This is a genomic window from Telluria sp. LT2P80 (assembly GCF_059685955.1).
The window spans coordinates 402,226-459,896 of sequence record NZ_JCASIO010000004.1; the positions used below are offsets into that span (position 1 = coordinate 402,226).

Annotated in this window: 48 protein-coding genes and 1 pseudogene (2 of these 49 only partly in view); 26 read left to right on the top strand and 23 right to left on the bottom strand. The window is 61.7% G+C overall.

Features of this window, described 5'->3' with window-relative positions; all coding sequences use genetic code 11:
• Positions 1–649: the start of an XrtA system polysaccharide chain length determinant gene (locus AC56LW_RS13550; RefSeq protein ID WP_332531857.1), read on the bottom strand. 887 nt of this gene lie to the left of the window's left edge; only the first 649 of its 1,536 coding nucleotides appear in the window; its start codon is at positions 647–649; its stop codon lies off the left edge, out of view.
• Positions 650–1,041: 392 nt separating this feature from the next.
• Here AC56LW_RS13550 and AC56LW_RS13555 point away from each other — a divergent pair, with 392 nt between their 5' ends.
• The 6 genes from AC56LW_RS13555 (at position 1,042) to AC56LW_RS13580 (ending at position 5,681) form a co-directional block, all read left to right on the top strand.
• On the top strand, positions 1,042–1,809 hold the full coding sequence (locus tag AC56LW_RS13555) for a S1 family peptidase (protein WP_332531858.1): 768 nt from the start codon (positions 1,042–1,044) through the stop codon (positions 1,807–1,809).
• A 171-nt stretch (positions 1,810–1,980) separates the two neighbouring features.
• Positions 1,981–2,598 carry an XrtA/PEP-CTERM system exopolysaccharide export protein gene (locus AC56LW_RS13560; RefSeq protein WP_332531859.1) on the top strand — a complete coding sequence of 206 codons (618 nt, stop codon included), beginning with the start codon at positions 1,981–1,983 and terminating at the stop codon, positions 2,596–2,598.
• 171 nt (positions 2,599–2,769) lie between these two features.
• Entirely contained in the window at positions 2,770–3,363 is a 594-nt protein-coding gene (locus AC56LW_RS13565) for a hypothetical protein (protein WP_332531860.1), read from the top strand.
• A 67-nt stretch (positions 3,364–3,430) separates the two neighbouring features.
• Positions 3,431–3,646: an HPr-rel-A system PqqD family peptide chaperone gene (locus AC56LW_RS13570; RefSeq protein ID WP_332531974.1), complete on the top strand. Its 216-nt coding sequence runs from the start codon at positions 3,431–3,433 to the stop codon at positions 3,644–3,646.
• Complete coding sequence (locus AC56LW_RS13575; protein ID WP_332531861.1) at positions 3,634–4,551, top strand: HprK-related kinase A; 918 nt, start codon at positions 3,634–3,636, stop codon at positions 4,549–4,551. Before AC56LW_RS13570 ends, AC56LW_RS13575 begins: the two co-directional genes overlap by 13 nt.
• Positions 4,548–5,681 (top strand): nucleotidyltransferase domain-containing protein, encoded by a 1,134-nt coding sequence (locus AC56LW_RS13580; protein WP_332531862.1) that lies wholly within the window; start codon positions 4,548–4,550, stop codon positions 5,679–5,681. The genes AC56LW_RS13575 and AC56LW_RS13580 overlap by 4 nt, the downstream gene beginning before the upstream one ends.
• Before the next feature lie 160 nt (positions 5,682–5,841).
• On the opposite strand, the gene AC56LW_RS13585 is transcribed toward AC56LW_RS13580, so the two are convergent.
• Positions 5,842–6,717 carry a PEP-CTERM sorting domain-containing protein gene (locus AC56LW_RS13585; RefSeq protein ID WP_332531863.1) on the bottom strand — a complete coding sequence of 292 codons (876 nt, stop codon included), beginning with the start codon at positions 6,715–6,717 and terminating at the stop codon, positions 5,842–5,844.
• 248 nt (positions 6,718–6,965) lie between these two features.
• On the opposite strand from AC56LW_RS13585, the gene AC56LW_RS13590 reads away from it, so the two are divergent.
• Positions 6,966–7,793, top strand: coding sequence for a HesA/MoeB/ThiF family protein (locus tag AC56LW_RS13590; protein WP_332531864.1), 828 nt, complete (start codon positions 6,966–6,968; stop codon positions 7,791–7,793).
• On the opposite strand, the gene AC56LW_RS13595 is transcribed toward AC56LW_RS13590, so the two are convergent.
• From AC56LW_RS13595 to icmF, 5 genes are all read right to left on the bottom strand, one after another.
• Positions 7,773–8,621, bottom strand: coding sequence for a PEP-CTERM/exosortase system-associated acyltransferase (locus AC56LW_RS13595; protein WP_332531865.1), 849 nt, complete (start codon positions 8,619–8,621; stop codon positions 7,773–7,775). The two genes, AC56LW_RS13590 and AC56LW_RS13595, sit on opposite strands and share 21 nt — an antisense overlap.
• 30 nt (positions 8,622–8,651) lie before the next feature.
• Positions 8,652–9,524 carry a PEP-CTERM/exosortase system-associated acyltransferase gene (locus AC56LW_RS13600; RefSeq protein WP_332531866.1) on the bottom strand — a complete coding sequence of 291 codons (873 nt, stop codon included), beginning with the start codon at positions 9,522–9,524 and terminating at the stop codon, positions 8,652–8,654.
• 64 nt (positions 9,525–9,588) lie between these two features.
• Positions 9,589–12,369, bottom strand: coding sequence for an XrtA/PEP-CTERM system TPR-repeat protein PrsT (gene prsT, locus AC56LW_RS13605; RefSeq protein ID WP_499635042.1), 2,781 nt, complete (start codon positions 12,367–12,369; stop codon positions 9,589–9,591).
• A gap of 232 nt (positions 12,370–12,601) precedes the next feature.
• Positions 12,602–12,910 (bottom strand): hypothetical protein, encoded by a 309-nt coding sequence (locus tag AC56LW_RS13610; RefSeq protein WP_332531868.1) that lies wholly within the window; start codon positions 12,908–12,910, stop codon positions 12,602–12,604.
• Between the two features lie 66 nt (positions 12,911–12,976).
• The gene (icmF, locus tag AC56LW_RS13615) at positions 12,977–16,276 is read right to left on the bottom strand and encodes a fused isobutyryl-CoA mutase/GTPase IcmF (protein WP_499635046.1); all 3,300 of its coding nucleotides are present in this window, start codon (positions 16,274–16,276) and stop codon (positions 12,977–12,979) included.
• Between the two features lie 201 nt (positions 16,277–16,477).
• Between icmF and AC56LW_RS13620 the strand changes: the two genes are divergently transcribed.
• Complete coding sequence (locus tag AC56LW_RS13620) at positions 16,478–17,695, top strand: cyclic di-GMP phosphodiesterase (protein WP_332531870.1); 1,218 nt, start codon at positions 16,478–16,480, stop codon at positions 17,693–17,695.
• A 13-nt stretch (positions 17,696–17,708) separates the two neighbouring features.
• On the opposite strand, the gene AC56LW_RS13625 is transcribed toward AC56LW_RS13620, so the two are convergent.
• Complete coding sequence (locus tag AC56LW_RS13625) at positions 17,709–18,743, bottom strand: GGDEF domain-containing protein (protein ID WP_332531871.1); 1,035 nt, start codon at positions 18,741–18,743, stop codon at positions 17,709–17,711.
• A 360-nt stretch (positions 18,744–19,103) separates the two neighbouring features.
• Between AC56LW_RS13625 and AC56LW_RS13630 the strand changes: the two genes are divergently transcribed.
• The 11 genes from AC56LW_RS13630 to AC56LW_RS13680 all read left to right on the top strand — a co-directional run bounded on the left by AC56LW_RS13630 (position 19,104) and on the right by AC56LW_RS13680 (position 29,527).
• Complete coding sequence (locus tag AC56LW_RS13630; RefSeq protein WP_332531872.1) at positions 19,104–19,298, top strand: Flp family type IVb pilin; 195 nt, start codon at positions 19,104–19,106, stop codon at positions 19,296–19,298.
• Positions 19,299–19,356: 58 nt separating this feature from the next.
• On the top strand, positions 19,357–19,908 hold the full coding sequence (locus AC56LW_RS13635) for an A24 family peptidase (protein ID WP_332531873.1): 552 nt from the start codon (positions 19,357–19,359) through the stop codon (positions 19,906–19,908).
• A gap of 100 nt (positions 19,909–20,008) precedes the next feature.
• On the top strand, positions 20,009–21,373 hold the full coding sequence (locus AC56LW_RS13640; RefSeq protein ID WP_499635050.1) for an ATP-binding protein: 1,365 nt from the start codon (positions 20,009–20,011) through the stop codon (positions 21,371–21,373).
• Positions 21,370–22,221 carry a Flp pilus assembly protein CpaB gene (cpaB, locus tag AC56LW_RS13645; RefSeq protein ID WP_499635053.1) on the top strand — a complete coding sequence of 284 codons (852 nt, stop codon included), beginning with the start codon at positions 21,370–21,372 and terminating at the stop codon, positions 22,219–22,221. Before AC56LW_RS13640 ends, cpaB begins: the two co-directional genes overlap by 4 nt.
• 20 nt (positions 22,222–22,241) lie before the next feature.
• Complete coding sequence (locus AC56LW_RS13650) at positions 22,242–23,792, top strand: type II and III secretion system protein family protein (protein ID WP_499635055.1); 1,551 nt, start codon at positions 22,242–22,244, stop codon at positions 23,790–23,792.
• Positions 23,793–23,801: 9 nt separating this feature from the next.
• Positions 23,802–24,074 carry a hypothetical protein gene (locus tag AC56LW_RS13655; protein ID WP_332531877.1) on the top strand — a complete coding sequence of 91 codons (273 nt, stop codon included), beginning with the start codon at positions 23,802–23,804 and terminating at the stop codon, positions 24,072–24,074.
• A 30-nt stretch (positions 24,075–24,104) separates the two neighbouring features.
• The gene (locus AC56LW_RS13660; protein WP_332531878.1) at positions 24,105–25,280 is read left to right on the top strand and encodes a CpaE/TadZ family protein; all 1,176 of its coding nucleotides are present in this window, start codon (positions 24,105–24,107) and stop codon (positions 25,278–25,280) included.
• A 38-nt stretch (positions 25,281–25,318) separates the two neighbouring features.
• Positions 25,319–26,665: a TadA family conjugal transfer-associated ATPase gene (locus AC56LW_RS13665; protein WP_499635059.1), complete on the top strand. Its 1,347-nt coding sequence runs from the start codon at positions 25,319–25,321 to the stop codon at positions 26,663–26,665.
• Positions 26,666–26,675: 10 nt separating this feature from the next.
• Positions 26,676–27,656: a type II secretion system F family protein gene (locus AC56LW_RS13670; protein WP_499635062.1), complete on the top strand. Its 981-nt coding sequence runs from the start codon at positions 26,676–26,678 to the stop codon at positions 27,654–27,656.
• 7 nt (positions 27,657–27,663) lie between these two features.
• Complete coding sequence (locus tag AC56LW_RS13675) at positions 27,664–28,608, top strand: type II secretion system F family protein (RefSeq protein WP_332531885.1); 945 nt, start codon at positions 27,664–27,666, stop codon at positions 28,606–28,608.
• 16 nt (positions 28,609–28,624) lie between these two features.
• A complete protein-coding gene (locus tag AC56LW_RS13680) occupies positions 28,625–29,527 on the top strand; it encodes a LytR C-terminal domain-containing protein (protein WP_499635066.1) in 903 nt (300 codons plus the stop codon).
• Positions 29,528–29,532: 5 nt separating this feature from the next.
• Here AC56LW_RS13680 and AC56LW_RS13685 read toward each other — a convergent pair whose 3' ends face one another.
• Positions 29,533–31,116, bottom strand: a complete 1,584-nt coding sequence (locus AC56LW_RS13685) for a family 16 glycosylhydrolase (RefSeq protein WP_499635069.1) — start codon at positions 31,114–31,116, stop codon at positions 29,533–29,535.
• Between the two features lie 503 nt (positions 31,117–31,619).
• Here AC56LW_RS13685 and AC56LW_RS13690 point away from each other — a divergent pair.
• The 3 genes from AC56LW_RS13690 to AC56LW_RS13700 all read left to right on the top strand — a co-directional run bounded on the left by AC56LW_RS13690 (position 31,620) and on the right by AC56LW_RS13700 (position 36,500).
• Positions 31,620–34,652, top strand: coding sequence for a TonB-dependent receptor (locus AC56LW_RS13690; protein ID WP_499635071.1), 3,033 nt, complete (start codon positions 31,620–31,622; stop codon positions 34,650–34,652).
• A 140-nt stretch (positions 34,653–34,792) separates the two neighbouring features.
• Positions 34,793–35,503: a SapC family protein gene (locus AC56LW_RS13695; RefSeq protein ID WP_332531889.1), complete on the top strand. Its 711-nt coding sequence runs from the start codon at positions 34,793–34,795 to the stop codon at positions 35,501–35,503.
• The gene (locus tag AC56LW_RS13700; protein ID WP_499635074.1) at positions 35,487–36,500 is read left to right on the top strand and encodes a cupin-like domain-containing protein; all 1,014 of its coding nucleotides are present in this window, start codon (positions 35,487–35,489) and stop codon (positions 36,498–36,500) included. Before AC56LW_RS13695 ends, AC56LW_RS13700 begins: the two co-directional genes overlap by 17 nt.
• 346 nt (positions 36,501–36,846) lie before the next feature.
• On the opposite strand, the gene AC56LW_RS13705 is transcribed toward AC56LW_RS13700, so the two are convergent.
• From AC56LW_RS13705 to AC56LW_RS13745, 9 genes are all read right to left on the bottom strand, one after another.
• On the bottom strand, positions 36,847–38,154 hold the full coding sequence (locus AC56LW_RS13705; protein WP_332531891.1) for a sugar MFS transporter: 1,308 nt from the start codon (positions 38,152–38,154) through the stop codon (positions 36,847–36,849).
• A 10-nt stretch (positions 38,155–38,164) separates the two neighbouring features.
• The gene (locus tag AC56LW_RS13710) at positions 38,165–39,148 is read right to left on the bottom strand and encodes a glucokinase (RefSeq protein ID WP_499456296.1); all 984 of its coding nucleotides are present in this window, start codon (positions 39,146–39,148) and stop codon (positions 38,165–38,167) included.
• Positions 39,145–41,664, bottom strand: coding sequence for a glycoside hydrolase family 3 protein (locus tag AC56LW_RS13715; protein ID WP_499635078.1), 2,520 nt, complete (start codon positions 41,662–41,664; stop codon positions 39,145–39,147). The genes AC56LW_RS13710 and AC56LW_RS13715 overlap by 4 nt, the downstream gene beginning before the upstream one ends.
• A gap of 45 nt (positions 41,665–41,709) precedes the next feature.
• Positions 41,710–43,074 carry a GH1 family beta-glucosidase gene (locus tag AC56LW_RS13720; RefSeq protein WP_499635081.1) on the bottom strand — a complete coding sequence of 455 codons (1,365 nt, stop codon included), beginning with the start codon at positions 43,072–43,074 and terminating at the stop codon, positions 41,710–41,712.
• A 132-nt stretch (positions 43,075–43,206) separates the two neighbouring features.
• Positions 43,207–44,271: a LacI family DNA-binding transcriptional regulator gene (locus tag AC56LW_RS13725; RefSeq protein WP_499635084.1), complete on the bottom strand. Its 1,065-nt coding sequence runs from the start codon at positions 44,269–44,271 to the stop codon at positions 43,207–43,209.
• A 60-nt stretch (positions 44,272–44,331) separates the two neighbouring features.
• Entirely contained in the window at positions 44,332–45,393 is a 1,062-nt protein-coding gene (locus tag AC56LW_RS13730; protein WP_499635086.1) for an ABC transporter ATP-binding protein, read from the bottom strand.
• 5 nt (positions 45,394–45,398) lie between these two features.
• Positions 45,399–46,229, bottom strand: coding sequence for a carbohydrate ABC transporter permease (locus AC56LW_RS13735; protein WP_499635089.1), 831 nt, complete (start codon positions 46,227–46,229; stop codon positions 45,399–45,401).
• The gene (locus AC56LW_RS13740; RefSeq protein WP_499635091.1) at positions 46,226–47,119 is read right to left on the bottom strand and encodes a carbohydrate ABC transporter permease; all 894 of its coding nucleotides are present in this window, start codon (positions 47,117–47,119) and stop codon (positions 46,226–46,228) included. The genes AC56LW_RS13735 and AC56LW_RS13740 overlap by 4 nt, the downstream gene beginning before the upstream one ends.
• Positions 47,120–47,123: 4 nt before the next feature.
• Positions 47,124–48,386 (bottom strand): ABC transporter substrate-binding protein, encoded by a 1,263-nt coding sequence (locus AC56LW_RS13745; RefSeq protein WP_499635094.1) that lies wholly within the window; start codon positions 48,384–48,386, stop codon positions 47,124–47,126.
• A 359-nt stretch (positions 48,387–48,745) separates the two neighbouring features.
• On the opposite strand from AC56LW_RS13745, the gene AC56LW_RS13750 reads away from it, so the two are divergent.
• From AC56LW_RS13750 to AC56LW_RS13765, 4 genes and pseudogenes are all read left to right on the top strand, one after another.
• Positions 48,746–49,777 carry a response regulator gene (locus AC56LW_RS13750; protein WP_499635097.1) on the top strand — a complete coding sequence of 344 codons (1,032 nt, stop codon included), beginning with the start codon at positions 48,746–48,748 and terminating at the stop codon, positions 49,775–49,777.
• 447 nt (positions 49,778–50,224) lie between these two features.
• Positions 50,225–51,886 carry a methyl-accepting chemotaxis protein gene (locus AC56LW_RS13755; protein WP_499635099.1) on the top strand — a complete coding sequence of 554 codons (1,662 nt, stop codon included), beginning with the start codon at positions 50,225–50,227 and terminating at the stop codon, positions 51,884–51,886.
• Between the two features lie 364 nt (positions 51,887–52,250).
• Positions 52,251–52,544, top strand: a pseudogene (locus AC56LW_RS13760) (IS3 family transposase); the annotation flags it as partial.
• 301 nt (positions 52,545–52,845) lie between these two features.
• Positions 52,846–53,289, top strand: coding sequence for a hypothetical protein (locus AC56LW_RS13765; protein ID WP_499635102.1), 444 nt, complete (start codon positions 52,846–52,848; stop codon positions 53,287–53,289).
• A 263-nt stretch (positions 53,290–53,552) separates the two neighbouring features.
• Here the strand turns inward: AC56LW_RS13765 and AC56LW_RS13770 are convergent, their stop codons facing one another.
• The 5 genes from AC56LW_RS13770 to AC56LW_RS13790 all read right to left on the bottom strand — a co-directional run.
• Complete coding sequence (locus AC56LW_RS13770) at positions 53,553–53,831, bottom strand: PAAR domain-containing protein (RefSeq protein WP_499635105.1); 279 nt, start codon at positions 53,829–53,831, stop codon at positions 53,553–53,555.
• Positions 53,832–53,857: 26 nt separating this feature from the next.
• Positions 53,858–54,313: a DUF6396 domain-containing protein gene (locus tag AC56LW_RS13775; RefSeq protein ID WP_332531903.1), complete on the bottom strand. Its 456-nt coding sequence runs from the start codon at positions 54,311–54,313 to the stop codon at positions 53,858–53,860.
• Between the two features lie 117 nt (positions 54,314–54,430).
• Entirely contained in the window at positions 54,431–54,709 is a 279-nt protein-coding gene (locus AC56LW_RS13780; protein WP_332531904.1) for a hypothetical protein, read from the bottom strand.
• 222 nt (positions 54,710–54,931) lie between these two features.
• Entirely contained in the window at positions 54,932–55,861 is a 930-nt protein-coding gene (locus AC56LW_RS13785; RefSeq protein WP_332531905.1) for an SEL1-like repeat protein, read from the bottom strand.
• A gap of 100 nt (positions 55,862–55,961) precedes the next feature.
• A protein-coding gene (locus AC56LW_RS13790; RefSeq protein WP_499635109.1) for a phospholipase D-like domain-containing protein crosses the window boundary here: on the bottom strand, positions 55,962–57,671 show its 3' portion. It continues 240 nt past the right edge of the window; the window shows 1,710 of its 1,950 coding nt (coding positions 241–1,950); the start codon falls outside the window, past its right edge — the gene reads right to left on this strand; it ends in the stop codon at positions 55,962–55,964.

Below are 57,671 nucleotides of genomic sequence, written 5' to 3' on the forward strand. Positions count from 1 at the left end.
CTTCATTGGTGGCCATCATGCGCGAGCCGTAATCGGCGCCTTGGCTCGGCAACATGCCGATGTTCTTGATCTTGAATTCCTTGAGGGCGTTCTCGGCGTCGGCCAGGCGTTCTTCGTAGCTACGAATCTGGTCGTCGATGAATTCGACTGCCTTGTCGGAATCCTGCTTCTTGCCGCCAAAGCTGCCTTCGACGAAGATCGTCAGGAAAGCCTGGACCACGTCCTTACCTTCGCGCGCGCTGGTGCCAGTGTAGCTGATGGTGTAGATATCATCGCGTTCGGTGCCGGCAATCTTGATGTTGGCCATCATGTCGTCGACCAGCTTGTTCATTTCCTTCGCGTCGCTCGCTTTGACGTCCAGGTCAACCTCGCGCACAACGCGTTCCACGTTCGGACGGCTGATCAGGGTGCGGCGCATGAAGAGTACCTGCTGCTCCAGGTTGGGCAGCATGGTCATGCCGGAGAGCAGCGGCTTGAGAATGCTCTGGGTATCGACATAGACGCGAGCCGAGGCCTGGTACTGATTGGGGAGTGTGTAGACGACCAGCCACCCGGCCAGCGCCACTACCCAGGCGATGATGACCGCATGCCAGCGGTACTTGCCGATGGCTTTTAATAAGTTAAGAATCTGGGAAGTAATTTCAGCCATCGTATCGGTCTCGCCGGTCAGGTCCCGGTTCCTAAAAAACCAGGCTCACAAATAAACAACGTGCATGATCGCTTGTACCCTAAGCAATTGCAATTGAGGGTTAGGAAATCCAGCGATTCTGGGTAATTGGTACCATCTGTTTGCAACACATCCGCAAACAGCGGTCGGGAATCTTAAATAAATTTCATTAGTGCACGCTTAATTGTTGCATTATCGCAAACATTTGATGAACTTGCTTGGTGTATTTTTTTGAACCGTTGCTGCTGGATCGTGACGAAGCCGGAAGAAAGGCGTGTTGCTCAAATTCAAAGGTTCTTATTATAATGGCTAAATTCCGAATTGGTCCGTACGATTGCTTCCATTGTGCAACTACACTACATAAAGAAGTCCTGATGATGCGTCGAATGATTGGAATGAAGCTGGCAGCAGGGGTACTAGCCTGGAGCATGGGTCTGCCCGCAATCGCCGCGACACTGGTTCAAACGGTGGCAGCGGTCAAGCCTTCGATCGTGGGCATTGGCACGCAAATGCAGACCCGCAGCCCGGCCATCGTGTTCAGCGGTACGGGGTTTGTGGTCGGCGATGGCCTGAGCGTGATCACAAATGCTCACGTCGTGCCGAACCAGCTTGATGGGGCCAGACTCGAACAACTGGGTATTGTCATCCCTGATGGCGCCGGTGTACGTTTTCGCGCGGCCCAGTTGATCGGCGTTGATCGCCAGCATGACCTGGCGCACTTGCGCTTCGAAGGGACACCCTTGCCCGCAATGCGACTGGGCGAGGCGAGCATGGCGGCCGAAGGGCAGGCGTTGGCATTCACCGGATTCCCACTCGGCATGGTGTTGGGGTTGTATCCGGCGACGCACCGCGCACTGCTGGCGGCAGTCACCCCGATCATGCAGCCATCGCTTAGTGCGCGTCGACTCGATGCACGCGCCGTGGCCCAATTACAACGCACGGCCTTCAGCATCTATCAGCTCGATGGCACTGCCTATCCGGGCAACAGTGGCAGTCCGCTATATGACCCCGACACCGGACAGGTTCTGGGGGTGATCAATATGGTGTTTGTGAAGGGCTTGAAGGAAACCGCAATCACGGCGCCGAGCGGGATCACCTATGCGATCCCCGTGCGCCATGTAAAAGAACTACTGGCACGGTAGGCGAAGCGGTCGTCTTAAAGTCGCAACAACAAAGTATTTCAACTGTGCATGGCTTGTTTCATTCGAGGTCTGCGCTACAATAGCGTAGGTCATGATGCCGAAATAACAATTATTGATGTGCGCCGTACGCCATTTAGCAAGTAGGACACGCGGTGCAATAGGACTGAAGCGATGATAAAACTGACAAAATACCTGGTAGCCGCTGGTGCTGCTGCCTGCATGCTGATCCTTGGCGGCTGTGCCACGCCTGTGGCGCCGAGCAGTGCTGCCATGGCGCCGATCAATCCGGATTACCTGATCGGTCCTGGCGACAGCGTTAATATCATCGTCTGGCGTAACCCTGAAGTATCGATGTCGGTCCCGGTTCGTCCGGATGGAAAGATCACGACGCCATTGGTAGAAGACTTGCCGGCCGCAGGCAAGACCTCGACCCAGCTGGCGCGCGATATCGAAGGCGCATTGGCCAAGTTCATTCAACAGCCGGTGGTCACCGTCATCGTCACGAGTTTCGTCGGTAACTTCAGTGAGCAGATCCGCGTGATCGGCCAGGCCGCACGTCCACAAGCGCTGCCGTATCGCCGCGATATGTCGGTGATGGATGTCGTGATCGCTGTGGGTGGTGTAACGGAATTTGCCTCAGGCAACAAGGCCAGTATCATTCGCAATGTCGATGGCAAGCAAGAAAAATTGACGGTCCGACTGGATGACTTGATCAAGGATGGCGATATATCAGCTAATATCATGATGCGTCCCGGCGATATTCTTGTTATCCCCGAAAGCTTCTTCTAAGCTGTTGTCGGATATTCTTACACACTATTTCTCGTGTAGCTAGTCAATGTACTAAAGCAAGTTTGAGTATCACTTAAGTAATTGTTTTTTATAAAATATTCCCGCAGGAACTTTTTTGGGCACGAATCTTGCTCGTTTATCTGCGTGCGCAATTGAAATCGAGGACTATCCGTGGCTAATGATCAACAACAGAGCGGTAACGAGCCGCAGCAGCTACCCCCACCGGTACCGCCAGCGATGCCCAAGCACGGCGCAACGCGTCGTCGCTTGGCCAAGGCAGGCCTGGGTGCAGCTGGTGTGTTGTGGACGCTCGAGAGTCACGCCACGCTCAGCAAAACCGGTTTCGTGTGCGAGTCGCCGTCGGCGTACGAATCGGCTGGCCTGAACAGCAACATCGCTACCGAGCAGCGATGCCGTCCCTTGTCGCCAACGATGTGGTGCTTTATCCAGAGTGGTTGGCCTTGCAACAAGACAAAGCGCTTTGCCGAGGTCTTCTCCTGCAATGAGCGTCGTTTTGCAACAACGTACTACAGGGATAGCCTGCTTGCAGTGATGAAGGCAAGTTACGACCGGGATAAAATCGGCTGCCACCTGGCAGCGGCTTATCTCAATGTCATTTCCGATCGCGTTCCGGTTCTCGACGTACCTACGCTCAAGCGCATGTGGAGCGAGCTCAAGGTAAGTGGTCACTTCAAGGTAGACGCCAATACGTACTGGTCCGTTACCGAGGTCAGAAATTATCTTGTCTCCATCCACGGCCGGTGACCGCACCGGGTCTTGGCGCCGTCCCGGGGATGCAAGCTTGCATTTCCGGCAGTTTCAAGATGAAGTCGTGTTGTTCAATTCGCTGTCTGGCGCCACCCATCTACTGAGTCCTGAGGCGCTCGTCGTGCTTGAGCAACTCGATGCGGGCCCGCTCTCCGAATCGGCCCTGACGACGGCGCTGCGCGATCGCTTTGAAGTGGACGATGCGACCTTGTCCGACGACGTGGCCAACCTGCTCGGACAACTTGCCAGCCTGGATCTCATTGAACAATGTCCCTTGTAGCCGATCTGGGCCGTGCTGAACTGGTGCGGCGTCTTGACGGTCCCGGTCTGTTACTGCGTACTGGACCTTTTGTCAGCCGTATTCAATCAAATATTTCACTCGTCGTCGATGGGATAGGGTCTCTGTATCACGACTATCCGATCGAAGAGGAAGGGGGCTTCGCCGATTTTCAGGTGCGTCTGCGTCAGCCCACCGGCCTGCGCCGCTGGTGGCATCCGCAGGTGCGCTTCGATTACGATGGCCGCCAGCCATTCGCCCCGCTGCCGCTGGCCCAGGCTTGGCCGATGTTCGAGTGGGTCATGAACTGGTGCGTTTCCAATCGTGCTCACCGCTACCTGATCGTGCATGGGGCCGTCGTCGAGCGTAACGGGTGCGCCATCGTCTTGCCAGCGCCGCCCGGTTCCGGCAAAAGCACGCTGTGCGCGGCCCTAGTCTGCCGTGGCTGGCGTTTGCTCTCGGACGAACTGACGCTGGTACGGCGTGGCGATGGCCTGCTGGTGCCGCTGGCTCGTCCGGTCAGCCTCAAGAATGCGTCGATCGATATCATCCGCGCTTTCGCGCCCGATGCTTTCCTGGGTACGCCGGTGCCTGGCACCACAAAGGGGACAATTGCGCACCTGAAAGCGCCGCCCGACAGTGTTGTGCGGTTCAGCGAGCCAGCGCGTGCACGCCATATCGTGTTCCCCCGCTATCAAGCAGGGGCCGTCACATCGCTCACCTCCGTTTCCAAGGGCCAGCTATTCATGCAGGTGGCCGACAACGCGTTCAATTATTTCGCGCTCGGGCCAGATGGCTTCGACTGTCTGGCAAATCTGGTCGATAATTGTGATGGTCACGAATTTATCTACAGCCAGCTTGACGAAGCCATTTCCCTGTTTGACCGTCTGGCGGGAGTGAGGCCATGATGTCGCCTGCCTCATCGCTGCTGGTCGAGGTCCTGGCGACGCCGGGCCGGGTTCGCTTTCTCGACCTGCCTGGCTGGGAGCGCTTGCTACGCCAGGCCAACAGTGCCAATGTTGGCGCGATCCTTGTCTATTTGCTGGAAGACAACGGCCTGCTCAACGATGTGCCGCTCAAACCGCGTGAGCACCTGGAAGCAGCGCGTATCGTGGCCCTTCGTCACCGGCGCCTCGCCGGCTATGAAGTTGGACGAATTCGCAGCGACCTGGCCGGTCTCGGTCTGCCATTAATTTTGCTTAAGGGCGCTGCGTATGCAATGGCCGACCTACCATCCGGGCGCGGGCGTCTGTTCTCGGACATCGACATCCTCGTGCCGAAGGAATGGCTGGATCGGGTTGAGGGGGCGCTGATTCTGCATGGCTGGGCCAGCACCCACCATGACGCCTACGACGAACGCTATTACCGCACCTGGATGCACGAGCTGCCGCCAATGGTGCATTTGCGCCGTGGCAATGCAATCGATGTGCACCACGCGATCCTGCCCGAAACAGCACCGGTGCGGCCCAACCCGGCACTGCTGCTCGCGGCAGCGCGGCCGATTCCTGGTGAGCAGGGCGCGCTGGGTGTCTATACGTTGTGTCCACATGACATGTTCTTGCACAGCGCCGTGCACCTGTTCTTTGGCGGCGAATTTGACCAAGGCTTGCGCGACCTGTTCGACCTGCATCGCCTGGCGCTGCATTTTGACAACGAGCCAGGGTTCTGGGATGGTCTCGTGGCGCGTGCCGATGCGCTGGAACTGACGCGCCCGTTGTTTTACGCGCTGCGTTACATCACCTGCACTTTTGACACGCCGGTGCCAGCGGCAACGCTGGCTGCTGCCGCGCCGTTTGGCCCGACGCGCTTGTTGTTGCCATTGATGGATGCGCTATTCCTGCGCGCGCTGTCGCCATTGCACCCGGAGTGCGCTGCGCGCTTTGATGGTGCTGCCCGCTTCATATTGTATGTGCGCGGAAATTGGCTGCGTATGCCCCCGGTGTTGCTCGCGCGCCATTTGTTTCATAAGGCTTTTCTTGTGTCAAAGCCAGTCAACGCAAACCATACACCACCTACGCTCGACATCGATCACAGATAGTGCTTGATACGGCCTGTGTTAACCTTGGCCTGAACCTTTTTTGAAGGTATAGACTGGGGACAAGCAACTGAAAATCGCGCTGCGTGCCTTGCACGGACAATCATTTTGGCGTAAAAAACGCCTGGCAAGCCAGGCGTTTTTTTGATACTGCAAAGTTCTATTAAGCGCGACGACGGCGACGCAGGGTAGCCAGACCGGCCAGGCCCAAGCCAAGCAGTGCGACCGAACCTGGTTCTGGCACTTCGCCGACTTCACCCAGCACATCGCCGCTAGCATCGACGGTCCAGCCTGCACCCAGCGAAGCGCCAGTTTGGCTGTAAGTGGTTTTCAGATACAGGTCGTGTGCGTTGCCGTTCGGGTCCAGTTGCGAATTGGTGTTGAACAGGTTTGCCCAGCTACCACCAGTCACGTCCAGGTAGCCGGAGCTAGCGCCGCCGACGGTCGAGTTCTGGAAGGTCGACTGGTAGGTGAATTCTGGATCGCCACCGATAACGCCAGCGCCGAAGACAGCGGACAAGGCCAAATCACCACCGACATTGGTGATGCCGTTGTAGTCTTTTTCACCGGTGCGGCCGTTCGGGCCAAAACTTGCATTGTAGTTATTGTTAGTGAGGTACATGTTCAGCCAACCACCGGTACCCAGAGTTGCGGTCAACGGGTTGCGGATGCCGCTCACTTCAACATAGGTATCCTTGATGCCGCCAAACATACCGGTCAGGTATTTGCCGTCTTCACCACCGCGGAAGATGAAATCGCCGGTCGACACGCTGGTGATACTTTGTACGGAGAAGATACCCCACGTGTCTTCGCTGCCATATGATTTTGGCGCTTGCTTAATGCCAGCTACGCTGTCGCAACCACCAACCGACGAACATTTTTCACCAACACTGTTACCGTAATTGACAGTACCAGCATCGAAAGCGTTGAAAGTGATTTTCAGGTCACCAGCGACCAGGGTCACGGCGCTTGCTGGGGCCATCATGCCAAACGCCAGAGCGATACCAGCGGCGATTCCCGAAATTTTCTTGACGTTCATTTTGTTTCCTCACGAGGGTTGATGTGTACGACTGCGATAACTCCTTACTTAGCACAATGCATGCCAGGTAGGTGATGGAAAGCGCAAGTTATTGATTTTAATAGATAAAAAATCTTTAGAGAATTATTTTCTTCAACTGTTAGAGGTTGAGTGTAAAGTTTGTCGACACAATACAGGCCTGTCGTGCTCAGAGTTTTCTGACTACAATTGTGTCTGCACATAAATGTATTTCAACGATCGGAACAATCATGACCACTTTTCAATATGATGAGTTTGTTAAACGCAACAGTGGATACATTACGGCGGAAACTCAGGCGCAGATACGAACAAAACGGATCCTGTTTGCAGGCTGTGGACTCGGTAGTGGTCCTGTAATTTGCGCGGCCCGGAGTGGATTCCAGAATTTCGTGCTTATTGATGGGGACGTCGTTGATGCGCACAACCTGAACCGCCAGTTTTTCTATTTCGAAGATATCGGTACGCCAAAAGTCGAGGCGCTGAAAAAACACATCTTGCGGATCAATCCTGAGGCGAATGTCGAAGCACATGTTGCTATGCTTGACGCCAACAATGCGGCAGAACTAGTGGCAAAGGTCGATTTGATCTTCGACACGATCGACTTTGTCGATCTCACAGCAGTACTGGCGCTGCATGGCAACGCTGCGGCACTTGCCAAGCCGATCTTTACGGCAATGAATATTGGATTTGGAGCAGGCGTCTTGTACTTCCCGCCAAATACCGGTAATTCATTGCCTTCAATTTTGCAGAAAGATGTCGATGCCGCTGCAGCCAGCGGCAATCTCAGCTACACCGAAGTATTTGGGCGTGTCATGGCGCGCATTGGCGCACATTTGGATCGCCAAGTGATGGAAGAAGTTTCAAAAGCGCTGACAATTATGGAAGATGGGACAGTCTGCCCAGCATCGCAAATTGCTGTGGGCAGTTTCTCAGTAGCAGCATTAGCCGTGGCAATGATGCACGACATGTTGGCGGGCATGACGGTTCCAGCGGCGCCGGACATGGTCGTCCACAGCTTCCGTAACCATGTCACCAAGTTAATTAATATCGCTGCCTGACTCAGGCTTGCGCACCACATGCATGCGCGAATGATGATGACGCTCAACTATCGGAACTTTTTCGCTGAACCACGAGGCCAGTTCCGGGTTAGTGTGCATCATCTTTCGTCCAAGGTCATGCAAGTCAAGGATGTAAGGTGTGACGGAGCCATAATAGTCAGCTTCGGGTCCGATGGACTGGAAACGGAAACCCATTTTCCTCAGAGCATGCGCTAGCGAGCGTTCCATTGCGGCATACCAGTAGCGGATTCCTGCCTCCTGACTGTGGCGATACATTTCACGGTACATGCCGAGCAGAAGCATCGGCGAAGTATTGTCGCGCCGGTCAGCACCTGGATCGAATTCACGCTCAGGGATTGGCGCAAACCCCGGGATGCCTAGTACGCTGTCGGCACGCCGGCGGCGGTGGCTTTTCTTGACTACCAAACGTGATACTTCAGCAGCCTCTTCGCGTTCTGGCAAATTGAAGTAATCAAACACTTCACAATGCAACTCAAATGGATACGGCCTGCCGCGTTCAGGTTGAACTAGCCTGACCGCGCCCACCAGTTTTTCTTCCATGGTATAGGCTGCAAAGTGAGTAGAGTCGTTGTCGTAATCGTCCAACTCCATGCCGTCAACAGAGTGTTCAACCGGTAGAAATGCGCATTCCACGCAGTAGACTTGGTGACGCAACCTGAAGATGTCATTTGGTGCAGCAGTACTGTGCCCGCCTAAATAAGCCCGAAAAATCTGGCTGTTTGCGTGATCGTAGGTTTCTTGGTGTGCCCCAAAACTTATGCGAGACAGGAATGCCTCGGGATCGACACGCGTTTTTCCGTTATTCATGAATATATTGTTGTCCTATGAGGACCCTAGTTATTTTTTTCTGGAGTAACTCTCCAAAAAATTGCTAGCCATAGTCTTTGCCATGATCCAAAAGGGAATCGGTTCATCATTGAACCATGCTGCCAGGAATTTATTTTCCCTATGTAAACGTTCGTTCAATTCATCCAGGTCGGCCATGAACAATGTCACAGGCCCGTAGTAATCTACTTGTGGCCCAATGGGTTTGAATGGGAATCCCATCTTGCCCAGTGAGCGTGCCAGCGACCGTTCCATTGCCGCATACCAATACCTGATATCATTCTGTCGACTGTACCGAAACATCTCGCGATAAAGGCCGAGCAATAATAACGGACTATTTCCGCGTTTGTCGCGCTGCATTGCTGTTCTTGGCTGAATTTTTTCAGTCTTGCCTTTTTCCATGAAGTCTTGGGAGATGCCTTCCATGGAGTCCCCACGCCGGCGGCGGAAGGTCTTGCGCACGACCAAGCGTGAAATTTCAGCAGCCTGGTCGGGATGTGGAAGAGCAAATTCAGGGAATGACTGACAGTGAGAGGCGAATGGAAAAGGCCGGTCCACCCCAGGTTGAACAAGGCGAACTGTGCCGATGATTTCATCGGTCAGGGTGTACGCAGCGAAGTGAATCGAACAATCATCAAAGTCATCCGATTCCATCCCGCAATTAAAATCATTGCCATCTAGAAAATTCCGTTCCAGACAATAAACTTCGTAGCGTAATCGAAAAATTTCTTTCAATATTTTCGATTCCAGTTCTCCTTTTAATACCCTATGGAAATTAAAGTACGGTACGAGAATATCGCGCTTGCCGTTCACTTTGCCGAATAGGCGGCTAATCACGCCGTGTTCTTTTCGTCGGGACTGTGTTCGCTGGGTAGTGGACGTCATAATGGGGTGGTGAAAGCAGTGAGGACAAAAAGAGTTAGGCCGCTCTAAGGCGGCCGTTGAGGGATTACAGTTGCTTCAACAACGCTTTGGTGTCTTCCAGCGCCGAAAATGGCTTGCCGCTTGCTAATAAGTGCTCAGCTTCTTTACGTGCCCCAGCCTTGTCGCCGGACTTGGCCAGCGCGGCGGCAAGGTGATAACGCATATCAGGTGCGTCCGGTGCCGCCGCCACTGCCTTACGCAACAAGTCAGTACCGCGCGCAGTGTCGCCCCGTTCAACCAGGATCCAGCCCAGGGTATCCATAATCGCAGCGTTCTGCCCAGCAATCTTGAAGGCTTGCTCTGCCGTTGGTAAGGCGCGCGCGTCTTTTTCTTGCTGATAGGCCCAGGCCAGGTTGTTAAGTGCTGCCGCATCGTTTGGCTTTACTTTCAAAGCGGCTTGCAAACTGGCGATCGCAGGCTTGAATTGACGCTTGGCCAAGTAACCATCGGCGACGAGCATGGCGATCATGTCGTTGCCTGGATAAGCGGTATGGAATTTTTCCAACCGTGCTTGACCTTCTGCTGCGCGGCCATTTTGTGCCAGCACTTGCGAAATCTTGATCAGGAGCGCTGGCGAATTTGTCAGAGCGAACGCTTTGTCGTACGCGGCTACTGCAGCAGGTACATTCTTGGTGGCCAACATCATGTCACCTTCGAGTACGAAGCCGTTCGGTACCTTTGGATTCTCGGCCTGTACCCGGCGCGCAATGGCCAAGGCGTCATTTGGCTTGCCTGCACGGATTGCCATTTCCATCTGACCAGCGAGCGCTGGGACAAAGCTCGGATTGATCGCCAACGCCCGCTTGAGCGCCTCAGCTGCGGCTGCTTCGTTCTTCATCTGCATCCGCACTTCTGCCAGTCTCATTTGCGGCATTGGTGACTTCGAATCCGCAGCGGCGAGCTTGCTGAAGCTTTCCAAGGCACCTGGAAAATCTTTTGTTGCAAGCTGTGCCTGGCCAAGCATATCGATGGTCTGGACATCGGTTGGATGCGTCACCAGCGTCTTGCGCAGCAGTGCGACAGCCTTTTCAGGTTGCTTCACACTTAGATAATAGGCACTCAGGTTCAGCGCCGGTGGCAACGCGTTCGGATTTTTGGTCTGCGCGGTTTCAAGCCACTTGCCTGCCTCTGCAGTATTACCTTGCAACTTGCCCAGAGCAGCCAAGGCATTCATTGCTGCGAGATTTTTGTCGTCTTTCGCCAGCAGTGCTTCAAAACGTTTCTTGGCGCTGTTGAAGTTTTTGTCGGCCACATCCATTTGAGCCAAGTTGGCGACGGCCGGGAAATATGCGGCGTCTAACGTCAATGCGCGCTCCAGGCTGGCGCGGGCCTCCTTGCGATCGTTGTTGCGCAGAGCGACTTCACCTTTGATATTTTGAACAACAGCGCTGGCTGGTTGGGCTTTCTCGAGGGCTGCTATTGCCGTCAGCGCGCGATCGATCTTTCCAACGCGCAGTTCCGCCTGTATAAGGGCAGCGCTGGCTTCGATCGAAGTTGGATCCAGGCGCGTGGCCTTCTCAAGCTCATCGATGCCCCCGGCAATGTTCCCTTGTCCCAGGCGTGATAGGCCGAGCGCAGTGTGCATGCCCGCTACGTTAGGCGCCAATGCGCTGGCCTTTTCAAGGTAAGAACTGGCCTTGGAGAAGTCGCGTTCTTGCAAATAGGCCTGGCCGGCGAGTGCCAGCAATTGCCCGTCACCGGCATTATTTTTCAGGGCCGGTTCCAGGGCTGCAATGGCAGCGGCGGACTGATTTTGTTTGAGCAGCCCTTGGGCCAGCAGTTTGCGCGCATAGACATTGTCCTGATTGCTTTCCAGATAACGTCGCAAATGCTGTTCGGATTGACGCAGATTGTTCAAGTTAAGTTCGACTGCACCCGCAAGCAGCATGCTTGGCGGATGGTCTGGTGCTACCTTCAGAATCTTCTGCAGTGATTCTTTCGCCGCTACATTCTCGCCAGCGTTAAATTGCAGCAGCGCCTGCGCGTAGGTCACGGTCAGCGAATTGGCACCGTTCTTGCGCGCCGCATCGAGATCGACCTTCGCTGCAGCCGCGTTTTTCATGTTGATATGGACGAAGACTTTTTCCAGGTTGGCACTACGGTGTGCCGGATCAATCGATAACACTTTGTTATAGGCGTCCAGAGCTTCCTGGCTCTTGGCTTGGCTGCGCAGCATGGCCGCCTTCATCATCCAGATTTCGGTATCTTTCGGAGCACGCGTGGTTGCGTCATCAATCAAACCCTCAGCAGCGGCTGCATCGTTACCAAGCAGCGCGATACGGGTCAGGCCAACGAGTGCATCGCCAGAATTGGCGTCCAGTGCCAGACCGGCTTGGTATGAGGTGCGCGCTTCATCAGGTTTGTTAAGTGCTAAAAATGCATCGCCACGGCGCGCCAGCAAGACGGCCGAGCCTTTGGCCTGCGCCAGGCTGATATCGTCCAGAAGTGGCTGAAACTTGCCCTGCATTAGCAGACTTTTTGCGAGCAGGGGTAAGGTTGTCGAGACTGGGACATTGAGGCTGGTTGCCTTTCGCAATTCCTTCTCGGCCGATGCGGCATCGCCCATCTCGAGCTGCAGCATGCCAAGACGCAGACGCGCCTCGGCGTTTTCAGGATTTTGTGAGACAGCATTCTTAATTTGGATCAGGGCTGCCTTGCGGTCGCCTTTTTGTACATACTGCTGTGCTTCCGCTAGCAATTCGTCCGTAGCTTGGGTGCGATTGCATCCACTGATTCCGAAGCTTAACAGAATAGAGCCAGCGATCGCAGCTGCGGTAAATTGCTTTTTGGTAAGGTTTCCCGACATTATCTTTCCTTCTGATGAAGCTCGCAAATATGTTTGGGGTGCAAGCGTAGTTTCCCGAATAATAATCATAACTCATGAGGTTGACTTCGGTTCCTTCTTATCATTCGTTCGCGAAAATCAGACCTTCTGATTGAAAATTGTAGAGAAACACCCCTAGGCAGCGTTGTAATTTGGGATTAAACAGGCGACGTCATGAATGCATGTCCTGGCATGGAAAGGGTGGACTTGTGATTTATACGGACGGTTTGCGCAAGCGCGTGAGCAACATTTCAACGTCCTCGCTCACCGGCAAGCCATGCCGCCGCAACAGCCGTATATGAAGCACGAGGTTTTCCAGCACCAGCTTGGCCGACACGGCAAGCAGGGTCATCAGGCGATCTTCGTGGCTGAAGTTTTCCATCGCCGCCGCCATCTCGCACAGGTGATTGGCGACGAGGTCACGCAGTTCGTCTTCGGGGAACGGGAGGTCGGCGAAGTCGATCGGGTCTTCCTGTTCGACTTCGCGCATCAGGGCGGCGAGTTGTGCGGGGCGGATCGGCATGAATGACTCCGTGGTGGTCACTATCGTAATCACTAAGCCATTCTAGGCCGTTTGCAGACGGCGTTATTACATATTGCGCCGATACTGCCCACCCACTTCAAACAGCGCCGTCGTGATCTGCCCCAGCGAGCACACGCGCACGGCGTCCATCAGGTGTGTAAACACGTTCTGGTTGTCGATTGCGGCCTGGCGCAGGGCGGCCAGAGCGGCCGGCGCGGCATCCGCATGACGCGTGTGGAAGGCATCCAGGCGCTGCAGCTGCGACTGCTTTTCGTCGTCGGTCGAGCGCGCCAGTTCGATGGTTGCCGGTGCGCCCGAGCCCTTCGGGTTGCGGAAGGTATTGACGCCGATAATCGGCAGCGTGCCGTCGTGCTTCTGGTGCTCGTACAACATCGACTCTTCCTGGATCTTGCCGCGCTGGTAGCCGGTTACCATCGCGCCCAGCACGCCGCCGCGTTCGGCGATGCGCTCGAATTCCTGCAGCACCTGCTCTTCGACGAGGTCGGTCAGTTCGTCCATGATGAAGGCGCCCTGGTTCGGGTTCTCGTTCTTGGCCAGGCCCCATTCGCGGTTGATGATCAGCTGGATGGCCAGCGCACGGCGCACCGATTCATCGGTCGGCGTGGTGATCGCTTCGTCGTAGGCATTGGTGTGCAGCGAGTTGCAGTTGTCGTAGATCGCGATCAGTGCCTGCAGCGTGGTGCGGATGTCATTGAAGTCGATCTCTTGCGCGTGCAGCGAACGGCCCGATGTCTGGATGTGGTACTTGAGCTTTTGCGAACGGTCGTTGGCGCCGTAGCGCTCGCGCATCGCCACGGCCCACAGGCGGCGTGCGACGCGCCCGAGCACCGTGTATTCCGGGTCCATGCCGTTCGAGAAAAAGAACGACAGGTTCGGCGCGAAGTCGTCGATGTGCATCCCGCGCGCCAGGTAGGCTTCGACGAACGTGAAGCCGTTCGACAGCGTGAAGGCCAGTTGCGAGATCGGATTGGCGCCCGCTTCGGCAATGTGATAACCCGAGATCGACACCGAGTAGAAATTGCGCACGCCGTGGCGCACGAAATATTCCTGGATGTCGCCCATGACCTTCAGCGAAAACTCGGTCGAGAAGATGCAGGTGTTCTGGCCCTGGTCTTCCTTCAGGATGTCGGCCTGCACGGTGCCGCGCACGCTGGTCAGCACCCAGGCGCGGATCTTTTCGCTTTCATCCGGCGTGGGCTGGCGGCCGTTGTCGTGCGCGAACTTGTCGATTTGCTGGTCGATCGCCGTATTCATGAACATCGCCAGGATGGTCGGCGCCGGGCCGTTGATCGTCATCGACACCGACGTCGATGGGCTGCACAGGTCGAAGCCGTCGTACAGCACCTTCATGTCGTCCAGCGTGGCAATCGACACGCCCGAGTTGCCCACTTTGCCGTAGATATCGGGCCGCAGCGCCGGGTCGGCGCCGTACAGCGTGACCGAATCGAACGCGGTCGACAGGCGCTTGGCGTCCATCCCCGTCGAGACGAGCTTGAAGCGTTTGTTGGTGCGGAAGGCGTCGCCTTCGCCGGCGAACATGCGGGTCGGGTCTTCGCCTTCGCGCTTGAACGGGAACACGCCGGCCGTGTAGGGGAACGCGCCCGGCACGTTCTCGAGCATCAGAAAGCGCAGAATTTCGCCATGGTCTTCAAAACGCGGCAGCGCGACCTTGCGGATCGGATTGCCCGACAAGGTTTTTGTGACCAGGCGCGTGCGGATTTCCTTGTCGCGCACGTGCGTGACGTAGTCGTCGCCGGCATACGCGGCCTGCAGCGCAGGCCAGGCCGCGACGAGGTTTTTGGCTTCGCCATCCATCGCGTTGTCGCGTTCGGCCATCAGGCCGTCGAGCGCGTCGCCCGCGGCGGCGCCCTGGCCGGCGGCCAGCAGCATGCGCTTCGATTCGCCCAGTTGCTGGCGCTCGCGTGCGAGTTTCACCTGGCGCGCCACGTGGCGGTGGTAGCCGCGCACGGTGTCGGCGATCTCGGCCAGGTAGCGGCTGCGCGCCGGCGGCACGATCACGTTCTTGCCGCTCGAGTAGCGCAGCGCCGGCGCGGGCAGGCTGCTCGCATCGATCGGCAGGCCAAGCGCCGCGAGCCGGGGCAACAGGCCGTGGTACAGCGCCGTCACGCCATCGTCGTTGAAACGCGACGCCTGGGTGCCGAACACCGGCATCTGGTCCGGGCTCTGGCTCCACAATTCGCGGTTGCGCTGGTACTGCTTGGCCACGTCGCGCAGTGCGTCGAGCGCGCCCTTGCGGTCGAACTTGTTGATGGCGATGAAGTCGGCGAAATCGAGCATGTCGATTTTTTCGAGCTGCGAGGCGGCGCCGAACTCCGGCGTCATCACGTACATCGACGTGTCGACGTGCGGCACGATGGCGGCGTCGCCCTGGCCGATGCCCGACGTCTCGACGATCACGAGGTCGAACCCGGTCACCTTGCAGGCCGCGATCACGTCGGGCAGCGCCTGCGAGATTTCCGAGCCGGCGTCGCGCGTGGCCAGTGAGCGCATGAAGACGCGCGTCTGCCCGTTCCACGGACTGATTGCATTCATGCGGATGCGGTCACCCAGCAGCGCGCCGCCGGACTTGCGGCGCGACGGGTCGATCGAGATCACGGCGATGTTCAGGCGGTCGCCCTGATCGAGGCGGATGCGGCGGATCAGTTCATCGGTCAGCGACGATTTACCGGCGCCGCCGGTGCCGGTGATGCCCAGCGTCGGCACGCGCAGCGTCGCGGCGTGTTCGAGGATCTGCCCGCGCAGCGCGGCGTCGACCTTGTCGTTTTCCAGCGCCGTGATCAGCTGCGCCAGCGGGCGGTGGCGCGCGGCCAGCTCGCCCTGCTGCAGCGCCGCCAGCGTGGTCGGGGCGTACGGCGACAGGTCGACGTCGCAGGCTTGCAGCATCGCGTGGATCATGCCGACCAGGCCCATGCGCTGGCCGTCTTCCGGGCTGAAGATGCGGGTGACGCCGTAGGCATGCAATTCGTCGATCTCGTGCGCGACGATCACGCCGCCGCCGCCGCCGAACACCTTGATGTGCTCGCCGCCGCGCTCGCGCAGCAGGTCGATCATGTACTTGAAGTATTCGACGTGGCCGCCCTGGTAGCTCGAGATGGCGATGCCTTGCGCGTCTTCGGCCAGCGCCGCCGTGACGACGTCATCGACCGAGCGGTTGTGGCCCAGGTGGATGACCTCGGCGCCATTCGATTGCAGGATGCGCCGCATGATGTTGATCGAGGCGTCGTGGCCGTCGAACAGCGAAGCGGCGGTGACGAAGCGCACTTTGTTGGCCAGTTGCGGGGTGGCGGAGGCAGCCAGGTTGGCGGCAGTGGTCGTATCGTTCATGGTAGCGGTCCTTGAAGGCGTGAGGACGAGGAGTGCTGGTACGGTATCTGACGTTAACGTTAACGTCAAGCTGAAGGCGCGATGTCCCGGTATGTGTACCGTGCCTATAGGGCAACAACAGGTGATTAAAAGAAATCTCTTCGTTATACTGGTGGCATAACGACGCGCAGCGTCGGCATCTCGTAATGAAAGAGGCAGCAGATGTTAAAAAAAGTCGATGCGTCACAGCTCCGGGTGGGCATGTTTATTCATGACCTCGATTGCGGGTGGATGGAACACCCTTTCGTGCGCAGCAAGTTCCTGCTGTCCTGCGAGAGCGAAATCCAGAAGATCCGCGATGCGCGCATCCGCGGCGTCGTGATCGACTGCAGCCGGGGCATGGATGTCGACGCGCCGACGCTGGCGCAAGCGCAGGCGGCTACCGAAGCTGAAGTGACGGCGCTGGCCACCACCCTGACCAGCCGGGCACGGGTATCGGTCGGCGAAGAGCTGCGCCGCGCCGCCACGGTGCGGCGCGAGGCGGTGGGCGTGGTGCGCACGGTGATGCAGGATGCGCGCCTGGGCAAGGCCGTCGAGCTCGAGCAGGTCGGGCCGGTCGTGCAGAACATAACCGAATCGATCCTGCGCAACGCAGGCGCCTTGCTCGGCCTGTTGCAGATCAAGAACAAGGACGATTACACGTTCCTGCATTCGGTGAGCGTGTGCGCGCTGCTGGTGGCGTTCTGCCGCTCGCGCAATCTGGACGACGAGCGCATCTACCAGGCCGGCATTGGCGGACTGTTGCACGACACCGGTAAGGCGCTGGTGCCGGATGCGATTCTGAACAAGGTGGGGCGCCTCACGGACGCCGAGTTCGAGATCGTCAAGCGTCATCCGCGCGATGGCCACGACATCCTGCTGCGCACGCCCGGCATCGGCGCCATTCCACTGGACATCACGCTGCACCACCACGAACGGCGCGACGGCAGTGGTTATCCGGACCGTCAGGCCGAGGACGCGATCAGCGAGCTGGCGCAGATGGCGGCCATCGTCGACGTATACGATGCGATCACGTCGGAGCGCTGCTACCACAAGGGCATGCCGGCGGCCGAAGCGCTGCGCAAGATCCACGAATGGAGCAAGTTCCACTTCAATCCGGGATTGGCGCAGGAATTCATGCGCTGTGTCGGTATCTATCCGGTGGGCACGCTGGTGCTGCTGGAATCGGGCCGCCTGGGCGTCGTGATCGAGCCGCATGAAACAAGCCTGCTCACGCCCAAGGTCAACGTGTTCTTCCACACCAAACAGCAGCGCTACATCAAGCCCGAGACCGTCGATCTGTCACGGCCGCTGGGCTTTGGTGGCGGTGACCGCATCGTGCGTCACGAATCGGCCGAGAAGTGGCAGGTCGAACCGCTGCGCTTCATGCAGGTGGCCTGAGCGCGCAACGCGTTCAGAAGAATTCGGCGGTGTCGTTGGTCGTGACGGTCTGCAGCAGGCCGCCATCGACCAGCGCTTCGTAATGGCACACGCGGTTGCGGCCGTTGGCCTTGGCGAAGTACAGCGCCTGGTCGGCGTGGCCGAGCGTGACGACCGGCGAATCGGCCGCGCTGACACCCGTGAAGCCGATGCTGACGGTGACTTGCCCCACCTGCGGGAAATGGTGGCTTTCGACATCGAGACGAAAGCGCTCGATGATGCGGCGCGCGTTCTCGAGCGTCGTCGAGCGCAGCAGCACCACGAACTCTTCACCGCCAAAGCGGAACACCCGGTCCTGCGTACGGAATGACGACTGCAGCAGGTTGGCGATCAGGATCAGGACCTCGTCGCCGTACAGGTGACCGAAGCGGTCGTTGACCGTCTTGAAGTGGTCGACGTCGACCACGGCCAGCCACTGCGCCTCCGCCCCATGCTGTCCGCGCCGCTCGGCCAGGCCGGGCATGACGGGATCGACATCAGTGGCATGCAACATGCGCGCCAGCTGGTCGTCGAAGGTCTTGCGGTTGAGCAGGCCCGTGAGCGAATCGCGCTCGCTGTAATCGAGCAGATTCTGGAAGTTGCGGTACACGCTGACGATGCCGCTGACCATGTACAGCGCCTCCGGCGTGAACGGGGTGTCGTGGACGATCTCGAGGCAGGTATCGGCCCGCTCGCCGAACCAGATCGGCAGCCACAGGCGGCGCAAGCCGTCCTGACCCATGCCTTCGGCGCGTGTGGCGTGCTGGCGCAGGCACGCCTCGAGTTCAGGGTAGGTGGCGATCGGCTCGCCCGGGCCGCTGTCCTGCGGTTCTTCCGGACAGGCAACGCCGCCAGCCTGGATGCAGGCGCGCGAGCGCACGAACAGCTGGTCGCCAACCGTGGAAATGCCCAGGACCCGGGTCTGGTTCGCGCCCGATAGTTCCTGGACCGCCGAGATCACCGAGATGTCCAGCATCGCATGATCGCGGTGGCCGGTCATGTCCACCATGTGTCGCAGCAGGGAATCCATGTCGTCGTCGTCAGGCCAGCCAAAGCACGAAAAAAAAGACCCTGCAGATGGCGTGGGATGACGCGCAAGAGGGCCAGAAGTGCCGCATTTTTCAGCGGCCAAGCAAAACAGCATAATGCTTTTTTGTACTAGCGGCAACTATTCTTGGCGATTTTTCTCCTGTGTCATCGGGTCGTGACCCATCGGCTCGTGAACCTTGTTTTTCATCACGCAGAAAATATTTCCATGCGGAAATCTGTGCATCGTCAAATTGCCGTGCGGCATTAATGCCTATAGTCAACTTACTGGCACAAGTCATAGAGCAGGGGCGGCCGGGCCCGGTCGCAGCCAGTATTTTTCAACCACTAAAGGAGTTTTGTCATGAGCACGATTACCTCCGCCATCAAAGCCTTCATCGCAGACGAAAACGGTGTGACTGCCATCGAGTATGGCCTGATCGCTGCACTCATCGGCGTCGCAATGGCCACCGTGGCTGGCGAGGTCGGTACTGGCATCAAGGAAACGTTTGAGTACATCCAGGCGCAGTTGGACGGCGCTCTCCCGACCGCGCCGTAATGCGCGTGCCCCCCGGGTCGCAGCCTGGCCCCGGGGGGCATTTTTTCTGGAGCCGATCATGAATATCGCACCCTACCTCGACACACTGCTGCTGCTGCTCGTGACGGCCGCCGCGATCAAGGATCTGGAAAGTCGGCGCATTCCCAATGCATTGCTGCTCGCTGGCGTACTTGGCGCGCTGCTGCTGCACCTGCTGTCGCCCCAGCCAGTGACGGCGCTGCTATCCGCGTTGGGTGGCTGCGCGACCGGTCTGGCGGTGCTGCTGCCGTTTTATCTGCTGCGCGGCATGGCCGCCGGCGACGTCAAGATGATGGCCGCCGTTGGCGTCTTCACCGGCGCGGGTGACGCGCTGCGCATCGCCATCCTGGCCTGGTGCGCAGGCGGCGTGATGGTGCTGGTGGTTCTCATTGTCAGAGGGCGGCTGCGCCTGGCCCTCGCCAATCTGTGGGCCATGTTGCTGCCCATCCTGCTGCGCTTGCAACGCTTGCCAAGCCCGGGTCAGGACTCCGGCGGCCGGCCCAGCGCCGGCTCGATTCCGTATGGCGTGGCCATTGCTGCGGGGACCATCGTGCATCTGGTCGGCCGTTACGGCGCCACACACCTCGCCTGATCGCCGGGGCCGCTCTTGTCAGGCATCAAGTGCCCAAAATAGATGCTCGTTAGAATCAATTGAGGTTTTCCCAGAACCAACTTCCGCCGCAGGAGACGTCATGATCGGAGTGTTATCGGCCGCCGCGCTGACAGGACCGGAGGCATCGTCGTCCCTGCCTGCGCCGGGTTTTGATGCGGATGGCAATCTCGCTGCAGTGCTGCCGCGCCAGCCGCGCACGGTGCGCGATACGGGACTCGACGCGCGCCTGGTGACGGCGCTCGTGGTCAAGAGCCTGCATGCCGACGGCAAGACGCCGCTGTCCCAGTTGACTGGACGCCTGCGGCTGTCGGTCAGCGTGCTGCGCGAAGTGTTGCAGGCCCTGGTGGGCACCCAGCAGGCCGAAGTCGCGTATTCGGGCGACAGCGACCTCGATGTGCATTATCAGTTGACCACCCTGGGCCAGCGCGCCGCCGGCGAATACCTGGCCGAATCGCGCTATGTCGGCCCGGCGCCGGTGACGCTGGCAGCGTGGCGCGCCGTGGTCACGCGCCAGTCGCAGCGCCAGCCCGATGCCGCGCGCGTCACGCGCACCGAGCTCGATGCGGTGCTCGACGGCGACGGCCTGGCGCCGGCCATTCGCGAGCAGATCGGCGCCGCGCTGTATTCGGGCCGCCCGCTGCTGTTGTACGGTCCGTCCGGCAGCGGCAAGACGTCACTGGCGCGCAAGCTCGCGCGCCTGCGCCAGGATCCGATCGCGGTGCCGTATGCGGTGCTGGTCAACCATGAAATCATCCAGCTTCACGACGTGGTGCTGCACCCCCTCCCGTTGCACGTACGCGCCCTTGAAGAGCGCCGCAGTGGCGATGCACGCTGGGCCCTGAGCCAGCGTCCGCTGGTGCACGTGGGGCCTGAGCTGGCGCGCGACATGCTGGAGCTGCGGAGTGATCTGGGCAGCGGCGTGCTGCACGCGCCGCCCCACATCCTGGCCAACAACGGTTTACTCGTGGTAGACGATGTGGGCCGCCAGCGTGTGCCGCCGGGCGAACTGCTGCACCGCTGGCTCGGCGCGCTCGAAGCAGGCCTGGACCATGTCACGGTGCCGGGTGGCGCCACGCACGTCTTGCCGTTCGATGTGAGCCTGGTGCTGGTCACCAGCCTGGCGCCGGAATCGGTACTCGACGACGCCTGCCTGCGCCGCATCGGTTACCGGATTCCGGTCGGGCCACTGTCGGAGCAGAGCTATCGCGCACTGCTGCGGCGCCAGGCGCGGCAGCGCCGGATCGATCTCGATGACAGTGCCATCGCGTTCCTGATCGATCACCTGCACCGCCGCACCGGGCGCGCGCTGCTGGCCGCCTATCCGCATGAGTTGCTGGGCCGGATCGCCGACTTCGCCGGCTTTACCGGTCAACCGCCGTGCTGCGACGTCGATGGCCTGACGCGCGCGTGGTACAGCCTGTTCGGCGAAGGGGACGCACCATGAAAAACAAGCGCGCCGTGATCATGATGGGGCTGGCCGTGGTGCTCGGCCTGCTGGCCGTGGCGCTGGCCGCGCGCTGGTTGCTCAATGCGCCGGTGCCCGCGGCCGGCAGGATCGTCGTCGCGAACAGCGACATCGACATCGGTCAGCGCTTGACCCCCGCGCTGTTCATCGTGGTGGATTGGCCCACTGCCAGCGTACCCAAGGGCGCGTTCACCGATCCCGGGCCGCTGAACGGCCGGGTCTTGCGCAGCAGCCTGCTCGCCGGCGAGCCGGTCAGCGAAGCCAAGCTGGCCCCGGTCGGCACGCTGGGCGGCCTGTCGGCCCTGATCACCGAAGGCAAGCGCGCAATCACGGTGCGCGTCAACGACGTGATCGGCGTGGCCGGTTTCGCCCTGCCGGGCAACTATGTCGACATCATCGTCAGCACCGAAACGGCGCCCGATCCGAACGCCCCGCAGGCCCGTGCGCACAGCATCTCGAAGATCGTCCTGGAGCGCATTCTGGTGCTGGCAGTGGCCCAGGAAGTAGGCCGCGACGAGACCAAGCCCAAGGTCGTCAATGCCGTCACGCTCGAAGTCACGCCCGAACAGGCCGAAAAGCTGGACCTGGCGCGCAGCGTCGGCACGCTGTCGCTGGCGCTGCGCAACCAGATCGATCCCGCCGCCACCGCCACCACCGGCGCGACCAAGGAGAACCTGCTGCCGGCGCCACCCGCCGCGCCGGTCGTGCTGCGCGCTGTGCCACCACCGCGGGTGCAGCTGGTGCGGGCGCCGGCGCCACCGCGGGCGCCGCACCGCGAATGCATCAGCGTCATCAACGGCCTGCACGCATCGCAGGAATGCTTCTGATGTCTTCGACTGGACCGATCATGCACCGACATTCCACGATCGCACTGCGCGCCTGCCTGGCGGCCGTCCTGGCAGGCCTGAGCGCATTGGCCCTGGCTGCCCCGGCAGGCAAAAAAGCTATCGCACCCGACACGGCGGCGCAGCCCGGGCTGCAACTGAACGGCAGCTGCCAGGGCGAGGCTGCGAGGCCAGCCACCATGGCACTTCAGATGGGCAAGTCGACCATGCTGCGCCTGCCCGAAGCAGTACGCCGGCGCAGCGTCGGCAACCCGGCCGTCGTGCAGGCGATGCTGGTCGCGCCGGACACGCTGTATATCGCCGCCGTCGATGTCGGCACCACCAATATGATCGTGCAGGGCCGCAGCGGCGCGTGCAGCGTGATCGACATCACGGTCGCGATGGACCCGGCCAGCCTGCAAGCGATGCTGGCCGTCGCCATGCCGCACGAGAAGGATATCCGGGTGATGGCCGCCAATGACACGCTGGTGCTGACCGGTACCGTCAGCGATGCTGCCGCCGTCAACCGCGCCGTGGAACTGGCCGGCGCCTATGTGCGCCGCCCGCTGCGCCAGTTGCCGGCGGCCGACAAGGACAACGCAACCGACGGCGTGATCCAGGTCGGCAATGGCAGCGGCGGCGGCGCCGCTGCCGGGGCAGGTGGCGCCAGCGCCCGCGTGATCAACCTGCTGGCGGTCAGCGCGCCCCAGCAGGTGCAGCTCGAGGTCAAGGTGGCCGAGGTCGCGCGCACGCTGCTCGAGCGGCTTGAAACCGGGGTGCGCCTGAGCTTCGGCTCCGGCAGCTGGACCACCACGCTGGCCACCGATTTTCTCAGCGGCCTGGCGCGCGGCGGCCTGGCCGGCCTGAAGACCAACGGCAACCGCTTCGGCATCGACACCGACAAGCTCGATGGCCTGGTGCGCATCCTGGCCGAACCGAACGTGCTGGCCATCAGCGGCCAGGAAGGCGCGTTCCTGGCCGGCGGCAAGTTCTTTATCCCGGTGGCGCAAGACAATAACAAGGTGACGCTGGAAGAGAAGGAATTCGGCGTCGGCCTGCGCTTTACCCCGACGGTGCTGGGCGGGGGCCTTATCAACCTGAAGGTCGCGCCCGAAGTATCGGAGCTGTCGCGCGAAGGGATCGGCATCAGCGCCGCCGGCATTGCGGGCACCGCGATCATGCCATTGTTGACCACGCGCCGCGCCAGCACGACGGTGCAGCTGCACGACGGCCAGAGCTTCGCCATCGGTGGCCTGGTGCGCAACAACCTGGTCGCCAACCTCAAAGGCTTGCCGGGACTGAGCGACGTGCCGATACTGGGCGCGCTGTTTCGCAGCACCGATTTCCAGCAGGAGCGCACCGAACTGGTCTTCGTCATCACGGCGCGCCTGGTCAAGCCGCTGCCGGCCGGCAGCCTGAGCTTGCCGACCGATCGTTTTGACCCACCGTCGCGCGCCGGCGTGCTGCTTGGCGGCCGCCTCGAAGGCACGCCCGCCTCCAGCACGCCCGCCGCTGGAACGGCGCCTGTCCCACCCGCACCGGCGCCGGCCGCCGGTGGTCCCGAACCGGAATAGGAGAGCAGCATGGCATCCACATTCACACGCCGGGCGGCGCTGGTGCTGCTGGCCTGCGGCGCGCAGGGCTGCATCTCGACCACGCCGCAATGGGACAGCCAGTTCGGCGCGGCGACCCGTGCCAACCTGGCCGCACAGACGATCCACCCGGCAGCGGGTGCCAGCCGCAACCCCGCCGCGGGGCTCGACGGCCGGGCCGCGCGCGCGGCCATCGACAACTACGAGCGCTCGTTCGCACAACCGGACACCGGCCAGCCGGCGCCCATGATCCGTTCGCGGTAAGCGCGCGGCCCTACCCTTATCGAGGATTTCATGAGAGCGCTCCTGATCAGCCGGGACAGCCATCTGTACGCGGAACTGGCCGCCCAGGGCGCCGCGCGGGTGCCGCCCCTGCACCTGGGCGCGACCCGCGCCGGCTTGCGCGAGGCGCTCGACCGCCCCGATCCCGACGCGCCGCAACTCGTGATCGTCGATGCCAGCAACCTCGAACCGTCCGAGGCCAGCCTGCTCGAGCGCCTCGGCCGGCAGTATCCGACCGCGCAACTGATGCTGCTGACTACCCAGCACCAGCCCGATCTGTTGATTACCGCGATGCGCGCCGGCGTGCGCGAGCTGCTGCAACTGCCGCTGGTGCACCGCGCCTTTCATGAGGCGATGGACCGCATCGCGAGCGCCGCCGGCATGTCGACCATGCGCGACGGGAAGGTGCTGGCCTTCATCGCCTGCAAGGGCGGCAGCGGCGCCACCTTCATCTCGACCAATTTCGGCTACGCGCTCGCCTCGCTGGCGGGCAAAAAGGTGTTGCTGATCGACCTGCACGGTCAGTTCGGCGACGCCGCCCTGTACGTGTCGGACCAGAAGCCGGCCATGACGATGTCGGACGTGTGCGCCCAGATCGCCCGCATCGACGGGCCGTTTCTCGAATCATGCCTGGTGCACGTCACGCCGGGCTTCGGCGTGCTGGCGGCGGCCGACGATCCATCCCACGAGCGGCAGGCCAAGCCCGAACACATCGACACCATCCTGCGCGTGGCGCGGCAGCACTACGACTACGTGCTGCTCGACGTCGGGCGCCAGATCGACGCCGTGTCGCTGCGCGCGCTGGACGTGACCGACACGATCTACCCGTTGCTGCAACTGGCGCTGCCCGATATCCGCGATGCGCGCCGCCTGCTCGACATCTTCCGCTCGCTCGGCTACGTGCTCGACAACATCCGCCTGATCGTCAACCGCTACGAAAAAGGCGGCAAGCTGCGCCTGCAGGACCTGCATGCGGCGTTGGGCTGCGAAGTGGTGCACACCTTCCCCAACGACTACATCGCGGTCACCGATTCGGTGAACCAGGGCGTGCCGGTGCTGCAGTTATCGCGCTCGAGCGCCGCCGCGCGCAGCCTGGCCGACCTGGTCGAGCTGGTGACCGCGCAGCGGGTCCACGAAAGCCGCGGCCTGCTGGGGCGCCTGTTCGGGCGCCAGGATCACGACGACTGACTCGTTCCCCACGCTTGAACCACGCACCGGAGACATCGATGTCCCTTCGCGAACGCCTTGCACTGTCCGACCCCGAGCGCCCGACCGGCGCCGAATCGCACGACGCCCCGAATCAGGCCTACCGGGAGCTCAAGAAGCTGATGCATCAGATGATCCTCGACCGGATCGACCTGGAACGCCTGAAGCGCCTGACCGCCGAACAGTTCAAGCACGAGCTGGCGCTGCTGGTCCAGCGCATCATCGAAGACGAACGCATCGTGCTGAACCAGCACGAGCGCCACCACCTGGTGCTCGACATCCAGCACGAAATGCTGGGCTTTGGCCCGCTCGAGCCGCTGCTGGCCGATCCGACGATCTCGGACATCCTGGTCAACACCGCCAGCAAGGTCTGGGTCGAGCGGCGCGGCAAGCTCGAACTGACCGACGTCACCTTCCACGACAATGCCCACCTGATGAAGATCATCGAAAAGATCGTCTCGCGCGTCGGGCGCCGGGTCGACGAATCGAGTCCGATGGTCGATGCGCGCCTGCCGGACGGCTCGCGCGTGAATGCCATCATCCCGCCGCTGGCCGTTGACGGGCCAATCCTGTCGATCCGCCGCTTCGGCGGCAGCCCGCTGACGGTGCACAACCTGCTCGAGTACAAAAGCATGGCACCGCCGATGATCCGGGTGATCGAAAGCCTGGGCATGGCCAAGGTCAACATCCTGATCTCGGGCGGCACCGGCAGCGGCAAGACCACCTTGCTCAACTTAATTTCGGGGTTCATCCCGGCCAGCGAACGGGTGGTGACGATCGAGGACGCGGCCGAGCTGCAACTGCGCCAGCCGCACGTCGTGCGCCTGGAAACGCGCCCGCCGAATATCGAGGACAAGGGCGAAGTCACGCAGCGCGCGCTGGTACGCAACGCACTGCGCATGCGCCCCGACCGGATCATCCTGGGCGAAGTGCGCGGCGCCGAGGCGCTCGACATGCTGCAGGCGATGAACACGGGCCACGAAGGCTCGCTCGCCACGATCCACTCGAACACGCCGCGCGACGCGCTCTCGCGCCTGGAAAACATGGTCAGCATGGCCGCCGTGAACCTGACGCCGCGCGCGATCCGCCAGCAGATTGTTTCGGCGGTGACGGTGGTGCTGCAAGTCTCGCGCCTGACCGACGGCACGCGCAAGCTGGTGAGCATGCAGGAGATCACCGGCATGGAAGGCGAGGTCATTTCGATGCAGGAGATCTTTCTGTTCGAACAGCGCGGCGTCGACCCGCAGGGCAGGGTGCTCGGCCACTTCAGCGCGACCGGTGTGCGGCCGCGCTTTGCCGACCGCCTCAAGCTGTTCGGGGTGCCGGTGCCGGACGACACGTTCGATCCCGACCGCGTATTTGATTGAAGGATCGGTCATGGACATCCTGTTCTACGGTTTCGTCGTGGTGCTGTTCGCCGCCGTCATCCTGGCGGTCGAAGGCTTCTACCTGTGGTGGATGAGTACCCGCGGCGCCGCGGCGCGCCGCATTGCACGCCGCCTGCAGGTCATGTCCAGCGGCACGCAGACACGCTCGGGCGAACGCATCTCGATCCTCAAGCAGCGCCCCTACAGCCGCCGGCCTGCACTGGACCGGCTGCTGCACCGGGCGGCCCTGGCCCAGCGCATCGATGCGCTGCTGGTGCAGGCGGGGGCCCGCTGGACCGTCAGCCACTTCATTGGCGCCACCTTCGGCTGCGTGATCACGGTCCTGGTGGCGTGCACCATCTGGGCCTTGCCGCTGCCGGTGCGCCTGCTCCTGTGCGTGGCCAGTCCTGGCCTGCCCTGGTGGCTGCTGCAGCGCATGCGCAGGCGGCGCCTGATCCGCATCGAGTACCAGCTGCCGGAGGCGGCAGAATTCATCGCGCGTGCGCTGCGCGCCGGGCACTCGTTCATCAACGTGCTGCAGATCGTCGGCAATGAAATGCCCGAGCCGCTGGCCGGCGAATTTCGCATCGCGCGCGAAGAGATCAATTACGGCGTACCGATGAACGAAGCGCTGCACGGCCTGGCTGCGCGCATTCCGCTGACCGACCTGCGCTACCTGGTGATTGCGGTGCTGATCCAGCGCGATTCGGGCGGCAACCTGGCCGAAATCCTCGGCAATATCAGCGGCATCATCCGCGCCCGCCTGAAACTCGTGGCCCAGGTGCGGGTGCTGTCGGCCGAAGGCCGCATGTCGGCCTGGATTCTGGGCTTGCTGCCATTTGGCGTGATGGGCGTGATGACGCTGAGCAGCCCGCAGTATGTCAGCATGCTGTGGACCGACCCGAGCGGCCAGCGGCTGCTGTGGTACGGGCTGGGCATGATCATCTTTGGCGTACTGTGGCTGCGCCAGACTATCCGCATCCGCGTATGAGGCCGCGATGAATACCATGCAACTGTTGTTTTTGCTGATTGTCTTCGTTGTCGTGTGCGCGCTGTGCTGGGTCGCACTGGCCCTGTTCGCGCCGGTGGCCCTGCGCGAGCGTCTGCGCCGTCTTCTCGGCCAGCGCGCGGTGCCGGGCATTGGTGACGCGCCGCGCCTGCGCTGGATCGAACGTGTCGCCAGCGTTGCCCGGCCGCTCACCCGGCTGTCGATCCCCGAAGAAGGCTGGGAAAAATCGACGCTGCGTACCCGCTTCATGAACGCCGGTTGGCGCAACCCGGCGGCGCCGACCCTGTACTTTGCGGCCAAGACGGCGCTGGCGCTGCTGGCGCCCGCCGTGCTGGTGCCCGTGATGCTGTTGCGCGGGGATATGTCGGTCCGCATGGTGCTGATGATCCTGCTGTGTGGCGCGGCGCTTGGCTACTACCTGCCCAACGCCGTGCTGGCGCGGCGCGTCAAGCGGCGCCGGCGCGAGATCTTCGAGACCATTCCCGATGCACTCGACCTGTTGACGGTGTGCGTCGAGGCGGGCCTGAGCCTGGAGCGCGCACTGGTCAAGGTGGCCGCCGAAATCCATATCAAGAGCGTGGTGCTGGCGCAGGAGATGCAGATCGTGCTGATGGAAATGCGCGCCGGCTTCAGCAAGGAAAAGGCGCTGCGCAATTTCGCGCTGCGCTCCGGCGTCGACGATGTCGATACGCTGGTGGCCATGCTGATCCAGTCCGAACGCTTCGGCACCAGCGTGGGCGACGCACTGCGCGTGTATGCCGACAACCTGCGCCACAAGCGGCGCATGATCGCCGAAGAAACCGCTGCGCGCATCGGCCTCAAGCTGCTGTTCCCGCTGATCTTCTGTATTTTCCCGACGCTGATGATGGTTCTTCTGGGACCGGCTGCGATCCAGATTTCCCGTGCCATGAGCGCGCTGGCCAGCGCGCGCTGAACCCAAGGAGGCTGCCATGCGCCTGACCATTCACCGGAGCACCCGATTCACCAGGCTGGCCTTGCTGTGCGCGGGCCTTGCGGCGTGCGCGCCGCTTCAGGCGCCAGTCGGCGCGGAACCAGGATCGCTTGCTGTCTGGCGCGACCTGGCCGCGTCGCAACCGGCTGATGCCGGACCGGATACTGCCTACCGGTTCGTCGATCTGGGTAGCGCGCATCTGCGCAATGGCGATTACGACGCTGCCCGCGTGGCGCTGGAACGGGCCTGCCTGCTCGACCCGCTGGTCGCGCATTCGTGGGAGTTGCTGGGCGAAGCGCTGGCGGCGCTGGGGCAGGATGCCCGCGCGCGACAGATGCTGCGCCAGGCTGCGTCGCTGCGCCAGCACGACTTGCGCGCCGACTTCGCTGCGACCGGTGGCCAGACCGGCGTCGCCGCGCTCGGCCAGGCGATGACGGCATTGCAGCCCACCCCACAGCCCGGCTGGGCGCAGGCGCAGATCCACGTTGGTGTGGACGGCATGATGGAACTGCGCCGCATACCAGCAAGCGCGCCTGTGGTGCAGTCTGCCTTGCAGCCGCTGTCACTGCCGCCGGCCGTGGCGCGCCTCGAGATCAGCAATGGCAATGGCGTGACCGGGATGGCGCGCGCACTGGCGCGCCGGATCGACGCACCTGGCCTGCGGGTCACGCGCCTGTCGAACCAGCCCGGCTTTGCGGTGCGCCGCACGCGCATCGAATACGACGCAGCCCACGTCGATGCGGCCCGGCGTCTGGCGCAGCGCGTGGGCAGCGTGCATCTGCAGGAAGTCGACCACCCCGCGCCCGCCAACCTGCGCCTGGTGCTGGGCCGCGACCTGGCGCAGCGCGGCGCCATGCTGCATCTGAATGCGGACGGGGCAGAGTCGCTGGCGCTGCGTTGAACCAGTCACGGCGCCGGCGCTGCATCCTTGCGGTACACCCGCACATAATCGACCAGCATCCGGCGTGGGAACGCGGTCGAGCTGTCCGGATAACCAGGCCAGTAACCGCCGACGGCAAGGTTCAGCAGCACGAAGAAGGGGTGCTCGAATACCCAGTCGCCTTTCACCAGGGCCGGCGTGGCAGTGTGGTAGTGGACGCCGTCGCGGTACCAGCGGATCGCCTGCGGTTCCCACTCGACGGCGAACACGTGGAAGTCATCGCCATAGTCGGCGTCGTCCAGCGCGATCGGTTTGCTGAACGCATGCTCGCCGGAGTAGCCCGGCCCGTGCAGCGTGCCGTAGGCATTGCGCGGTTCCTTGCCGATGATTTCCATGATGTCGATCTCGCCGCTGCGCGGCCAGCCGACCTTGCCGATGTCGGCGCCCAGCATCCAGAACGCCGGCCAGATGCCCTGGCCCTTCGGTACCTTGATGCGCGCCTCGAAGCGCCCGTACTGCGTCTCTTTCAGGCCGGCTGTCTTGAGCCGCGCCGACGTGTAATCCTTGCCTTCGTAGCGTTCCTTGCGCGCCTCGATGACCAGGTGGCCATCCTCCACGCGCACGTTCTCGGGCCGCGCCGTGTAGAACTGCATCTCGTTGTTGCCCCATCCATGGCCGCCCGTCTCCAGTGTCCAGATCGTGCGGTCGAGCGTCGCGCCGCTGAATTCATCGCTCCACGCAAGCGTCCAGCCGGGCAGGCGCGCCTGCGTCTGTGTAACTTGCTGCCTGAGGTGCTGCATGATGTTGATGAACGTATCGGTCCAGACCACGTCACGGTGCGCAGCCAGGTAACGCACCAGTTCTTCATGCGCCTGGGACGACACGCTCAGGTGGTCGCCCCCGATGCCGTGGAAGGTGAAGGCGACCATCGTGCCGCGTGCGACGGCTTGCTCCACCAGCGCGATCAGTTCCGCACCGCTGGCGCCCACCGGGCCGACCGAGGCAACCTGATACGGGTCGATCGCCGCCATCGAGGCCGGCACGCCTGGCCCGTTGCCCGCCTTGATCGCGACGAATGCCGGGCGCAGTGCGGGCAGGTAGTCGCCGCCCAGCGCCTGCACGTCGCCGCAGGGCGCCGTGTAGGTGCGCTCGCGCCGGCCGTCGATCGCTTCGAGCATCGTGTTGGCCAGCAGGACCTGGTCGACCATCTGCGCGCGGCTGGTCGTTGCGAGGTCGCGATGGGGAGCGACCCAGCCGCGATCCGGGCCTTTGCTTGAGCACTGGTGGAACAGGCTGTGGTTGCCCAGTTCATGACCGCGGGCAGCGGCGGCGCGCCACGCCGGCAGGCGCGCTGCCACCGGCGGGCTCGATAGCTGCAGGTAGAAGGTGCCCTTGATGCCGTGGCGGTCCAGCGTGGGCAGCGCGTTGTCGAGTTGCGAGTCGAGCGCGTCGTCGTAGGCGAGGCTGACCGCAGCGCGCGCGCCGCCGGGCCAGGCAAGGGCGGGCGCCGGCGCAGCAGCATGCACGGTACCGCTGAAAGCGACACAGACAGCGGTAAGCAGGACGCCACGGGGGACGCTGCGCGTGAGGCGGGCCAGAAAATGGTGCATGCATGCTCCAGTTTGGAAACGTTACCAAAACGTCAAGCTGACTATAGCTTGCCGAAGACATCCCGTCAATGCAGGCGGTGCGCCCGCCACGCACGTCTGGTGAGGACGGGCGGCGGTGCCTGCGCACCAAAGTGTTGCAAAACTACGTCACACCGGTTGACGAGGTAACGGAATATTCCGTTGACAATTTATTTTCATAACTCTAAGATTCAGATCACTGCATGGAAACGTTTCCATGCGACAGACAAATTCCCTTCGATCCCCGATTGGCGCAACCCGCCAAGGAGCCGAGGACACATGACACAGTGCAGCGCGTACCCGGCGATTCACGTAGCGAGGCCATCGGCACTAGCCGATCGGTCTCGCTGCACCACATGGTGGCGTGTAGCCGGGCAAGGAGGCGCCCGGGTTTGAAAGGCAGTACCCGGGGGCAGCGGCGACGCATCCGGATGGCGGAGACACCGTGTCTGAGCACGGTCATATTTATAAAAACAGGAGAAGACATGTACTACCCAAAGGCTAAACAGACCTTGATCAGTCTGGCAGTTGCCAGCGCATGCGCGGCGTTCATGCCGGCGTTTGCCCAGGAAGCGGCCAGCATGCCGCCAGCCGAAACCGCGACCAGCGCCCCCAACCAGGCAGTCGACGCGGCCAGCAATCCCACCGCATCGATCACCGGCCCGGCCCAGAACGGCACGCAGACCGTCGTCGTGACCGGCCTGCGCGCCAGTCTCGAATCGTCGATGAACCTCAAGCGCAATGCGCAGGGCTTCGTGGACGGCATCGTCGCCGAAGACATCGGCAAATTCCCCGACACGAACCTGGCCGAATCGCTGCAGCGCATCTCGGGCGTGTCGATCGACCGTGAAATCGGCGAAGGCTCGAAGATCACCGTACGCGGTGTTGGCCCCGACTTCAACCTGGTGCTGCTCAATGGCCGCCAGATGCCGGTGTCGAACCTGGGCGACCGCAATGGCCGCGCGTTTGACTTCGCCAACATCGCCTCGGAAGCGATCTCGCAGCTGCAGGTCTATAAATCGAGCCGCGCCGAAACCCCAACCGGCGGCGTGGGCGCGACCATCAACGTGATCACCGCGCGGCCGCTGTCGCGCCCTGGCATGCAGGCCAGCATCGGCATCAAGGGCGTGCATGACACGTCGGCCACCAACCTGCCGGACGGTCTCCAGCACGGCAACAAGGTCACGCCGGAAGTCTCGGGCATCTACTCGAACACCTCGGCCGACGGCCGCTTCGGCATCGGCCTGTCGGCCAGCTACCAGGAGCGTAACCTGGGCTACAACCGCGCATCGGTGGCCAATGGCTGGAAGGGCCCGTTCCGCGGCGACCAGGCAACCTACGGTGCGATCCCGCTGCCAGGCCAGCCTGGCTCGGAGCTGATCACCAACCGCCCAGGTCCGACCGACCTGTATCAGACCCCGCAGAACCTGAACTACAACCTGAGCGGCGTGCAGCGCGAGCGCACCAACGGCCAGGTCGTGTTCCAGTTCGCACCGAACAAGTCGATCACCAGCACCCTCGATTACACCTATTCGGAAAACAAGATCCACACCCGCCGCAACGACATGTCGGCGTGGTTCAACTTCGGCCCGTCGTCGAGCAGCTGGACCGATGGCCCGATCGCCGGTCCGCTGACCTACACCGAATTCATCCCGGCCGGTAACGCCGACATCGCGATGGGCGTGTCGGACTTCGCCACCCGGAGCGAAAACAAATCGCTGGGCTTCAACACGGTCTGGCGCGTCAATCCCGACCTGCGTTTCGAGCTCGATGCGCACAGCTCGTCGGCCGAATCGACCCCGAACAGCCCATGGGGTTCGAGCAACGTGATCGGTACCGCGAGCTTCAGCCGCGGCAACACCACCGCCGACTTCTCGCAAGACTTCCCGGTCCTGAGCATCCAGGGCGCCGACTACGCGCGCGCTCCGCAGCAGGTGACCGGTTCGGTGTTCGAGAACGGCTACATGAAGACCGAAGTCGACCAGATCCAGACGCACGGCAGCTGGAAAGTGCTGGAAGCATCCGAAGTCAAGTTCGGCCTGGGCGCGACCAAGGTCGATTACCGCTCGGCGTTTTCGGTTCAGCAGCGCGACACCTGGGGCGGCGCGACGCAGGCATCCGACTACCCGGCCAGCCTGTTTACCGTCGATAGCCTGAGCAAGTACTTCGACCAGGTCAACGGCAGCAACAACCCGGCCCTGTTCGACCGCTTCCACACCTTCAACTTCAGCCAGATCCGCGACATCGTGGCCCAGGCCTCCGGACTGCCGCAGCTGTACGTGCCGAAGACCACCTACGACACCGACCGCCGCACCGAAGAAAAATCGAAGAGCCTGTACCTGCAGTTCAACACCGAGTGGAACACGCGCTACCCGATCAATACCTCGCTCGGCGTGCGTTACGAGAAGACGGACGTCAGCTCCACCGCGCTGGTGCCGACCCCGATCGCGATCAGCTGGGTCTCGCAGAACGAGCTGCCGGTGGTGTTCGGCCAGTCGGGCTTCACGACGCTGACGGGCAAGTACAACCACGTGCTGCCAAGCTTTGACGCCGACATCGCGCTGCGCGACGACATCAAGGGCCGCTTCAGCTACGGTCACACCATCGGCCGTCCACGCTACGACCAGATCGCCGGCGGCCAGGTGCTCGACACGCTGGCGCGCGTCGAAGGCGGTACCGGTTCGCAGGGCAATCCGGCGCTGGAGCCGGTCAAGTCGAAGAACTTCGACCTGGCGCTCGAGTGGTACTACGGTCGTCAGAGCTTCATCTCGGTCAACCACTTCCGCAAGCAGCTCGAGAACTACGCCGGCCAGTCGCAGATCATCGCCCAGCCGTTCGGCGTGCGCACGCCGGTTGGCGGCGCCTACTGGAATGCGGCGCTGGGTAGCTGCACGACCGCGGACACCACCTGCATCCGCAACTACATCTTCCGTAACTTCAACGGCCAGCCGGGCGTGGTTGCGGGACCGAACAACGCGTCGGGCGATGCCACCGGTACCATCACGGCCATCGGCACCGATCCGGTCGCGAACTTCCGCATCACGTCGTATTCGAACCAGAAGAAGGCGAACATCCGTGGCCTGGAATTCAACCTCCAGCACATGTTCGGCAACAGCGGCTTCGGCGTGCAGGCCAACTACACCTACGTCAATTCGGGCCTGAAGTACGACAACGGCAGCGTGGGCGAGCAGTTCGCACTGGTCGGCCTGGGCGACTCGGCCAACCTGGTGGGTATCTTCGAGAACGACAAGTGGAACGTGCGCGCGGCCTACAACTGGCGCGACGAGTTCCTGTCGTCGACCTTCGACGGCTCGGGCCCGAACCCGAACTACGTCGAAGCGTACGGCCAGCTCGATCTGAGCGTCGGCTACAACGTCAACAAGAACCTGTCCGTCTCGTTCGAGGGTATCAATCTGACCGACGAGATCCAGCGCACGCACGGCCGCACCAAGCAGCAGGTGCTGTTCGTGACGCAATCGGGTCCGCGTTACATGCTGGCAGCGCGCTACAAATTCTGATCGCGCAGCATCTGGCCGGCGCCGGTATTCGGGAGTAGACTTCCCGCACACCGGCCCTGCAACCGCAGCGGCGGGTCGGCATCAGCCGGCCCGCCGCTGTCGTTTCACCGCGTGATTCCAATAACGACAACGAGACGTCCATGCCCAATATCGCCCTGCTGAACAATATCGAACACAAGGACCTGCGCATCATCGCCGGCCACCGCCCCGGCCTGGGCAGCGAAGTCGCGTGGGTGCCGACCTTCGCCGACGAATTCCGCTCCCTGCAGGGGATCTATCCGATCATCTTCCGCCAGCTCGAAGACGGCGCGAACTTCGAAGCCATCGCGTTGATGGGCTTTACCGAAGACGAAAACCTGTTCCTGCAAGACGGCCGCTGGGATGCGCCGCTGGTGCCGTGGATGCACGAGCGCCAGCCGTTCTACATCGGCCGCAATGGCGACGAGCTGATGATCCAGGTCGACCTCGATCACCCGCGCGTGAGCACGACCGACGGCGAGCCGGTGTTCAAGCCGCATGGCGGCAACACCGAGTACCTGGAAAAGATCAGCACCATGCTGTCGAACATCCACAACGGCGTGCAGGCCAATATCGGTTTTCTCGAAGCGCTCAAGCGCCATGATCTGCTCGATGCGTTCGTGCTCGACATGGAATTCGACAACGGCGCGCAGAACCGCCTGGGCGGCTTCTTCACGATCCACGAAGAACGCCTGGGCGCGCTCGAGGCAGGCGCCATCGCCGAACTGCACGCCGCGGGCTACCTGGCGCCGATTTACTTCGCACTGGCCTCGCTGTCGAACTTCCGCAACCTGATCGACCGCAAGAATTACCGCGATGCTGCCGGCCGCTAACGCCATCCGCGAGCTCGCCGGTGTGACGCCGGCCGATCTCGATGCAACGATCCTGGCATCGACCGAGCCGCTGCTGCTGCGCGGCCTGGTGGCGCACTGGCCGGTGGTCGCTGCAGGGCGCCAGTCGCCGCAGGCAGCGCTCGACTATCTGCGCCGCTGGTGCGGCGATGCCACCGTCAATGCGATGCTCGGCCCGCCCGACATCAATGGCCGCTTCTTCTACAACGCCGCGCTCGACGGCTTCAATTTCCAGTCGCTGCGGGTGCGGCTCGATGCCGTGCTCGATGAACTGGCAAAGCATCTGGCAACGCCGGCACCGCCCGCCATCTACGTCGGCTCGACCACGATCGATGGCGCGCTGCCGGGCTTCAGAGGCGAAAACGATGTCGACCTGGGCCCGCGCGACCCGCTGGCGTCGATCTGGATCGGCAACCGCACCCGCATCGCGGCCCACTACGATTTGCCGGACAACCTGGCCTGCATCGCGGCCGGGCGACGCCGCTTCACCCTGTTCCCGCCAGGGCAGCAGCACAATCTGTACATTGGCCCGATCGACCTGACGCCCGCCGGCCAGCCCATCAGCCTGGTCGACTTCGCACAGCCCGACCTTGCGCGCTTCCCGCGCTTTGCCAACGCGCTCGCACAGGCGCAAAGCGCCGAACTGGCGCCGGGCGACGCGCTGTTCATCCCCAGCATGTGGTGGCACCACGTCGAGGCGCTGGACGATGTCAATGTGCTGGTCAATTACTGGTGGCGCCAGTCGCCGGACTGGATGGACACGCCCAACAACGCGCTGATGCACGCCCTGATGACGGTACGCGACCTGCCACCGGCGCAGCGCGCGGCCTGGGCCGAGCTCTTCCGGCACTACGTGTTCGAGGCCGATGACGAGACAGCAGCGCATATCCCGCCAGGCGCGCGCGGCCTGCTCGCCCCAATAAACGACAACGCCTCGCGCATGATGCGCGCCCAACTGCTCAAGCGCCTCAACCGCTAACACCTTCTGAAAAGCCGGGGTCAGGTCTGACATTCGGACACGACCTCGACAGTAGGCTGGTAAAAGCCGGGGTCAGGTCTGACATTTGGACACGACCCCGACAGTGGGCTAGTCGGAACTGGCTGGCACCGGGCTATGCCAATCCGGGCAAAGCGCCATTGGAAGTGCTAAGGCTGAGTTCGTGTCCGAATGTCAGACCTGACCCCAGCTGTTTGACCCCAGCTGTTGGAAGCGGCTAAGGCTGAGGTCGTGTCCGAATGTCAAACCTGACCCCGGCTGTGACCCCGGCTGTGCCCAAAAAAATGCCCGCATCGCGTGCGGGCATTTTCGTTGATGACGGCGACGTTTATTCCGTCACCACCTTCTGCTTGTGCAGATCGGCGTACTTCACGCCGTAGTACAGGATGAACAGGTAGCAGGCTGCCGGCACCAGGAACGAGATCTGCAGGCCGACGGTGTCGGCCAGGATGCCCTGGATGAACGGGACGATCGCGCCGCCGACGATGGCCATGCACAGGATGCCCGAACCCTGGCCCGTGAACTTGCCCAGGCCGTGCAGTGCCATGCTGAAGATGGTCGGGAACATGATCGAGTTGCACAGGCCGACGGCGATGATTGCCCACATCGCCAGGCTGCCATCGGTGAAGATTGCGGTGAGCACCAGCGCCATCGAACCGAGTGCGGTCACGGCCAGCGACTTGCCCGGGCTGACGTAGCGCATCACCGCAAAGCCGATGAAGCGGCCCACCAGCGCGCCGCCCCAGTACAGGCTGACGTAGCGGGCCGCGTCGGCATGCGACAGCCCGGCAATGTGCGGCTCGCCGATGAAGTTGATCAGGAAGCTGCCGATACTGACTTCAGCGCCCACGTACAGGAAGATGCCCAGCGCGCCGAGCACCAGGTGGCGATACGCCATCGCGCCGCCCTTGCCGTCGACGGCGGCGGTGGTGGTGTCCTGGAACGCGATCTTCGGCAGGCGCGCCAGTGCGAACAGCACGGCCAGCAGCGCGAGCGCCGCGGCCAGGCCCAGGTACGGGCCTTGCACGGCAGCTGCTTCGGCCGCGCGGTGCGCGATCCGATCGGCTTCCGGCAGCAGCGCCAGCTGGTCGGCGGACAGCGCCACCGTCGACAGGATCAAAAAGCCCCCCAGCGCCGGCGCCACCGTAGTGCCGAGCGAATTGAAGGCCTGCGTGAGCGTCAGGCGGCTGGCAGCGGTACGCGCAGGGCCAAGGACGGTGACGTACGGGTTGGCCGCGACTTGAAGGATCGTGATCCCGCTGGCCAGCACGAACAGCGCGAACAGGAACAGGCCGTAGCCGCCGTTCGACGCCGGATAGAACAGCGCGCAGCCGGTGGCGGCGACCAGCAGGCCGGCAACGGCGCCGTTCTGGTAACCGAGGCGGCGAATCAGTGCGCCGGCCGGCAGCGAGACGACGACGTAGGCGCCGAAGAAGCACAGCTGCACCAGCATCGCCTGCATGTAGGTGAGGGTGTAGATCGATTTCAGGTGCGGGATCAGGACGTCGTTGAGTGACGTGATCAGGCCCCACATGAAGAACAGGATGGTGACGATGAACAGCGCCCCGGTATGCGTATTGCGTTCGCCGTCCGTCGCTGCACTGGCCACGGTCGGGGTCTGGATGGGATTCTGCATGGTCTCTCCGTTATTGGTGCAGACTAAAAATTTGATCCGACAGCATAGCCGAAACGCCGCGCAAGGCGGGATATTGTTCAGTAATCAAGTAGGTCGGTATGCGCGCCAGATAATCGCCCAGGCGGCCCTTGTCTTCGAAGCGCGCGCGAAACGCCGATTGCTCGAACAGCACGCCCAGGCGTGGCACGATGCCGCCGCCGATATACATGCCGCCGGTCGCCCCCAGCGTGAGCGCGACATTGCCGGCCACGCTGCCCAGGATCGCGCAGAACACCCGCACCGAACCCTGGCACTCGAGGCACGAACCATCGAGGGCCGCCGTGGTGATGTCGGCCGCCTTCATGCGCCGGCTGGTGCGGGCCCAGTGGATCAGCTCCAGTCCCATGCCCGACAGCAGGCGCTCGGCCGAGACGTGGCCGTACTCGCTCCACAGCGCCTCCAGGATCGCCACCTCGTCGCGGTTGACGGGCGCGAAGCTCACGTGGCCCCCTTCGCCCGACAGCGCAATCCAGCGCCCGCCGGCCGGGACGACGCCCGAGACACCGAGGCCCGTGCCGGGGCCGATCAGGCCGATGGTCCGGTTGGGCAGCTCGATGCCGCCACCGATGCGCTGGCGCCCGGCCGGCGGCAGGTGCGGCAGCGCCATCGCCAGCGCCGCGAAGTCGTTGACCATCAACAGCGTGGTCAAGCCGAGTTCCTGCCGCAGCGCCTCGATCGAAAACGCCCAATGGTGATTGGTCATCCGGATCTCGTCGCCCTCGACCGGATTGGCGATCGCCAGCGCCGCATGGCGCACGCTGTCGACCGCCATCCCGCGCGCGCGGGCGCCGTCGAGGTAGGCGCGGATCGCATCGCCCAGCGTCAGGTAACTGGCGCCGGTCAGTACCTCGACGTCATCGAAGCCGCCAGCCGGATCGGACTGCAGCGCGAAGCGCGCATTGGTGCCGCCAATGTCGGCCAGCAGCCGCAGGCCATGCGTCACCTCTGCCGTCATTTCAGGTCCTCGCAGCGCACGGTGTCGGCCTCTTTCGCGGCGCCACCGGCGATCTCGATGTTCGCGAAAGCCGCCGTGAACGGGCCGTCGCTGGTCACGCTGAACGGCGTGTCGACCTTGGCCAGATCAATCCCCTTGGCCTGGAAGCAGGCCAGCGGGATCGAGACCGTGTGCTTGCCGCCGTCGGCCAGGCGCTTGAACAGGCTCGTGGCATCCAGCGCCGTGTCGTTCGCACCCTGGCGCATCGCGAGCATCACCTTGCCGGTTGGCGCCTTGGCGACCATGGTGTCAAAGCGCAGCGCGCCATCCTTGGCTGCCGCTGCCGGCACGACCATGGCGCGCGCACCGCGTGCTTCGAACGTGGCTGGCCCGGTCCAGGCGCCCATCTTGGCATCCTGCTGCGTGTTGACCTGGGCGGTCGTCACGACGATGCCCGGCAGCGTGAAGCTCGCATTCAGGTCGGCGCCCAGCACCGTGGTTTGCCCGCCGCTGCGGATCGCCAGCGGGAAGCTGGTACGGTCGGCCTGGCTGAACACGGGGAAGGTATTGCCGGCGCTGCAGCCGCCTTGCGGGATCGTCTCATCGAGCTTGCCGAGCCTGGAGCGCGTGCCCGCCTTCAGGCCGTAGCCATAGGCGAACAGCGGTGCATACGCCTTGTCGCCGACATTGAGCTTGACCTGGCAGGCCGACTTCGGCCACGAGAACGGCAGCGTGCCGCGGAAGTCGTAGCGCTTGCCGCCTGCGATCAACAGGTCCGACACGCCCTTGCCCTCGGAGCCCGGCAGCCAGACCGAGATGAAGGTGTCCGACAGATTCAGCAGGTCATTGCCGTACACCGGCCGGCCCGTGACCATCACGGTAATCACGGGTTTGCCCTTGCCGGCCACCGCCTGCAGCACGGCCAGGTCTTCCGGATAGCGGCTGCTGTGGCGCAGCGTGCCGGATGGGTGGATGTCGCCATCGCCTTCCGCATACGGACGCTCGCCGATCACGGCAATGACTGCGTCGAACTGCGTCACGTCGACGTCTTTCGCGTCAACGCTGAAGTGGACATTGTCGCTGCCTGCCGCGTCGCGAATGCCCGTCAGGATCGTGTCGGCGTTCTTGAAATCGGCATTCGTGGTGGCGGTGCCCTGCCACGTGATCGACCAGCCGCCGCTCTGGTTCGACAGCTCGTCGGCGCTCTTGCCCACGACGAGGATTTTCTGGCCGCGCTTCAGGGGCAGGGCAGGGCCTTCGTTCTTGAGCAGCACGAGCGACTCGCGCACGGCCTGGCGCGCCAGCGCGCGTGCCTGCATCGCATCGTCCTTGCCGGCATATGCGTTCTGGGCCGGGCTCTTGTCGAACAGGCCGGCGCGCAGCTTGACGCGGATGATGCGCGTCACGGCGTCGTCGATGCGCGCCATCGGGATCTCGCCCGACTCGACCTGCTTGATCGTGTTGGCGATGAAGGCCTTCCAGTCGTCCGGCACCATGAACATGTCGTTGCCGGCGTTGACCGCCTGGGCGCAGCTGTCGTTGCGGCAGCCTTTCACTTCGCCGATGCCGTTCCAGTCGGTGACGACAAAGCCGTCGAAGCCCATCTTGTTCTTGAGGATGTCGGTGATCGCCACTTTGCTGCCATGCAGCTTGCCATGCTCAACGCCGGCCGCTGTGTCGGTCCAGCTGTTGAACGACGTCATGACCGTCTGGGCGCCTGCGCTCAGGGCCGGTGCATAGCCGGCGCCATGGATGTTGATCAGGTCAACGGCGCTGGCCTCGGTCACGCCACGGTCCTTGCCGTTCTTGGTGCCGCCGTCGCCGATGAAGTGCTTGGCGGTGGCGATCGTGTTGGCATCGTCCTTGAAGGCACCCTGCATGCCGCGTACGTATTCGCCCGCGTAGCTGCGCACGACTTCCGGGTGCTCGGCATAGCTTTCATAGGTGCGGCCCCAGCGATCGTCGCGCACGACGGCCAGCGTCGGGCCGAACACCCAGGCGATGCCGGTCGCGCGCACGGCCTTTGCCGTGGCCGCCCCAATCTCGCGCATCAGCTTCGGATTACGCGCCGCGCCCAGTCCGATATTGTGCGGGAACAGCGTGGCGCCCGGCACGTTGTTGTGGCCATGGACCGCGTCGGTGCCCCACACGACCGGCACCTTGATCGCCATGTCGGTCTTCATCGATGCGTCGTGGTACGCCTGCGCCAGCGCCAGCCATTCCTTCGCGCTGGCCGCCTTGTTCCCGTTCGGCCAGCTGCCGCCGCCATTGAGCACCGAGCCCAGATAGTATTTGGTCACGTCGGCTGGCGTGGCGGTCTTGATTTCGGGCTGCGTCATCTGGCCGATCTTCTGGGCCAGCGTCATCTTGCTGACGATCTCCTGGACGCGCTTCTCGAGCGCGGCATCCTTCTTGATCGCGCTGGTCACGCGCGGCCAGTCGGCCAGGTTGGTGTCGACCGGGGCGGCATGCGCGAAGGCAGGCAAGGCAAGGGCAATCGCAAGGGCGAGCAGGGAAGGGCGAAGCGTGGCTGTCATGGTTTGTCTCGTTCGTTGTCGTTGTATGGATTCATGCATAGGAATTCATGCCTGGCGCAGGAACGCGCCGTACCATTTGCCGCTGCTCTTGAGGCGGCGTTGCTGCGTAGCGTAATCGATGTGCACCAGGCCGAAACGCTTCAGATAGCCTTCGGCCCATTCGAAGTTGTCGAGCAGGCTCCAGGCGAAGTAACCCTTGACTGGCGCGCCGCCGTCGATCGCGGCCTTGAGCGAGGCCAGGTGGCGCATCAGGTAATGGCGGCGCTGCACATCGTCGATCTCGCCGTCGGCGCCCACCACGTCGTCAAAGGCCGAACCGTTTTCGGTCACGTACATCGGGCCCGGGTGGTAGTCGTTCTCGATGCGCAGCAGGAGTTCGGCCAGGCCCTCGGGCACCACGGGCCAGCCCATCGCGGTGATCTCGCCTTCGGTGGGCGGCAGCACCTTGGTGTCCAGGGGGGCGTGGCCGGCGGCATGCGCGACGGTTTCGGGGAAGTAGTAATTCACGCCCATGAAATCGGTCTTGACCGCGATGGCGTCCATGTCGCCCGGCGCGACGTCGGGCGCCGCGGCACCGATCTGCGCGAGCGTGGCTTCAGGATAGCCACGGCCGAACAGCGGATCGAGGAACCAGCGATAGCGCAGGCCGTCGTGGCGCTCCTTTGCCGCGATGTCCTCGGCGCTGTCGCTTGCCGCGCGCAGCGGGTGCAGGCTGACGGCCATGCCGACCTGCGCATCCGGCACGTTCGCGCGGATCAGCGGCACCGCCTTGCCGTGCGAGACGAGCACATTGTGCGCGACCTGCAGCGCGGCCTTCAGGTCGGTCTTGCCGGGCGCATGCCAGCCTTCGAAGTTGCCGATGATCGCCGTGCACCATGGCTCGTTGTGGGTGATCCAGTGCTTGACGCGGTCGCCGAGCGTGCGCGTCATGGCGTCGGTGTAGTCAAGGAAGGCATCGATCGTCGCCCGGTGTTCCCAGCCGCCCGCGTCCTGCAACGTTTGCGGCAAGTCCCAGTGGTACAGCGTGGCCCATGGTTGCAGGCCGCGTTCGAGCATGCCGTCGACCAGACGCGAATAGAAGTCCAGGCCCTTCTGGTTCGGCGCGCCGCCGCCTTCGCTATAGATGCGCGGCCAGGCGATCGAGAAGCGGTAGGCGTTCAGGCCCATGCCGCGCGCGATGTCGAAGTCTTCCGGCCAGCGGTGGTAATGGTCGCAGGCGACCAGGCCATTGGAGCCGTCACGGATCGTACCGGGCGTGGCGGCAAAGCGGTCCCAGATCGATTCCACGCGGCCGTCGTCGCGGCCGGCGCCTTCGATCTGGTAGGACGATGTGGCGCAGCCCCACAAAAAATCGCGGGCAAAATCGCTGCGCTGCGGCGCTTGTGGCTCGGGGCGGTTGGCAGTGGTCATGGGTTTCGCTCTATCTGGTCAATAAGGTCTGATTGAAAATTTTAGGGAAAACATCCAAGTCATTTGGAAAGCTTTCCAGTTCGTGTCCAAAAAAATGGCCGCGCGCGGCCGGTGCTGGCTGGGCCAGCGATGTCATGTTTTCTTGCCCTCGTGTTTGGTCTTGGCTTTGGCTTTCGGTTTGGCCTTGCTGCCGGCAGCCGTGGCCAGCGATGCGCGCATCGTCACGCTGACGGGGAACGTGCGCGCCACCGGGCGGCCCAGGTCATAGCAGCGATTGAGCAGGGCGTTGATGCCGGCCAGCGTCATCTCGCGCCACGGCATGTGCACCGACGTCAGGCGCGGCGCCGCGAATTCGGCGCTGGGCGTGTCGTCGTAGCCGATCACCGACAGGTCGCGCGGCACGCTGATGCCGGCTTCCTGGAAGTACGACAGCGCGCCCACTGCCATTTCGTCGTTGGCGCAGAACAGCGCCGTGCACGGCGTCTTCGATTCGACCAGCGCCTTGGCCGCCAGCCAGCCGCCCTGCGGCGAGAAGTCGCTTTCGGCGATCCAGACCTTGTCGGTATCGAGGCCTTCGGCCAGCAGTTCGTGCATGAAGCCATCGACACGTGCCACGTTGTCGACCAGCGCATTCGGGCCGGCGATGACGGCGATGTCGCGGTGGCCATGATCGAGCAGTGCGCGCGCCGCGAGGCGCCCGCCGAGCGCGTGGTCGACCGTGAAGCACTGGCCCGGCAGGTCGGCGAAATCGTGGTTGAGCGAGACGATCGTGCGGCGCTTGGCGCCCAGCGCGGCGATGTCGTCATCGGTCAGCGCGCTGGTCATCATGATCAGGCCATCGCAGCCGCGCTCGATGAGAAATTCGATGCCTTCGATGGCCTGGTTGCGCGCGTCGCCCAGGCCCACGCCAAAGGCCACCACCATGTGCAGGCCGGCGGCGCGCAGTTCGGTATCGATGATCTGCAGGATCGGCGTGTAGAAGGTGCCCGACAACACCGGGATATACACACCGACCATCCGGCTGGTGCCCGACAGCAGGGCGCGCGCCGCGTGCGATGGGCGAAACCCCAGCTCGTCGATCGCCTTGCGCACGCGCTCGAGCGTGGCGGGCGATACCGAGCCTTTGCCGCTGACCACGCGCGAGGCGGTGCCGAGACCGACGCCGGCCAGCCGCGCTACGTCCTTGATTGTCGCCACGTGCGATTCCTGTTCGATGAGTGGATCAAAATAGCCGCCAAGCATACTGTATTCATCTGACTATGGCATCCCTGATTGCAGCCGATTGCCGGTGGAGCCATCGAACAACGACACCCGCTGCGCATCGATCGCAACGCGCACCGACTGGCCGGCCGCCAGCGGCCGCGCATCGTGCACGATGGCGGACAGTACCTGGCCGGCGCAGTCGAGCCACACCACCTGGTGATTGCCCATCGGCTCGACCAGCGTGACGCTGGCCTGCAGCGCGCCATGCTCGTCGATCCGGAGATGTTCGGGACGCGCGGCCAGCGTCACGGCGCCTGCCGCAACGGGGCCCGCGAGCTGCAGCGTGACGCCTCCGGCGCTGAAGCGCCCGGCCGCATCGATGCTGCCGTCAATAAAATTCATCGATGGCGAACCGAGAAACCCCGCCACGAAGCGGTTTGCCGGCGTCTCGTACACCTCGGCCGGGGTACCGATCTGCTGGATGCGGCCACCCTGCATCACGACGATGCGCGTGGCCAGCGTCATCGCCTCGGCCTGGTCGTGCGTCACGTAGATCATCGTCGAACCCAGGCGCTGATGCAGTAGCTTGAGTTCGCGCCGCAGCTCGGCGCGCAGCTTGGCGTCCAGGTTCGACAGCGGCTCGTCGAACAGGTACACGCCCGCTTCGCGCACCAAGGCGCGCCCGATCGCGACGCGCTGGCGCTGGCCACCGGAGAGCTGCGCCGGCTTGCGATCGAGCAGGGCGCCCAGCTGCAGCATCTCGGCCGTGTGGCGCACGCGGCGCGTCACTTCGGCCTTCGGCGTGCCGGCGATGCGCAGGCCGAACGACATGTTCTTCTCGACCGTCATCGTCGGATACAGCGCGTACGACTGGAACACCATGCCGATTCCGCGCTCGCTCGGATCGGCGTGGCTCATGTCACGCCCGCCGATTTCGATGGCGCCGCCCGAGACATCGATCAGGCCCGCGATGCTGTGCAACAGCGTGGACTTGCCGCAGCCCGATGGGCCAAGCAGCACGAGAAATTCACCCGGCGCGATCTCCAGATCGAGGTCGCGGATGATCTCGTTATTGCCGCGGGTGATGCACAGTTTGCGCAGATGGACATTCGACATGAGGGTCAGCCTTTCACGGCGCCGGCGGCGATACCGCGCACGAACCAGCGTCCGGAGATGAAGTAGATCACCAGCGGCACGGCGGCCGTCAGGATGGTGGCGGCCATGTTCACGTTGTACATGCGGGTGCCGGTGGTGGTATTGATCACGTTATTGAGCTGCACTGTCATCGGCAGGTTCTCGCGGCCAGCGAACACCAGGCCCAGGATGTAATCGTTCCAGACGCCCGTGACCTGCATGATCGCGGCCACCACGATGATCGGCAGCGACATCGGCAGCATCACCTGCAGGAAGATGCGCCAGAAGCCGCCGCCATCGATGCGCGCGGCCTGGAACAACTCGTGCGGCACGGACGCATAGTAATTCCGGAACAGCAGCGTCATGAGCGGCATGCCGAAGATGACGTGCACGACGACGATCGCCGGCAGCGAGCCGAAGACGCCAGCATGCGCCATCATCCACACCAGCGGATAAATCATCACCTGCACCGGAATGAAGGCGCCGGCCAGCAGCACGCCGAACAGCAGGTTAGCGCCACGCGGGCGCCAGAACGACAGCGCGTAGCCATTGATCGCGCCGAGCAGGATCGGGATCACGGTGCTGGGGACGGCGATTGCCACCGAGTTCCAGAAACCCTGGCTGACCGCGCCCCAGGCTGCGCGCCACGGATCGAGCGTGGCCACGCCGGGCAGGGCGAACACATTGCCCATCCTGATCTCGTCCATTGGCTTGAAGGACGTGATGACCATGACGTACAGGGGCAGCAAAAAGAACAGCGCGACGCTCAGCAAAAAAGCGTAGATGCCGATGCGGGCCGGCGAGAGTCGCGCTGTCATGCGTGCCCTCCGCTCAGGCGCGCGCGGCGGCTGCGCGCATACGCATATGGCGCGAGCAGGGCCAGCACCGGCACCAGCAGCGTCACGGCGCCGGCCGACGCCAGGCCGATGTTCGAGCGCAGGAACAGATGGTCCATGATGAACTTGGCCGGCACTTCGCTGGCGATGCCGGGGCCGCCCTGCGTCATTGCGACGACGGCGTCGAACAGCTTGACGACGGCGGTCGAGAGCAGCAGGAACACGGTCGCCACGGTGGGGCCGAGCATCGGCAGCACGATCTGCAGGTACACGCGCCAGGCCGGAATGCCATCCAGCCGCGCAGCCTTGTAAATCTCGGGATCGATGCCGCGCAGGCCGGCCAGCATCAGCGCCATGACCAGGCCCGAAGCCTGCCACACGGTGGCGATGACGACGGTGTAGATCACCAGGTCCTGGTGCACGATCCAGTCGAACGAAAAACCGGGGAAGCCCAGCTGGCGCACGGCCCCTTCGATGCCGCTGCCGGGCGCCAGCAGCCATTGCCACACGAGGCCCGTGGCGATGAACGACATCGCATACGGGTACAGGAACACGGTGCGCAGCAGGCCTTCGCCCTTGACGTTCTGGTCGATGAACACGGCCAGCAGAAAACCGATGACCATGCAGGCGACGATGAACACCGCGCCGTAGACGGCCAGGTTATGGAGTGACAGTAGCCAGCGCTCGTTGTCGAACAGGCGCACGTACTGCGCCACGCCGATGAACTTATCGGACGGGAAGGTGCGCGAGGCGGTGAACGACGTGCGCAGGGTCCACAGCGCGCCGCCGACGTACGCCAGCAGCACCGTCAGCGCCATTGGCAGCAGGGCGATATGGGGACTGAGGTGCCGGGAGAGTCGGGGTGCGTGCATGGCGTCAGTATTTGAGGGCGCGGGCAATGCTGCGCTGGACCTTCTCGACGCGCGTGTCCATATTCCAGTACGCGGTCAGGATGTCCTGCATTGCCCCGTTCTGGTCGGGCGTCAGATAGACCTCGGTCACGCCGACTTGGCGCGAGCGGTCCTTGATGATGGCAACGCCCTTTTGCGCGCACAGGTCGAGCTCATTGGACTGGGCATCCAGGCGCACGGGGATCGAGCCTTTCAGCTTGCTGAAAGCGATCTGCAATGCGGGCTGTGAGACGACTTGCGCCAGCAGTTGCTGGGCCTTGATGGCGTCCGGCTTGTCTGTGCGCGGGAAAACGAAGACGTCGCCCTGCATCAGGTACGGCGTGTCGGGCTTGAGGCCGGCGATGCAGCCATAGTGCTTTCCGGGCAGCTGGCCGGCATTGGTAAATTCGCCCTTGGCCCAGTCGCCCATTACCTGGAAGCCCGCACGGCCACTGATGACCAGCGCGGTCGCGTCGTTCCAGTTGCGCCCCGGTGCGCCCGGATCGACGTACGACTTCATGCGCTTGAAGGCCAGCAGCACGTCGCGAAACGCGGGCGAGAGGATCGTGGCCTGGTCACGGTCACGGATCACTTTCAGGTACAGATCGCGTCCGCCGATATTGGCGAGTAATGCCGAGAACAGCACGGTTTCCTGCCACGACTGGCCGCCGTGGGCCAGCGGGATCAGACCTGCGGCCTTGAGCTTGTCGAGCGCGGTGAAGAGTTCCGGCATGCTCGCCGGTTCGCGCGTGATGCCGGCCTTCTTGAAAGCGGCTTTCGAGTACCAGATCCACGTCTGCATGTGGATATTGAGCGGTACCGCGTAGTAGTGGCCATCGTGCTTGATGACGTCGATCAGCGGCTCGGGCAGGATGCGGTCCCAGTCCTGCGCCTTGGCGACGGCGTCGACGTTGTTGAGCATATTTTGCTCGATGACGTCGGTGAACTGCCTGGAGGTGTTGAACTGCGCAGCGGTCGGCGGGTTGCCACCGATGATGCGGTTGATGGTGACGGCGCGCGACTGGTCGCCGCCCGCGATGGCGCTGTCGACCCACACGCCGCCGGCATTGCGAAACGCCTGGGCGACCTGCTTGACGGCGTTCGATTCGCCGCCGGAGGTCCACCAGTGGATGACTTCTGCTTTCGGTGCGGCCGCACTGGCTGGCGCGCTACCGAGCACGATACTCAGCGCACCTGCAGCGGCGCACAACCATGCGCAGGCTGCTGCCAGGTTGCGGGATTTGACCATCTTGTCTCCGTTCAGTGCCATGTTTTTTTGGCACGTTGGAAACGTTACCATTGGCTTTGCCCGACTATAGCATCGGGTCAATTGACGGTCAAACTAAACTTGCCGATTCAGGCAGCGATCGAAGCGGAAAAAACGCACATGGTTTTCTTCCTCGTGTAGAGTAATAGTTAATCTTTCAAGCGGCGAAAAAGGTGGTTGCCGCACCTGGCGGTTGCATGACGCTTCGGAGGCATGTTGAGAAATTCGAAAATATTTCCACGTGTACGATACCTCGGGACCTATGTTGATCGGGCAGGCCTGTTTGCCTGCCACGTCCGCCCAACATCAATCGCGCTGACCATTGCGCATGGTAGCCGCCCATGAGTCGCCCGGTCATTTTACTTGTCGATGATGAGCCCGCGAACCTGGCCATGATGCGCAAGGTGCTCAGCGATGACTACACGCTGGTGTTTGCCCGCAACGGCGCCGAAACAATGGCGGCGCTCCACAAGCATCGCCCGGCCATGGTGTTGCTGGACATCGGCCTGCCAGACATCAACGGCTACGACCTCTGCCTGAAAATCAAGCAGAGCGATACCACCGGGACCATCCAGGTCATCTTCGTGACGGCGTACGCCGACCCCGTGAATGAAGCCGCCGGATTCTTTGCTGGCGGGGTCGACTACATCACGAAACCCGTGTCGCCGCCGATCGTGCGTGCGCGCGTCGCCAGCCATTTATCCCAGGTGCGGGCCGAACTGCTGGCCAGGAGTTACCGCGAAGCGATCTCGATGCTGGGCCAGGCGGGGCATTTCAACGATACCGATACCGGTGCGCATATCTGGCGCATGGCTGCCTACGCAAAGGCGCTCGCCAAAGGAGCAGGGTGGAGCGCCGAAGACAGCGAGCAGCTCGAACTGGCGGCGCCGATGCATGACACCGGAAAAATAGGCATTCCCCAGGCCATCCTGCGCAAACCCGGTCCACTGGACGCCGTCGAGTGGGCCATCATGAAAACCCATCCGCAGATCGGCTACGACATTCTGAGCAAAAGCGCCGCGCAGGTGTTCCAGCTCGCCGCTGAGGTAGCGTTGTATCACCACGAAAAGTGGGATGGCAGCGGCTATCCGGCCGGCCTGGCCGGCGAGGCCATCCCCCAATCAGCGCGCCTGGTGGCGCTCGCCGATGTGTTCGATGCCCTGAGCATCAAGCGCCCATACAAGGAAGCCTGGCCTGTCGACAAAATCGTGGCCTATGTGGATGGCCGCTCAGGGACGGATTTCGATCCGGCGCTGGTGGCGGTGTTTCACAGGACGCTTCCGGAGTTGCTTGACATACAGCAGACGTGGGATGCGCGCGATGGTGAACTGGATGGTGCGTCGGGGCTGATCCAGAAAAAAAGCATACGTTGAAGGCGGGCTTTTTTGAACATGGTGACGAGACACATGGCGTGGTCGCTACTGAAAGCCACACGAGGATAACGTCCAACACTGAACCGCATTTGTCGGACTTTTGCTACAGCGCGCCAGGCTGATGATGTCGACGTGAAACTTTCCCGTTAGAAATTGAGATAAGCTTGGGGCATCGTCACCGCTGACATTCACGCGCTGGGACATTGATGCCAAAAGTGCCTTTTCGTATCTGCTGCAATCGCAGCGTCTATCCAAATCTGCCCTCTGTTGGAAATTCATTGGGAACGCCGAGCATTTGTTTCGTGCCGGCTTTCTGATGTTTCTTTTAATTTGACAAGTTCCTAAAAACGCTCTGGTTTCACGAACATAAATCGGCCTGTCGGTCGGTGTCATTCCTGTATGAGAATAAACGCCCGATAGCGTGGTACTTTTTAATTCGGGGTCATCATGTACTTTTTTAAGCAGCGCCTTAGTCGACAACTGACAATCGCTTTTGCGACGCTCGTCTCAATCATTGTGGCGATATCTGCGCTGGCAGTATTCAGCTTGAGTGAAGCCCAATCCAACTTTGACGGGTTTGTTGGTGATGAGTTCAATCGCGGCAGCGTTGCGCGTGATGTCAGGTCGGCAGTAAGCGCAAGGGCAATCGCAGCGCGCAACCTTATTTTATTGAATGCGCCTGCCGACATCGCTGCAGAAAAGGCTGCAGTGATGGCCGCCCATGAGCGCGTCAAAGACCGCATGGCGTTGCTCAAAAAATTGCTTGATCTGGATAAGAAAGCGACGCCAAGAGAGCATCAACTCTATGACGAATTGGTCAGTATTGAGCAGCGTTATGGCCCTATTGCGCTTGCAATTGTCGACATGGCACTGAACGGCAAGAAACCTGAAGCCATTGAAAAAATGAATGCCGAGTGCCAGCCACTGTTGAAGAAGCTGATCGCCACGGTGGGCGAATATGCGAAATTGATTGCCAGCTCAGCAGAAGCTGAAATCCAGAAATCAGCTGAAAAATTCCGCGCCAAGCGTTTGTTGTTGATCTGCGTGTCGCTGGTTGCCGTTGTCACGGCGATTGCCCTTTCACGCTTGATAAAGCGCAGCTTGCACCGCTCTTTGGGCGCCGATCCGCACGATTTGAGAAAAGCCGCGAATCAAGTCCGGTCGGGAGACCTGGGTACGTTACCGGAAGCAGCGACCGCACCGGCAAACAGCGTCATGGCATCACTTGGAGAGATGCAGCAATCACTGGCAACCATCGTACATAGTGTTCGGCGCTCCTCCGATACGATCGAGTCTGGTTCAACGGAGATTGCTGACAGAAATAAAGATTTATCGGCACGTACTCTGGAGCAGGCAAGGCAGTTGCAGGAAAGTGCAAATGCGATGGAGAAAATCACCGGGACCATACGCGTCAATGCGGACACAGCCGCCCGTGCCAGTGATTTGGCGCTGAGCGCGCGCGCCTCTGCTGAAAACGGCGGTGCGATGGTCGACGAGGTTGTCATCACGATGCAAAAGATCACGGCAAGCTCCAGGAAGATCGAAGACATCATTTCAGTGATTGATGGGATCGCTTTCCAGACCAATATCCTTGCACTGAACGCAGCAGTCGAGGCGGCCCGTGCGGGTGAGCAGGGCAGAGGGTTTGCCGTCGTAGCGAGTGAGGTCCGCGCACTGGCGCAGCGTAGTGCGCAGGCGGCCAAGGAAATCAAAGTGCTGATTGTCGACAGCGTCGGCATGATCGGCTCGGGCGCGGACATGGTGTCAAACGCTGGTCAAGCAATGACTGCGATCGTCAGCGAAGTAAAGAGCGTCGCCGAGCTGATCAGCGAAATCAGCACGGCCACCCGTGAGCAGACCATGAGCATCAGCAGCGTTGGCGAGACAGTCATGGCGCTGGATAGCGGTACCCAGCAAAATGCATCACTGGTCGAGCAGATGGCCGATGCCGCAGATGCGCTGAATCAGCAGGCACATAGTCTGGTGTCGGCAGTGTCAGTATTTAAAGTTGCAGGTGGAAGCGATATGACGAGTGAGGCAGGCAAGCGGAGGCCCAATGGAAATTCCCCCACAAAACGAGCGCGATTAGAAGTAGAGTTTTCTTCTTGAGATACAGAACGCTTTACATGAATACATCCTGCTTTACCGACAGCCAGATCATCGCCATCCTCTAGCAGGCCGACGCCGGCAACCCGATGCCGGCGCCCTGCCACGAAAGCGGTACCAGCAATGCCACGTTCTACAAGTAGTGTTTCAAGCTTGGCGGTATGGATGCCTCGCTGATGGCCTGCACGAAGGAACTGGAAGAGAGAAGTCGGCGCCTTACGAAGATGACGTCGAGGAGCGCCTGAAGGCCGAAATCGTTGCTGAGGAGCTCACAAAAAATGGTAGTTCCATCCCAACGGCGGGAGATGGCACAGCGGCCGTGGCGGAACGGTCAACCATGGTCAAGCTGGCGTGCCAGGCATTTGGCATTAGCCAGACCTGCTGCCGATACGAAGCGAAACTGGATGCGGAATACAACGTTATTGCCGATTGTCTGCCGCGGCTGATGAACAACCAGCGCGCCGGGATTTGGTTTGTGCTTCCTGTACCTGCGCAACGTGAACCGCTTCCAATGGAATCACAAGCGCGGCTACAGAATTTGCCGCGAACTTGAGCTGTACCTGCGGATCAAACCGCGTCATCTTCTGTGCGTGAGAAACCGCTACCGCTGGCAGTGCCGATTGCGATCAGCCAAGTGGTTGTGGACCTAAATCACGACCAACCCAACATGTCATCCCGCGGCATTCCACCAAAACAGCAACTTGTCCTTTCCGCTTGATCCCTACTTTTAGCTCGCTTGAAAAAAGGTGGATTGCCGGGCGACCTTCTCCTTCTTCATTGACGTTTCGGCAGCTTTTGGGTTGACCACGACCTCCACTTCTGTCAGGGGAATCGCGATGAGTTGCACAGACGCAAATTGCACCCTGAACGATGCTTCGACAATGCGATATTGACGTCGACGTTACTGCTGTTCCAAGCTCGCGCCCAGGCGCCAACCTCAGCAAACAAATACGGGCATCACCATGGCGATTGTATTTTCCAGTCAGCTGGTCGTTCCTGCATCCATCGTAGCGCTACTGAGCGCCGTCTACCTGGTTCGCCACACGGAGCGCATGGTCCGCGCCCGCTATCAGGCGACGCTTGGATCAACTGCTTTCGGCATGGTGGCGACTGCATGCCTGATTCTGCCAACGCTCTGGTATGCAGTATTCTACGAACGCTGCAACGGCCCAGGACGCGAAATGATCCATATGCTTTGTGTGGGAGGTCTCAGCGTCTCAGCGGTCATTTTTGCACTCGTCAACTTTTCAACAATGCGCCGTACCGACGCTGTTCTCTGCACAGTTGCACAGGTACTTCTGGCTGTGGCCGTTCTTGGGGTGGGATCGGTACCGCCTTTGCTGTGGGATGTGTATCAGGACGCTCGCCACTGGCGGTGGGATCCGTGCCCTTCAAGACGGCCATGATGTGCGCGCCAATCGACGGATCGTCCGTAAAGAATAAAGCCGTCTGTTAAATGGGACGCGCTGCAAGGCGTACGTGAGCAGAACTACCTCGGCCCGCCGCTTGATTCGCTGCGTGTCTGGCATATGAAGGTCGAGGCGTGGATACTCGAACAGGCTGGGATCGTCTTGGCACCGGCTCCGGCACCGGCTCCGGCACCGTCACCGGGGCTGGCAGCTTTACCTGTCGTCGCTTCCTAAAAGCCCTGAATGCACAAGCTGCTTAGCTAGACGACGGTTGCTGGCAGACTGCCAATCAGCTTGCATCCACATTCGGTCGTATACCCCTCTACGGCGACCGGGACTCCGCTAACGGTGAACGACTTGTCGGCTGTAGCAATTTTGTTTATCCCGTGCGGTTTTCCCTCAGGGTAGAACAGCGGGCAATTGACCTGATCCCCAAGCCGGGCAATCGCACGCCCGTGGATGTCATAATTTGGTGAGCCGCTGATGACGGTGCCGCCATGATCGGTTTTGTCGCCAACCGTGATTATTTTTAGCGGCATACTTTTCTTTCCGAGAGTTGGTTAGATTAGTAGCTCGGCGGGCCTTCTGGATCCGGCTCGATTACATCCTGAATACCCTTCCATGTAGGTAGTTCCGCAGGAGGCAGTGGTAACACTTGGTCGAGGCGAATTAGTTTTAGGTCGGGGTTAAGATCCAACGCATCCGAGATCTGGTCGTAGCGGCTTTTGCGTTCCGTATCAGGCATTATTCCAATCTCTCTGAGCGCAACTTGGTCTTGCTTGTCGCGCAAACTCCATTCTTCGGTGTCGAAAATAAACATCAATGCTGCTGCAGATTCTTTGCTACCGAATCGTGTCCCCGCTTGGTAATACTCCAATGCCGCGGCGAAATTCTTGAATAGTCTGGCAGTCACTCCAAGATCGTAGGCTGCAGGGCCATGGCCCTGTTTATAGGCGCACATGACCATCGCTTCCTCGGCATCGCAGCGTTCGGCCTTCAGATAAGCTCCTGCCAAGGCCATCTGCGCTTCCGGACTGCCGAGCTGCGCTGCCTTCAGGTAATAAGCCCATGCGATCTGTTCATCTTGCGCAGCGCCGCCGTAGCCGTGCTCATGTGCAACGCCGAGATCATAGTAGCCTCATGCCTGACCGGTTGCAGCGGCCGAGCGTAGGATTTCTACCAATTTATCCGCGTCCGGGTCGAGCACGTTGTTCGTGTCGAGGGGGCCAAGGCCGGTCCGGTAGAAGTAGGCCATCAATGCGCGCGCGCCCCAGTCGCCCTGGTTCGCGGCGGCCTGTACGTCGTGCAGGATGCTAAGGGCTTCCTGCCGTGGCAATTGCCACTCGATCTTGCTGCGCCATAGCTTGCGGGCATCGATGTAGAGCCGGTAGGCGGCCGGGTCACGGGTTCGCGGCATCGTGTCCTTCCACCGGCCGCAAGTCGGAATCGGACCGTTGACGTCGAACGCCTGCAAGCCAGCGGGGATCGCGTGCATTTTCACGTACTCAACGTGCTGGGCATACGCGTAGATCCCAATTATAGCTGCGAGCGATGTGCCAACAAGAGTGAACCAGTGGCGAAGAGAGAGCATGGTTGGATAGGGGTTCCGAATGCGGTGAACGTGCGGCAGCGAATGGCGTCAGTAACTCGGCGGGCCATCCGGCTCGGGCTCGATCGCATCCTGAATACCGTTCCACGCTGGCAGCTCCGCTGGGGGCAGCGGCAACACCTGGTCCAACCGGGCCAGTTTCAGATCGGGGTTAATGTCCAGGGCTTGATCGATTTGTTTGTAGCGACGCTTGCGCTCAGGATCGGGGAGGATCCCGAGTTCTCGAAGCGCAGCCTGATCCTGTTTTTCACGCGAACTCCATTTTTCGGTGTCGAACATAAACATCAATGCTGCTGCGGAAGGCTCGCTTCCGAACTTCGTGCCCGCTTGGTAATACTCCAACGCCGCGCCGAAATTTTTGCGGAGCTTCGCATAGCTCCCAAGTTTGTAGGCTGCAGGACCGTGCTCTTGTTTATACGCGCACGTTACTATCGCTTCCTCAGCGTCGTCACGTTCCACTTTCAGATAAGCGCTCGCCAAGGCCATCTGCGCTTCAGGACTGCCGAGCTCCGCCGCCTTTAGGTAATAGGCCCATGCAATTTGTTCATCCTGGGCGGCGCCCCCGTAGCCGTGCTCGTAAGCGACACCGAGATCGTAGTAGCCCCAGGCTTGACCAGCCGCCACGGCCGCGCGGACGATCTCGACCGATTTATTCCCGTCCGGATCGAGCACATGGTTACTGTCGAGCGGACCGAGTCCGGATCGGTAGAAGTAGGCCATCAATGCGCGTGCCCCCCAGTCGCCCTGGGCCGCAGCATCCTGCACATCGTGCAGGATGCTTAGCGCTTCCTGAAGCGTGAGCTGCCACTCGATTTTGCTGCGCCATAGCTTGCGGGCACTAATATAAAGCCGGAATGCGGCCGGATCGCGGCTTCGCGGCATCGTGTTCTTCCACCGGCCGCAGGTCGGTATTGGACCGTTCACATCGAATGCCTGCAAGCCGGTGGGAATCGTGTGCATCTTCACGTACTCCAAATGTCGTTGTAAAAAATAGGCACCAATCGCAATTACAATCGATGCGCAAGCTACCAAGAGCCAGCGGGGAAACGGGCTTAGCATGTCAGATCACCGGCGGGCCGGGCTGCCTGTCGACATTAAACGTGGCGATTTGGCCTGTTAGGGGCCAGCGCTTTGCCATCGCATCAGTGTTATCCCGCATCAGCTCCAGCCATTGCTTGAATGTTTCTTCCATATCGCCAAACTGCGCCGGTCCCACGTTATTAGTACACTGATCGAACAGCCTCTTGCGCAAGTCAAACGCCACATCCTTGGCCTCGCTGAGCAGATTCAGCTCGCTGTCCAAAGCCATGCTGCGCACGTTCAGATTGGCCGATCCCACCGTGAAGGCCGCGTCGTCAACGATCGCCACCTTGGCGTGGATGTAGGTTTCTTCGTAATCCTTGGTCGATTTCGGGTGCTTGGCGCCGCTCCACATCGATGCCATGAGCGCCTTGATTCCGCATTGTTCTAGCGTCGCAGGCGTGACAGGCATCCTGGTTCTATTGCGCTTTGCCTTCGCCATTCTTTCCTCGTGCTCCACCTTCATTGTCTCGCTCTGCCCGAATTGCACGGCAACGTCATAGGTCGCCAGGTCCATGCCATCGGTCTCCGGGGTTGAAGTCAGGATGAACACGTAGATGAGTTTGGTGTAACCGGCTCTGCGCAGCTTAAAAACGCACGTCATCATGTAGTTCGCCCATTCCTCGTACTGGACATACTGGTTCTGGATGAAAATGTAATGATGGGTCAGCCGGGTCAGGTTGGCGTAGCATTCCTTGATTGATTTCTCCTGCTTTGCCGGGTACGTTCGCAACAGCTGCGCGCTGTGATGGCAGTTCTTCAGGGCAAAGTCGGGGGCCTTCAGGTGCGACCTGCTCCGCACGGAAGGATGGGCTGTCCCTGACGGTTTTGCTACTGCATTGGCTGCGGCAAGTGCCGCCTTTACCACCAGGCCCGGCGACGTCATCCAGATCGCATTCATCAGGGTCGATGTGGCTTCTTCGGATTCGGCCCAGCCAGTGCAGAAATTGTGATTCATGTCGTACAGGATCGGTCCGCGCACGCGCAGCGAAACGTCCTGATACGGTTTGGCAGTAACTGCATATTTTTTGAAAAATTCGCCGAGGCGCTCCGCCTTTCGCGTTAACGGTTGTTCAGTCTGGCCAGACATCATTTGCATTTGTCTGTCGTACCGGTCCCATGCTTCATCGATTACAGCCGACAGCTTGGTGTCCCGACCGGCCGGATTCTTGCTATACAGTGTTTCACGGCGCATATCCTGAAAGCGATGATCGACCGTGTCCCAGAAGTCAGTCGTCGAGTTATGCCCCATCACGTAGCCGATGGCGCGCGCCGGCGTCTCGTAGTCGATCAGAATCATCTTTTGATGATGCGTGGGGTAGATGGATCCTGCTGTGCCATCAATGAGGCTGATCTTGTACTTCTCGCCAGCAAGCGAGGGGTCTCGAAAATTGAGCGCGACTTCACGGGTCTGCAGCACGATGGTCGGTATCTTTTGCGCGATGATCTCGTCGAACCATGCGCGGTTGTACTGGTCGTGCGTTTCGTTGAAATAGCCGGCGTAAGCACCGATCGTGGGAACGCGGGTTCCATACAAGCCCGGATTGTTTTTTTGTATGGCATAGGACGCGGCATTGTCATGCCAGAGCAGCAGGCGCACCGTGACGGGATTTTCCTTACGGGTCGCGATTTGCTTGAGCAGATCGCCATAGCGCGTACCGTCTTCGGCCCTTTCACCACGGATGAGCAC

Bases quoted from the DNA above. Each gene is read 5' to 3' on its own strand.
- AC56LW_RS13585 (WP_332531863.1), bottom strand. From the start codon at position 6,717: ATGAACGTCAAGAAAATTTCGGGAATCGCCGCTGGTATCGCTCTGGCG.
- AC56LW_RS13785 (WP_332531905.1), bottom strand. From the start codon at position 55,861: ATGCACACGATTCCCACCGGCTTGCAGGCATTCGATGTGAACGGTCCA.
- AC56LW_RS13765 (WP_499635102.1), top strand. From the start codon at position 52,846: ATGGCGATTGTATTTTCCAGTCAGCTGGTCGTTCCTGCATCCATCGTA.
- AC56LW_RS13600 (WP_332531866.1), bottom strand. From the start codon at position 9,524: ATGACGTCCACTACCCAGCGAACACAGTCCCGACGAAAAGAACACGGC.
- AC56LW_RS13745 (WP_499635094.1), bottom strand. From the start codon at position 48,386: ATGGTCAAATCCCGCAACCTGGCAGCAGCCTGCGCATGGTTGTGCGCC.
- AC56LW_RS13635 (WP_332531873.1), top strand. From the start codon at position 19,357: ATGAATATCGCACCCTACCTCGACACACTGCTGCTGCTGCTCGTGACG.
- AC56LW_RS13700 (WP_499635074.1), top strand. From the start codon at position 35,487: ATGCTGCCGGCCGCTAACGCCATCCGCGAGCTCGCCGGTGTGACGCCG.
- AC56LW_RS13630 (WP_332531872.1), top strand. From the start codon at position 19,104: ATGAGCACGATTACCTCCGCCATCAAAGCCTTCATCGCAGACGAAAAC.
- AC56LW_RS13770 (WP_499635105.1), bottom strand. From the start codon at position 53,831: ATGCCGCTAAAAATAATCACGGTTGGCGACAAAACCGATCATGGCGGC.
- AC56LW_RS13685 (WP_499635069.1), bottom strand. From the start codon at position 31,116: ATGCACCATTTTCTGGCCCGCCTCACGCGCAGCGTCCCCCGTGGCGTC.
- AC56LW_RS13675 (WP_332531885.1), top strand. From the start codon at position 27,664: ATGAATACCATGCAACTGTTGTTTTTGCTGATTGTCTTCGTTGTCGTG.
- AC56LW_RS13575 (WP_332531861.1), top strand. From the start codon at position 3,634: ATGTCCCTTGTAGCCGATCTGGGCCGTGCTGAACTGGTGCGGCGTCTT.
- AC56LW_RS13580 (WP_332531862.1), top strand. From the start codon at position 4,548: ATGATGTCGCCTGCCTCATCGCTGCTGGTCGAGGTCCTGGCGACGCCG.
- icmF (WP_499635046.1), bottom strand. From the start codon at position 16,276: ATGAACGATACGACCACTGCCGCCAACCTGGCTGCCTCCGCCACCCCG.
- AC56LW_RS13710 (WP_499456296.1), bottom strand. From the start codon at position 39,148: ATGACGGCAGAGGTGACGCATGGCCTGCGGCTGCTGGCCGACATTGGC.
- AC56LW_RS13620 (WP_332531870.1), top strand. From the start codon at position 16,478: ATGTTAAAAAAAGTCGATGCGTCACAGCTCCGGGTGGGCATGTTTATT.
- AC56LW_RS13695 (WP_332531889.1), top strand. From the start codon at position 34,793: ATGCCCAATATCGCCCTGCTGAACAATATCGAACACAAGGACCTGCGC.
- AC56LW_RS13590 (WP_332531864.1), top strand. From the start codon at position 6,966: ATGACCACTTTTCAATATGATGAGTTTGTTAAACGCAACAGTGGATAC.
- AC56LW_RS13680 (WP_499635066.1), top strand. From the start codon at position 28,625: ATGCGCCTGACCATTCACCGGAGCACCCGATTCACCAGGCTGGCCTTG.
- AC56LW_RS13655 (WP_332531877.1), top strand. From the start codon at position 23,802: ATGGCATCCACATTCACACGCCGGGCGGCGCTGGTGCTGCTGGCCTGC.
- AC56LW_RS13665 (WP_499635059.1), top strand. From the start codon at position 25,319: ATGTCCCTTCGCGAACGCCTTGCACTGTCCGACCCCGAGCGCCCGACC.
- AC56LW_RS13595 (WP_332531865.1), bottom strand. From the start codon at position 8,621: ATGAATAACGGAAAAACGCGTGTCGATCCCGAGGCATTCCTGTCTCGC.
- AC56LW_RS13720 (WP_499635081.1), bottom strand. From the start codon at position 43,074: ATGACCACTGCCAACCGCCCCGAGCCACAAGCGCCGCAGCGCAGCGAT.
- AC56LW_RS13660 (WP_332531878.1), top strand. From the start codon at position 24,105: ATGAGAGCGCTCCTGATCAGCCGGGACAGCCATCTGTACGCGGAACTG.
- AC56LW_RS13775 (WP_332531903.1), bottom strand. From the start codon at position 54,313: ATGGCCTTGGCAGGAGCTTATCTGAAGGCCGAACGCTGCGATGCCGAG.
- AC56LW_RS13735 (WP_499635089.1), bottom strand. From the start codon at position 46,229: ATGACAGCGCGACTCTCGCCGGCCCGCATCGGCATCTACGCTTTTTTG.
- AC56LW_RS13730 (WP_499635086.1), bottom strand. From the start codon at position 45,393: ATGTCGAATGTCCATCTGCGCAAACTGTGCATCACCCGCGGCAATAAC.
- AC56LW_RS13555 (WP_332531858.1), top strand. From the start codon at position 1,042: ATGATGCGTCGAATGATTGGAATGAAGCTGGCAGCAGGGGTACTAGCC.
- AC56LW_RS13740 (WP_499635091.1), bottom strand. From the start codon at position 47,119: ATGCACGCACCCCGACTCTCCCGGCACCTCAGTCCCCATATCGCCCTG.
- AC56LW_RS13670 (WP_499635062.1), top strand. From the start codon at position 26,676: ATGGACATCCTGTTCTACGGTTTCGTCGTGGTGCTGTTCGCCGCCGTC.
- AC56LW_RS13625 (WP_332531871.1), bottom strand. From the start codon at position 18,743: ATGGATTCCCTGCTGCGACACATGGTGGACATGACCGGCCACCGCGAT.
- AC56LW_RS13755 (WP_499635099.1), top strand. From the start codon at position 50,225: ATGTACTTTTTTAAGCAGCGCCTTAGTCGACAACTGACAATCGCTTTT.
- AC56LW_RS13715 (WP_499635078.1), bottom strand. From the start codon at position 41,664: ATGACAGCCACGCTTCGCCCTTCCCTGCTCGCCCTTGCGATTGCCCTT.
- AC56LW_RS13560 (WP_332531859.1), top strand. From the start codon at position 1,981: ATGATAAAACTGACAAAATACCTGGTAGCCGCTGGTGCTGCTGCCTGC.
- AC56LW_RS13690 (WP_499635071.1), top strand. From the start codon at position 31,620: ATGTACTACCCAAAGGCTAAACAGACCTTGATCAGTCTGGCAGTTGCC.
- AC56LW_RS13610 (WP_332531868.1), bottom strand. From the start codon at position 12,910: ATGCCGATCCGCCCCGCACAACTCGCCGCCCTGATGCGCGAAGTCGAA.
- AC56LW_RS13640 (WP_499635050.1), top strand. From the start codon at position 20,009: ATGATCGGAGTGTTATCGGCCGCCGCGCTGACAGGACCGGAGGCATCG.
- AC56LW_RS13705 (WP_332531891.1), bottom strand. From the start codon at position 38,154: ATGCAGAATCCCATCCAGACCCCGACCGTGGCCAGTGCAGCGACGGAC.
- AC56LW_RS13780 (WP_332531904.1), bottom strand. From the start codon at position 54,709: ATGCCGCGAACCCGTGACCCGGCCGCCTACCGGCTCTACATCGATGCC.
- prsT (WP_499635042.1), bottom strand. From the start codon at position 12,369: ATGTCGGGAAACCTTACCAAAAAGCAATTTACCGCAGCTGCGATCGCT.
- AC56LW_RS13750 (WP_499635097.1), top strand. From the start codon at position 48,746: ATGAGTCGCCCGGTCATTTTACTTGTCGATGATGAGCCCGCGAACCTG.
- cpaB (WP_499635053.1), top strand. From the start codon at position 21,370: ATGAAAAACAAGCGCGCCGTGATCATGATGGGGCTGGCCGTGGTGCTC.
- AC56LW_RS13650 (WP_499635055.1), top strand. From the start codon at position 22,242: ATGCACCGACATTCCACGATCGCACTGCGCGCCTGCCTGGCGGCCGTC.